Origin of the sequence: Streptomyces chrestomyceticus JCM 4735, from assembly GCF_003865135.1 — a bacterium.
Taxonomy (GTDB): Bacteria; Actinomycetota; Actinomycetes; order Streptomycetales; family Streptomycetaceae; genus Streptomyces; species Streptomyces chrestomyceticus.
In genome coordinates this window covers 5610709-5668047 of the sequence record NZ_BHZC01000001.1, presented here as the reverse complement: position 1 = coordinate 5668047, position 57339 = coordinate 5610709, and the positions used below count along the sequence as shown (strand labels likewise).

Genomic DNA, 57339 nt, shown 5'->3' with positions numbered 1-57339 from the left:
GAAAAGGGCCCGCGCCGCCGGACGGCGGCGCGGGCCCTCGGTCCGGTCACCCGGCGACGGCACCCGTCACTGGTTGTTGGTGCCGTTGACGGAGAGGACCGGCAGCTTGTCGATGAGGTGCGACAGCGGCCCGTCGCCCTGGACCTGGGTCGAGTTCTCGACACACTGCTGCTTCTGGTCCGAGGACAGCAGGTCCTGCACACCGACGTTGACCAGGCCGACGACGTTCTGCACGTTGTCGATGGGCACCGCGATGCAGGGCTTGTTGAAGGAGCCCTGGATGAGCGCGAACTGCGGGCTCATGTTCCCCATCGTGGAGAAGTTGCCGTACGTCTGGGCCGCGCCGTTGCCGTTGACCGTGGTGACCTTGCGGTGGTCTCCGACGGCCGATGCCTCTGGGGCGGTGGCGGCCGCGATACCGACAATGGAAGCAGCCGTGGCCACTGTTGCCAGCGCCTTGTTGATCATATGTGATCCTTCGCGTTTCGGGATGCTCTTTACCCGGGGCAGTTTGCACAACTCGGTGTGACGAGCTTGGTTGTGCTCCATCACTCAAATGATTTCGCGTACAACTGAGCGGCACAGTCGTACTGCGGGCCGGGCCTTACTTCCTGGCCGGCTTGGCCACCTCGACACCCTTGAGCCCCGGCGTCTTCTGCGTGACATCCCCGACGGTGCTCAGCAGCTTTTTCGTGCCGGGGGAACTCTGCAGATCACCGGAAGCGTTCTCGACGGTCCGGACCACCGGGTCGAGCTGGCGGCCGTCCAGTTGCTTGTTCTTCAGGGCGTCCGCAAGGCCACCGTTCAGACTGAAACTCGGCACCTGCCCCGGTGCCCCGGCGAAAACGGGGGACGCCGCTCCCAGAGCCATGACGGAACCGGCCAGAAACGCGGCCGTCTTCGCGTACTTCACTTTCCGCTGTCCTTTCCTGAGCGGTGTTGCCGGACGCCGCGGCCGACATCGCCGCGCGGCCTCCCCCGGCTCTCTCCGGACCACCGCTTTCTCGGTGTTCAACGATGTCGGCCCGAAAGAGAAACCCATCCGTTTCACCACTTCCCGGCCCCCTCCGACGCGAAGGGCCCCGGCACGCTTGGCTGGCGCGCCGGGGCCTTTCGCTCCATCCACTGCTACCCGTTCGACGCGGTGCGTCAGTCGTTGACGCAGGTGTTGCCGAACGCCGGGTTCAGCAGACCGATGATGTCGATCGAGTTCCCACAGAGGTTGACCGGGATGTGGATCGGGATCTGGAGAACGTTGCCGGAGAGGACGCCCGGGGAGTTCTGGGCGGCGCCCGAGGTACCCGCGTCGGCGAACGCCGGAGTGGCGGCTCCGGCCGCCATGAGCGTTCCAGCAGCGACTGCGGCAACCTTCGCGTACTTCACTTTCAGCCCTTTCCGCAGCGGAGTCTGAAACGGTCACGTCCTTCGTGCCGCACGGGCGCCTTTGCGACCGCCCGTAACGCCGCTACCAATATGTGTAACGATTCGTCCGCGCCGACGAAACTCCTGCGAAGTCGATTTTCACGAGGAATCGCCCGAATGGTTCAGCGCGGCACAGATAGAAGAGTGGGGTAATGCAGGAACTGCTCGCGCTTTTTCTGAAGCGCAAAGGCCCGAGTCGTTCAGGAGGAGAGAACCGACGCCCCGGGCCTTTCACGGCAGACCGGCTCAGCTATTGTTGACGCCGTTCTCGGACAGCAGCGGGAGCTTGTCGATGATGTGCGACAGCGCCTGGTCGCCCTGCGACTCGGTCGAGTTCTCGACACACTGCTGGTGCTGGTCCGAGGACAGGATGTCCTGGACGCCGACGTTGACCAGGGCCACGATGTTCTGGATGTTCTCGATCGGGATGCCGATGCACGGCTTGTTGAGCGTGCCTTCGATCAGGCTGAGCTGGGGGGACATGTCACCCTCGGTGTTGGCGTTGCCGAACGCCTGCCCCGCGCCGTTGCCGTTGGCCGTCGACGTGCCGCGACCGTCACCGACGGCCATGGCCTGCGGAGCTGCCATGGCCGAGACGCCGACGACGGACGCAGCTACGGCCGTCGCGGCCAGGAACTTCTTGATCACGATTCACCCTTCTCGAAGCGGAGTGTCCGTTTCCGGAGCATCCTGGACAACTCGCGTCCGCCAGTTCAGTTTCGCCGGTTCACCCGAATGCCATGAAACCGTAGACACATATCACCGCGCCGCGGCTCACCCGGAGTGCGCCGGACAATCCGAAGCCCCTGCGGCCGGGCCGCCGTCACCGAATCGCGAAAATGAGCGAAACCGCCATCGGCTCCGCCCAGCGTGCCTTTCCCCGCCCCTGGTGCCATAATTCCGCCGCACAGAGAAAGGCCCCGCGACACGCGGGGCCTTTCCTGGTCTCAGCGGGCGGGCGGGCCCAGGAGCCGCCCGTCCCGCGGAAGCCGGCTCACTGCTCGACGTTGCCGATCGCCAGGCCGACCTTGGTCACGTTCTTCTTGTACTTGAACTTGTACGTGTCGTTGTCGTTGTACGTGTACGCCTTGTTGTCGTTGTACTCGTTGTGCTCCTTGTGCACCCGGTCACAGTGGAACTTGCCGTACTTGGCACCGCAGTTGTTGCCGGCGCTGAGGCGCGGCGCGTCGTCCCACGACGCGGCGGAGGCCAGGCCCGAGAGCGGGACGACGGCAAGGGCGGCGATGGCGAACGAGCCCGCGGTACGACCGATGAACTTGCGCATGCTTTCTCTCCTCGTGCGCAGAAATGTGACACGGGATGTCTACCGCGGCCGTATCCGATCGAACACGCACTGCCATGTGATATATCTGTTCGGGTCCGAAGTGCGACCATTTGCAGCACCAGCGTTTCCCCCGTGGAAATGCTTGCGCTATCCACGGCGAGACGCATTCGTGCGGTCCGCCGAATGCGGGACCGGCCCGCGGGGCACGGCGCCCGCCGGCGGCCCCGCACGGCGGGCACGCCCCGAGCCGGCGCCGGGGAACGGCGCGCCGCCCGGCACACTGGACGGGAGCGGGGACACGCCCCGGGAGCCCGGCCGGATCCGGGCGCAGACGTGGAGGAGCGATGGCCCAAGGCAGGCGGCACCTGACGATCACCACGGTCGTCGACGCCGAGGAGTGCGCGGTCCTCCGGGTGGCCGGGGAACTGGACGTGCACGCGGAGCAGCAGTTCCTGGACGAGGCGGGCGCCGTGATCGCGGCCGGGCACCGGTTCCTGGTGCTGGACCTGACCGCGCTGCGGTTCTGCGACTCCCGTGGCCTGAACTGCCTGCTCGCCCTGGAGTGGCTGTGCCGCCGCATGAACGGCCGCCTGCTGCTCGCCTCCCTGGGCGTCCGCGTCCTGCACGTCCTCCTGGTCACCCGGGCCGTGGACGCGCTGTCCTGCTTCCCGACCGTCGGCCACGCGCTGGCCGCCGTCCCCGAGGAGATCCGCCCGTCCTGGCCGCCCGGGGGTACGGTGGCCGACGGTACGGTGAACAGCGACGGCGACGGCAGTGACAGCTTCGGCAGTCGTGACGGCAGTGTCGGCGACGGCGTCAAGGGCCACGCTCCGGACGCGTACCGGTCCGACGACCGGGAGCGGCCGCAGCAGAGCAGTCGGGACCGGTCCGCCCCGTAAGCTTCCGGACGCACATCACGGACATCACCGGCACCGGGAGCCCCGGAACGCCGGGCCGGACGACCGCCGGGCCCGGCGGTCAAGTGCTGTGCCCGGAGCCGGACTTGAACCGGCACGGCCCGAAGGCCAGCGAGGTTTAAGCTCGCCGTGTCTGCATTCCACCATCCGGGCCTGGGATCCCCCATGCCGCCTCAAAGGGGGCAGCACGAGCCTAGCCCGCAGGGCCGTCCGAACAGGGGCCCGTCTTCCCGAGGTTGTCTTATTTTATTGGCAACTGAGGGGTCATCAGCGGCTGGTACGGGCCGTCGGCACATGCCTGCGGCCCACCCGCGCCGCTCCGGCGCCTGCCGCGCACCGTGTCCGGATTGACGGAAACTCGACGCCTTGCGTGCGCCCCCTTGCGCGCCCTTCCGCCCCCCGACCCCTCAGGGTCTGCCTCCTACCCAGGGATGACCGGCCGGGTCCGCGCTACGCCCCAGGGCTCCCCCAGGACGGGCTCAGGGGGTGACGTTGGCGTGCCCACGTCTACCCCACGATGGGAAAGGCCGCTTCCACCCGGCCCTCCCCGGTCCCGACGTTCGACAGGAGTCCCTTTCCGTGACCACCCCCCACACCGGCGTTCCCACCGCCACCCGCACCACGGTGGCCGCACGCGCCACGGACCTCACCAAGGTCTACGGACAGGGCGAGACCCAGGTGGTCGCGCTGGACCAGGTGTCCGTGGAGTTCCGGCAGGCCGAGTTCACCGCGATCATGGGCCCCTCGGGGTCCGGCAAGTCCACCCTGATGCACTGCATGGCCGGACTGGACGCCATATCCCGCGGCTCGGCCCTGATCGGGGACACCGAGCTGAACGGCCTGAAGGACAAGAAGCTCACCCAGTTGCGCCGCGACAAGATCGGCTTCATCTTCCAGGCGTTCAACCTGCTGCCGACGCTCACCGCGCTGGAGAACATCACGCTGCCCATGGACATCGCGGGCCGCAAGCCCGACCGGCAGTGGCTGGACCAGGTCGTGCAGACCGTCGGCCTGTCCGGGCGGCTCAAGCACCGGCCCGCACAGCTCTCCGGCGGCCAGCAGCAGCGCGTCGCGGTGGCCCGCGCGCTCGCCTCCCAGCCCGAGATCATCTTCGCCGACGAGCCGACCGGCAACCTCGACTCCCGCTCCGGCGCCGAGGTGCTCGGCTTCCTGCGCAATTCCGTGCGGGAACTGGGCCAGACCGTGGTGATGGTGACCCACGACCCGGTGGCGGCGGCCTACGCGGACCGGGTGATCTTCCTCGCCGACGGCCGCATCGTCGACGACATGGCCGACCCGACCGCCGACCGGGTGCTGGAGCGCATGAAGGGCTTCGACGCCAGGGGCCGCGTCAGCTGACCGGTACCAGCAGTCCGCCCCCACCGCCTCCTCCCACAGGACCCACCATGTTCCGTACCGCCTTGCGCAACGTGCTCGCGCACAAGGCCCGGCTGCTGATGACCGTCCTCGCCGTCATGCTCGGCGTGGCCTTCGTCTCCGGCACCCTGGTCTTCACCTCCACCCTCTCCGAAGCCACGCAGAAGAGCTCGCAGAAGGGCTTCGACGGCGTCGACGTGGCCGTCCAGCCGCACCGCCCCGACACCGCCGACGCCGCGCCCGGCAAGGCCCCCGGGCTGAGCCAGGCGCTCCTCGACCGGGCGGGGAAGGTGCCCGGCGCGGCCGGCGCCACCGGCACCGTCCACGGGTTCACCGCCATCGCCGACAAGAAGGGGCAGCAGGCCGGCAACGGCACCAGCGCCCGCGGCCGCAACTACTACCCCGGCGCGGACGGCAAGGACGCCCGCTTCCCGATGACGTCCGGCACCGCCCCCAAGGGCCCGCACGAGATCGCGCTGGACTCCGGGACCGCCGCGAAGACCGGCTACAAGGTCGGCGACACCGTACGGCTGTCCGTCGACGGCCCGGTCCGCGAGGCGAAGATCTCCGGCATCTTCACCACCGACGACGGCGCGGTCTCCACCGGCGGCAGTCTCACGCTGTTCGACACCGCGACGGCGCAGAAGCTGTTCGCCGCGCCCGGCGAGTTCAGCGAGATCGACGTCAAGGCCGCGCCCGGCACGTCCCAGGACGCGCTGAAGGCGGCGGTCGACAAGGTGCTGCCGGCCACCGCCGAGTCGGTCACCGGCAAGAAGATGGCCGACGACCAGGCCGAGATGATCGCCAAGAGCATGGACAGCATGAAGACCGGCCTGCTGGCCTTCGCCGGCATCGCGCTCTTCGTCGGCATCTTCATCATCGCCAACACCTTCACCATGCTGGTCGCCCAGCGCACCAAGGAACTGGCCCTGATGCGCGCGGTCGGCGCCAGCCGCCGCCAGGTCACCCGCTCGGTGCTGATCGAGGCGTTCGTGGTCGGACTGGTGGCCGCCGTCACCGGCCTGCTGGCCGGTGTCGGCATCGGCGCCGGGCTGCGGGCGCTCACCGGCGCCCTCGGCACCGTCCCGGAGGGCCCGCTGGTCGTCGCCCCCTCCACGATCGTCGTCTCGCTGCTGGTCGGCACCGTGGTCACGGTGCTCGCCGCCTGGCTGCCGGGCCGCCGCGCCGCGAAGATCCCGCCGGTCGCCGCGATGAACAGCGTGCACGCGGCGGCGACCACGAAGTCCCTGGTGGTACGGAACGCCATCGGCGCCGTCCTGGCCGGCGCGGGCATCGCCTGCGTCCTGGGCGCCACCGCGATGGGCACCGACGGCAAGGGGCTGATGGGCCTCGGCGCCGGACTGCTCATGATCGGCGTCTTCGTGCTGACGCCGCTGCTGTCCCGCCCGCTGATCGCGGCCGCCGCACCTGTGCTGCGCGCGTTCGGCATCTCGGGCAAGCTGGCCCGCCAGAACGCGGTGCGCAACCCGCGCCGTACGGCCGCCACGGCCTCCGCCCTGATGATCGGGCTCACCCTGGTCACCGGCCTGACCGTGATCGCGGGCAGTGTCCAGAAGGCCGTCGACAAGATGGCGACCGACGCCCTGAAGGCGGACTACGTCGTCAGCATGGCCACCATGGGCCCGCTCTCCCCGGACGTGGCGAAGACGCTGGCGGCCGACCCGAAGGTCACCGCCTCCAGCCCGGTGCGCAGCGCCGTCGCCCGGATCGGCGGCGGGACGGAGTCCCTGACCGGCGTCGACGGCAGGACGATCGGCGAGCTGACGAACCTGGACTTCGCCGCGGGCTCCCTCGACGGGCTCGGCGCCCCGAAGACCAACCGGGCGGTCGTCGACAGCGACACCGCCAAGGAGCACGGCTGGCAGGTCGGCTCGTCCTTCGAGGCGACCTTCGAGGACGGCAAGAAGGGCCGCCTCACCGTCTCCGGTGTCTTCGAGGGCAACGAACTGCTGCGGGGCATCCTGCTCGACACCTCCGTGCTCACCCCGCACCAGCAGCACCCCACCGACGCGCAGGTGCTGGTCAAGGCCAAGGACGGCGTCAGCGAGGCCACCAAGGACGCGCTGACCGAGACGCTCGGCAAGAACCCGGCGATCACCGTCAAGGACAAGAAGGACGTCTCCGAGAGCATCGCGCAGCTCATCAACCTGCTGCTGAACATGCTCTACGGGCTGCTCGCCATGGCCGTGGTCGTCGCGGTGCTCGGCGTGGTCAACACCCTGGCCATGTCGGTCTTCGAACGGTCGCAGGAGATCGGCATGCTGCGGGCGATCGGCCTGGACCGGGCCGGCATCAAGCGGATGGTGCGGCTGGAGTCGCTGGTGATCGCGCTGTTCGGCGGGGTCCTCGGCATCGGCCTGGGCGTCTTCTTCGGCTGGGCCGCCGGTGAGCTGATCGGCAGCTCGATGTCCACCTACGAGCTGGTGCTCCCGTGGGGCCGGCTGGGCATCTTCCTGGCGCTCGCCGCCGTGGTCGGCATGCTGGCCGCGCTGTGGCCGGCCCGCCGGGCCGCGAAGCTGAACATGCTGGCGGCGATCAAGGCCGAGTAGCCGCCGCCCGTACGGCACGACCCCGGTGCCCGGTCCGCTCCGCGCGGGCCGGGCACCGGGGTCGCCGTGTGCCGTACGGGGTCAGCCGCGCCATTCCCGGGCGCGCAGCGGCAGCCCCGAGGCGCCGGAGCCCGGTGTGCGGACCGCCAGCACCTGGTTCACGCCGATGCGGTTGCGCTCGAAGGACAGGGCGGAGGCGGCCATGTACAGCCGCCACACCCGGGCGCGGCCCGGCGTCGACAGCCGTACCGCCTCCTTCCAGTGCGCCTCCAGGTTGGCCACCCAGGCGCGCAGCGTCAGCGCGTAGTGCTCGCGGATCGCCTCCACGTCCCGCACCTCGAACCCGGCGTCCTCCAACTGCCCGACGGTACGGCCGACCGGGGCCAGCTCGCCGTCGGGGAAGACGTACCGGTCGATGAACTCGTCGACGTGGTAGGCGTCCTCGTCGGCCAGCGGGCGGCGGGCGATCTGGTGGTTGAGCAGCCGCCCGCCGGGCTTGAGGAGGGCGTACAGGTCGGCGGCGTACTCGGCGTAACGGGCGCGGCCGACGTGCTCGGCCATGCCGATCGAGGAGATCGCGTCGAACGGCTCGTCGTGGACCTCGCGGTAGTCCTGGACGCGGATCTCGATCCGGTCGGCGAGGCCCGCCTCGGCGACGCGCTTGCGGCCGTAGGCGGCCTGCTCCTCGGAGAGGGTGATGCCGACGACCCGTACGCCGTACTCGCGGGCCGCGTGCAGGGCCATCGAGCTCCAGCCGCAGCCGACGTCCAGCAGCCGCTGCCCCTCCTCCAGGCGCAGCTTGCGGCAGATCAGGTCCAGCTTGTCGCGCTGGGCCTCCTCCAGGGTGGCGTCGGGGCTCTCCCAGTACGCGCACGAGTAGACCATCGACGGGCCGAGCACCAGCTCGTAGAAGTCGTTGCCGACGTCGTAGTGGTGGCTGATGGCTTCCTTGTCGCGGCGCAGCGTGTGCAGCGGGCCGTGGCTCTTGGGGGCCTCTTCGGCGGGCGGCTTGGGCGGTACGGGAAGGCCCGCCAGGGTCACCAGTTCGCGGGCGGCGGCGCGGATCTCCGGCTTGGCCAGCGCGCGCAGGGCGGCGGCACGCTGTGGCTTGTCCGCCGCCGTACCGCGCTCCCAGACCAGCCCGGACAGCAGGTCCAGTGCCTCGTACAGGTCGCCTTCCACATCGATCTCACCGGCCACCCAAGCGCGCGCGAGGCCCAACTCCCCCGGTTTGAACATGAGGCGGCGCAGGGCGCGACGGTGGCGGATGACAAGGGTGGGTGCGCCCGGCGGGCCGTACTCGCTGCGGTCCCAGGCGCGGATGCGGACCGGGAGCGGGGCTCCCAGCACCTCCTCGGCGAGCTTGGAGAGCCGTCCAGCGGCGTCGGCCATGTCGCACACCTCCGTGTTGACGAGAAGGGCGAAGACAGTTTCACCCACCATGTAAACGCCGTCCGGGCGCCCGCTAGTCCCGTTCGTTCGTAAGGGAACAGCAAAACGACCGCGTTCCGCCACAACGAATACGCCGAAGGGGCGGCCGCACCACGGATGGCGGCCGCCCCTTCGGCGGTGGTGTGCGGGTGGCGTCCGCTGCCGGACGCCACTCCCGACGGAAGGTCAGGAAGCCTTGGCCTCCGCCTTGTCGCCGCTCTTGGCCTTCTTCTCGGCGTCGTCGGCCGCGGCGGCGGGCGCCGGGGCCGGCTTGGCGGCCTCGTAGAACTCCTCGCGCGGGTTCTCCATCGCGCCGAGCGAGGTGATCTCGCGCTTGAGGAACATGCCGAGGGTCCAGTCGGCGAAGACGCGGATCTTGCGGTTGAAGGTCGGCATCGCCATGCCGTGGTACGCGCGGTGCATGTACCAGGCCAGCCGGCCCTTCAGCTTGATCTTCGTCTTGCCGACGACGATCATCGCGACGCCCTTGTGCAGACCGAGGCCCGCGACCGCGCCCTTGTTGGCGTGGCTGTACTCCTTCTGCGGGAAGCCCCGCATGCCGGAGATCACGTTGTCGCCGAGGACCTTGGCCTGGCGCAGCGCGTGCTGGGCGTTCGGCGGGCACCAGGCGTTCTCGTTGCCGGCCTTGCGGCCGACCAGGTCCGGGACCTGGGCGTTGTCGCCCGCGGCCCAGATGTAGTCGGTGCCCTGCACCTGGAGGGTGGCCTGGGTGTCCACGTGGCCACGCAGGCCCAGCGGCAGACCGAAGCGGGCGAGCGCCGGGTTCGGCTTGACGCCCGCGGTCCACACGATGGTGTTGGAGTCGACCTCCAGGTCGTTGCTCAGCACCACGTGGCCGTCGACGCAGGACTTGGTGCTGGTGCCGAGGTAGACCTCGACCCCGCGGCTCTCCAGGTGCTCCTTGCCGTAGGCGCCGAGCTTGGGGCCGACCTCGGGGAGGATCTTGTCGGCGACGTCGACCAGCAGGAAGCGCATGTCTTCGCGCTTGACGTTGTTGTAGTACTTCGCGGCGTCGCGGGCCATGTCCTCGACCTCGCCGACGGTCTCCGCACCGGCGAAGCCGCCGCCGACGAAGACGAAGGTCAGCGCCTTGCGGCGGACCTCTTCGTCGGTCGTGGAGTCGGCCTTGTCGAGCTGCTCCAGCACGTGGTTGCGCAGGCCGATGGCCTCCTCGATGCCCTTCATGCCGATGCCGTTCTCGGCGAGGCCGGGGATCGGGAAGGTACGGGAGACCGCGCCCATCGCGATGACCAGGTAGTCGAAGGGCAGCTCGTACGCCTCGCCGACCAGCGGCGAGATCGTGGCGACCTTGCGGTCCTGGTCGATGGTGGTGACGCGGCCGGTGAGGACCTCCGCCTTCGGGAGCACGCGTCGCAGCGGCACCACGACGTGGCGGGGAGAGATGCTGCCGGCAGCAGCTTCAGGGAGGAAGGGCTGGTACGTCATGTACGAGCGCGGGTCGACGACCGTGACCGTCGCCTCGCCGTACCGCATCTTCTTGAGGATGCGGCGTGCCGCGTACAAACCTACGTACCCACCGCCTACAACGAGGATCCTGGGACGCTCCGTGGTGCTCATGCAATCGAGTATCCACCCCCACTCGGGGCACCCCTCGTGAGCCCCTTCACAAGGTTGCGAAAGGGGTCTGCTACACTCCGCCGCTCCGTGATCGACGCCATAGCCCCACAAGGGAACCAAGACACCGTCCGGAGCGTTGGACACCCCCGTTGATCAGGGATTGTGCCCTCCGAGGCGACTGGACCACGCCGCACGTAAGCATCTCTTTAACACCCCTGAAAACCGCACATTCTTGCGGCACCGAGGACCTACGGCCCAAGAAGTAGGGCCCGCTGCCCGGTTTGCACGGTCAGCGAGCCCTTTTTTCATGTGAAGAGTTTCACGAACTTTCTCCGCGACGAGGGCCCGAGAGCCCCCTGAACGGGCCCTTCCGGCCCTTGCCGCCGCCCTGCGGAGTACTACGCACAGCTCCAGGCGATCCCGTCCAGGATGTCGTGTTCGGAGACGACGACCTCGTCCGCGCCCACCCGTTCCATGATCGACAGGAGCACGAGGGCGCCCGCGCCGATGACGTCGACGCGGCCCGGGTGCAGGGACGGGATGGCGGCGCGCTGCTCGTGGGTGGCGGTCAGGAGGCGGTCGGTGATCTCGCGGACCTCGGTGAGCGGGATGCGCGCGTGGTGGATGGCCTCGGAGTCGTAGCCGGGCAGGTCCAGGGCGATGGCGGCGACCGTGGTGACCGAGCCGGCCAGGCCGACCAGGGTGCGGGCCTCGGAGAGGGGGACGGTCCGCGCGGCCTCGTCCAGGGCGCGCTCGATGTCCGCCCGCACGGCGCTGATCTGCTCGGCGTCGTACGGGTCCACGATCTCGCCGTCCCGTACGAGGTGCCGCTCGGTCATCCGTACGCAGCCGATGTCGACGGAGCGGGCGGCGCGCACGGCGTCGGAGCCGAGGACGAACTCGGTGGAGCCGCCGCCGATGTCGACCACCAGGTAGGGCTTGGCCAGGTCGGTACGGCCGGTCAGCTCCTTGGTGGCGCCGGTGAAGGAGAACTCCGCCTCCTGGTCGCCGGTGATCACCTCGGGCTCGACGCCCAGGATGTCCACCACGCCGCGCACGAAGTCGTCCCGGTTCTCGGCGTCGCGGGAGGCGGAGGTGGCGACGAAGCGGACGGTCTCGGCGCCCAGCTCCTCGATGACCGCGGCGTACTCGCGGCAGGCCGCGAAGGTGCGCTCCAGGGCCTCGGGGGCGAGCCGGCCGGTACGGTCCACGCCCTGGCCCAGGCGCACGATCGTCATCCGGCGGTCCAGGTCCTTCAGCTCGCCGGTCGCCGGGTCGAGGTCGGCGACGAGCAGGCGGATGGAGTTGGTGCCGCAGTCGACGGCCGCTACGCGCTTCATGCGGTCGGGTCTCCTTCGTCCTCGGTGGTGTCCGTGCGGTCGGCGGTGTCCGTGCAGGGGGTCACGCAGGGGCCCTTGCGCCACCACGCCGGCAGCATCGCCAGCGCCTCGTCGCCGAGCGGGTTGACGCCGGGGCCGGCCGCGAGCGAGTGGCCGACCAGGACGTGCAGGCACTTGACCCGGTCGGGCATGCCGCCCGCGCTGGGGAAGTTCTTCAGCTCCTCGATGGCGTCCCGGCGGCGGATGTAGTCCTCGTGGGCGGCCCGGTACGCGGCCGCCAGCTCCGGGTCCGTGGCCAGCCGCTCGGTCATCTCCTTCATCACGCCGTTGGCCTCCAGCGTGCCGATCGCGGAGGCCGCGCGCGGGCAGGTGAGGTAGTAGAGCGTGGGGAAGGGGGTGCCGTCCTCCAGGCGGGGGGCCGTCTCGACGACGTCCGGCTGTCCGCAGGGGCAGCGGTGCGCGATGGCGCGCAGGCCGCGCGGCGGGCGGCCGAGCTGTTCCTTGAACGCCGCGATGTCCGCATCGGTGGGCTCGGTGCGCTCGGTCTGCGGCGGGGGCATGAGGTGTTCAGACACGGACGTGGGTGCTTTCGGTCGTGGCGGTGGTGGAGACGGCGGCGCCGTGCGGCGGGCCGGGCCGGGCGCGCGCCCCGCACAGGCTACTTGTCGGCGGCGTCCAGGCCGTTCCAGATGTTGTCGTACCAGGGGTCTTCGGTGGCGGCCTGCCCGGTGCGCCGCTTCCCCGTGCCGGAGCCGTCCTGGACGATGAAGCCGGTCTCGCCGGGCCGGACGTAGTGCAGGTGCAGCCGCGCCTGCTGCCGTACGTACTCCGGGTCCTGCCAGCGGGCCTTCTCGTCGCGCAGCTCGTCGGCGCGGAGCTGGGCCTCGGCTGCCTGGCGGCGCTGGTCGGCGATCTCGGAGCGCTGCGAGATGTACTGCCGGGTGGGGTAGGCGAGGGCGACGACCAGGGAGCAGAGCACCAGCGCGAGCAGCGCCGCACGGCCGGTCAGGCGGCCCCGGCGGGGCCGTCCGGCGCGCTGGACGCGGGCGGCGGCCTGTTCGCCGAGCGCCTTGAGCCGGGTCGCGGTGGAGAACCGTTCCGCGGACACGTCGCCTCCCCTGGGTCACCGGGCCGGGACGGCCCGGCCCGCAGCACGTACGTCCCCGGCAACGGTACGGGACCGCCGCCGGGGACGTACGTATTCACGGCTGCCGGGGCCGTTCGCGGCCCTCGGGGGTCAGCCCTTGCGGTGCTTGTCAGTCCGCGAGGCGGAACCGCGGGAAGGCGGAGCGGCCCGCGTAGACCGCCGCGTCGTCGAGGATCTCCTCGATGCGCAGGAGCTGGTTGTACTTGGCGACGCGCTCGGAGCGGGCCGGGGCGCCGGTCTTGATCTGGCCGCAGTTGGTGGCGACGGCCAGGTCGGCGATGGTGACGTCCTCGGTCTCGCCGGAGCGGTGCGACATCATGCACTTGAAGCCGTTGCGCTGGGCCAGCTCGACGGCGTCCAGGGTCTCGGTCAGCGAACCGATCTGGTTGACCTTGACCAGCAGGGCGTTGGCCGAGTTCTCCTCGATGCCGCGGGCCAGGCGCTCCGGGTTGGTGACGAACAGGTCGTCGCCGACGAGCTGCACCTTGGAGCCCAGGCGCTCGGTGATGACGTTCCAGCCGGCCCAGTCGTCCTCGAACAGCGGGTCCTCGATGGAGACCAGCGGGTAGGCGCCGACCAGCTCCTCGTAGTACGAGGTCATCTGCTCGGCGGTGCGCTGCTCGCCCTCGAACTCGTAGACGCCGTCCTTGTAGAACTCGGAGGCGGCGACGTCGAGCGCCAGCGCGATGTCCTGACCGGGGGTGTAACCGGCTTCCTTGATCGCTTCGAGGATCAGGTCCAGGGCCTCGCGGTTGGAGCCCAGGTTCGGGGCGAAGCCGCCCTCGTCGCCCAGGCCGGTGGCCAGGCCCTTGCTCTTCAGGACCTTCTTGAGGGTGTGGTAGACCTCGGTGCCCCAGCGCAGCGCCTCGGAGAAGGACTCCGCGCCGATCGGGGCGATCATGAATTCCTGGATGTCCACGTTGGAGTCGGCGTGCGAGCCGCCGTTCAGGATGTTCATCATCGGGACCGGCAGCACGTGGGCGTTCGGGCCGCCGAGGTAGCGGAACAGCGGCAGGTCGCTGGCCTCGGAGGCGGCGTGCGCGACGGCCAGGGAGACGCCGAGGATGGCGTTGGCGCCGAGCGAGCCCTTGTTGTCGGTGGCGTCCAGGTCGAACATGGCCTGGTCGATCAGGCGCTGCTCGGTGGCGTCGTAGCCGACCAGCTCCGGGCCGATCTGCTCGATGACCGCGAGGACGGCCTTCTCCACGCCCTTGCCCTGGTAGCGGTTCGGGTCCCCGTCCCGCAGCTCGATGGCCTCGAAGGCGCCGGTCGAGGCGCCGGACGGAACGGCGGCACGGCCGGTGCTGCCGTCGTCGAGGCCGACCTCGACCTCGACCGTGGGATTGCCTCGCGAGTCGAGGATCTCGCGAGCTACGACGACGTCGATGGACGGCACGTTGTCTCCTTCATGGGTGTCTGGAGTTCTGCAGCACGAGCCTAACGGCCTCCGGGGGTTCCGCTCGCCGCCAGCCCGGTCCTCGGGACGAATACACCCGCAAAGCCCCTGTTCACGGGACGTATGGGCGCAATGTTCGCTGAACGGGGAAGTCGGCGGACGGGGCGGGGCGGGTCCGGCCGGGTGGGGCCCCTGGGGGCCGCGGCAGGCCCTTCAGGGGCCCGGCGCGGAGCCTCCGGGGTCCGGGGCGGCCGGTACGGCTCGCGGCGGACTCACGGGGAAAAGGGAGAAGCCCCGCCGCGGCGCCTGCGGGGGACAGGCACCGTGACGGGGCAGTCTCACGGGAAGAGCGGATTCCCGGGGTGAGCGGCCCCCGGGCGGCGGGGCGGCCCGTACGTACCGCCGTACGTACGGAGCGCCTCGGTCACCCGGGATCTCTCAGGGCTTCGGCCGGCTCAGACGGCCAGCTTCTGGCCCGGGAAGATCAGGTTGGGGTTGCCGCCGATGACGGACTTGTTGTTCGCGTAGACCGACTTCCAGTTCTTGCCGTGGGAAGCGGCGATCTTGGCGAGGGTGTCACCGGACTTCACGGTGTAGTTGCCCTCGGGGTTCGACTTCGGCGTGGACTTCTGGGCCGGAGCCGGGGTCTTGCGGGCCAGCTCCTCGCCCTGCTTGCGGGCCTCGGAGCGCGAGGTGCCCTGCGGGGCGGAGTAGGAGCGCTCCGACTTGTAGGACTTGTGCGACTTGTAGGACTTGTGCGAGCTGCTGCCCTGCGACGAGCCGCCGTCGGCCTTGGCGTTCGCGTTGCCCTGGCCGAGGTGGCCGCCGGCGCAGGTCCAGGCACCCGGGCCCTGGATGGCGAGCAGGCGCTCGGCCGCGGCGATCTGCTGGCTCTTGCTGGCCTGGTCGGCGCGCGGGGCGTACTGGGTACCGCCGGCGGCGGCCCAGCTCGAGTTCGAGAACTGCAGGCCACCGTAGTAGCCGTTACCGGTGTTGATCGACCAGTTGCCACCGGACTCGCACTGGGCGACAGCGTCCCAGTTGTTGCCCGCGGCGGAGGCGGAGGTGGCGCCCATCAGCGGGACGGCCACCGCGGCACCGGCGACGCCGGCCAGCGTGGCGACGCGGACGGCCTTGGAGGGACGACGGTGCTTGCCCTTGGTGTTCAGCATGGTTGTTCCTCACCGACGCCTGCGAGGTGAGCTGTCGGGTTCGGGCCATGTGAGTTGCCCGGCCGTGTGTGCTTCACACATGGCTTCACCCCTAGCCGGTTGGACCCGCTTCCGCGGGCGGGGCCGGCGCTTACCTTGGGTCCCCCGCTCCTGCCTTCGGCGCTCTCGCGTCGAGTGACCTCCGACCACCGGCAGGATTCGGCGTGTGATCGAAGGGCCCGCTTTGGCGAGCGATGAAGACGGTAAACAGGAACACCCCGCGGGTTCAAACCCCTACATCTGAGGCCAGTTGACCCCCAGACATCACAGGATCATCACATTTCCGCAGGTCGTCGCAGGTTTGGAAACAACGGACGGGACGGTCACCGCGGTCCCGAACGAGATCCATGTCTCACTTTCACCAAAGCGGGTGAATCACCGCGAACTACCCCTGCCGGTCGCTCAGCTCAAGGCGCTGACCAGGGTGGATAAGGTCCGGATCGCCCCCGATGACGCCTTTGTTGGCCGCGTAGAGCGCCGGCCAGCCCCCGTCGACCCCGCGGTCCTCGGCGATGGCTGACAGGTTGTCACCGGGCCGCACGGTGTAGTCACCTGGCGCGCCCGGGTCCGTACGGTGCGCGTCGCCGCCCCGCGAGGGGTGGCCCCCGCCGGACCGGCCCGCGTCGCCGGAGCCGGTGCCCGTACCGGTGCCCGTGTCCGCGCCCGTACCCGTGTCCGCGCCCGTACCGGGCTGCTCCGCGGGCCGGCCCCGGTGCTTGCCCTGTGACGGGGGCGTGGTGGGGCTCGTGGAGGCGCCGTCACCCGGAGTGGCCGGGTCGGTGGGCCGCGACGGGTCCTGCGTACGGCCCGTGCCGGACGGGTCCGGCGTACGGGACGGGTCCGGGGTGCCGGCCGGGCCGGTGGGTGACGGCTTCGGCTCCGGGGTGCGCGTACCGCCGGGCTCCGGCGTCCCGGACGGCTTCGACGGCTCGGAGGAGGGCGGCGGGGTGGACGGGGACGGCGAGGAGGGCTTCGGGGACGGCGTGGCCGTGCCGCCCGGGTCGACGTCCGGCCCGCTGCCGCCCTGCTTGAGTCCCGCGTTCACGGCGCAGCTCGGCCAGGGGTCGGGGCCGCGCGCGGCGAGGATGGACTCCGCGACGGCTATCTGCTGCGACCGGCTGGCCAGGTCGGGGCGCGAGGCGTACGCGGCGCCGCCGTTCTCGTCCCACATCTCCTGGGTGAGCTGGAGCCCGCCGTAGAAGCCGTTGCCCGCGTTGGCGCTCCACACCCCGCTGCTCTCGCACTGCGCGACGCGGTCCCAGGTGGCCGCGTCGGCGGCGTTGGCGCTGCTCGCGGCGAGCAGCGGCATGGCGAGGGCGCCGCCGGCGACTCCCGCCGTGACGAAGATGGCCGGAGCCTGGCGGGGGCGTCGGTGACGGCCGTTCCCGGAGCGCATGCGGTTGCCTTTCGAGCGGCGGTTGAGTTGTCGTCGAGAGGCCGGCGCCGTCGGCTGCGTGGCCTGTGCGCTGCCGCGCCGCCCGCCCCGGCCTTTCAAACGGTTGAAAGTAGCGGGGCGGCCGGTCCGTCACAAGCCGGTGTAGCGGAGATCACGCTCAGGTCACGGGCTGACGGGTTGTCACGTACGGCCGGGCTCCCGACCCTGTACGGACGGGCACGACGTCCCCTTCGTACGGAGGTGACGTCTCCTTTGTACAGGTGCGGCATCACCCGCGTACGGGGGTGAACTCCACCGGCAGCGCCCGCAGCCCGCGCATGATCAGACCGCCGCGCCAGCGCAGTTCGTCCGGGTCGGCGCCGAGCCGGAGGTCCGGCAGCCGGGTCAGCAGGGTGGCTATCGCGGTCTGCCCTTCGAGGCGGGCCAGCGGCGCGCCCAGACAGTAGTGGATGCCGTGGCCGTACCCGAGGTGCTGGTTGTCGCGGCGGGAGAGGTCCAGGACGTCCGGCCCCGGGAAGCGCTCGGGGTCGCGGTCGGCGGCGGCCAGGACGACCAGGACCGGGTCGCCCTCGGCGATCCGCTGCCCGCCGAGGGTGAGGTCCCGGGTGGCGAAGCGCCAGGTGGCCAGCTCGACCGGGCCGTCGTAGCGCAGCAGCTCCTCGACGCCGGTGGCGAGCAGCCCCTCGTCGCCCTCGGCGGCGGCCTTCTGGAGCAGTTGCCGCTGCTCGGGGTGGCGCAGCAGTTGGTACACGCCGTTGCCGATGAGGTTGACGGTGGTCTCGAAGCCCGCGAACAGGAGGATGAAGGCCATCGCGGCGGCCTCGTTCTCGGTCAGGTGCTCGCCGTGGTCGGAGGCGCGGATCAGACCGGAGATCAGGTCGTCGGCGCCCTCGTCGCCGAGCGTTTCGCGCTTGCGGTGGATCAGCTCGGCGAGGTAGCCGCGCATCTTCTTCACCGACCGGGCGACACCGCCGCGCGGCCCGCCGCCGTGCCGGATCATCATCCCGGCCCAGTCGCGGAAGTCGTCCTGGTCCTCGCGCGGGACGCCGAGCAGGTCGCAGATGGCGTAGATGGGCAGCGGGAAGGCGAACTCGTGGATGAGGTCGGCCTCGCCGCGCTCCGCGAAGGAGTCGATGAAGGAGTCGGTCAGTTCCTGTACGCGCGGCGCGAACCGGGCGATACGGCGCGGAGTGAACGCCTTGGAGACCAGCCGGCGCAGCCGGGTGTGGTCCGGCGGGTCGATGTTGAGCAGGTGGGTCATCAGGTTGGCGCCGCGCTCGCCGGGGATGCCGACCTTGCCCTTGCCGTGCGCGGCCTCGCTGTGGTGCACCGGGTTCTTCGACAGCCGGGTGTCGGCGAGCGCCTGCCGCGCGTCCGTGTACCGGGTCACCAGCCAGGCTTCGACGCCGCTGGGCAGCCGCGTCCGGTGCACGGGCGCGTGCTCGCGCAGCCAGGCGTACGCCGGGTACGGATCGGAGGCGAACTCCCAGGTGAACAGTTCCGGGCAGGCGGGAGCGGCCGCGGGGCCGGTCACGGGGCAGCCGGGCCCGGCCCCGGCGGGATCGGCGGGCCGCCCGCCGGAGGGGAGATCGGCGGGGGGATCGGCGGGGAAAGGGGTCTGCGGTCGCACCCCTCGACGTTAACCCCCGCCGAAGGACCCGCTGTGCCCGTCCTGCCAGCGCTTGCGCTCCCGGTCCTGGTCGGCGCCGTGCCGGGTGGGGGCGTTGCCGTAGTCGGGCAGTTCGTGCGGGGTCAGCCGGTGGTCGCCGTCGCGCGGCACCTCGTTCGGGTCGCGCAGCTCGCTCTCGTACCCGGTCGGGTTCTTGGGCGGGGTCGGCTGGGTCTCCGGCTCGGGCGGGTCGGGCTCACGGTCCCGGCGGCGCCTGCCGTAGACCACGGCGAGGATCAGCCCCGCGACGATGACGATCCCGGCGATCAGCGGACCGGTGCCGACGACCATGTCCCGCGTGAGGTCCACGGCCTGCTGGACGGCCGTGCCGTCCTGGGCCGGTGTGGTCGAAGCGATCGTTGCTGTCATTGGACCCGGGTACCCGGGTGGGCGGTGACGATGCGCGGGCGGCCCCGGCGCCCGGCCCGCAGGCCGGTGCCCGCGCGAATCCGCTGGTCACCGGCTCGGGGCGCGGGTTCATGTCCCCCGTACGGCGGAGTCCGGGTCCGGCTCGCGTACGGCGGGTCCCGGGTCCGGCCCACGTAGACCGGAGCCCGGGTCCGGCTCGTCGGGGTCCACCCCCAGGGCACGCAGGAAGGCCGCGGCTGCCGGGGAGGGACCGCGGGCGCTCCAGACGACGCGTTCGACCCGGGCGGGCGCGTCGGGGACGCGCACCACGCTCAGTCCGGGCAGTTCCGCGGCGAACGCCAGCGGCACCATGCCGATGCCGAGCCCGGCGCGGACCAGCTTGGCCAGGAACTCCACGGTGGTCACCTCGAAGGCCACCTCGGTCGTCAGGCCCGCCGCGCGGAACGCGTCGTCCCGCTGGCGGCGCGCCGCCGACCCGGCCGTGAAGTCGACGAAGGTCTCCTCGGCCAGCCGCCGTAGGTCCGTCCACTCCCGGCCCGCCAGCGGATGGTCCGGCGGTACGACGGCGACCAGCTCGCCGTGGGCCAGGGCCCGCTCCCGTACGCCCGGACTGCGGGCGCCGGGCACCAGGCCGACGAAGGCGACGTCCAGCGAGCCCTGCCGGACCTGGTCGATCAGTCGCTCGCTCATCTCCATGCGCAGGCTGATGCGCACCTGCGGGTAGCGGGCGCGGTAGGAGCCCAGCTCGCGGGCCAGGTCGACGGCCGCGACGGTGGAGATCGCCCCGACGGCGAGCCGTCCGCGCACCTCGCCGGCCGCCGCCTCCACCTCGGCGCGGGCCCGCTCGGCCGCCTCCAGCGCCTGCCGGGCGACCGGTACGAACGCCTCCCCCGCCGCCGTCAGCCGCACGCTGCGGCTGGTCCGGTGGAAGAGCCGGGCGCCCAGCTCCTTCTCCAGGCGGGCGATCTGGTGGCTGAGCGCGGACTGCACGACGTGGCAGCGTTCGGCGGCGCGGGTGAAACCGCCGGTCTCGGCGACCGCGACCACGTACCGCATCTGTTGCAGCTCCATGGCGGCGAGCGTAGCCAGCCGGGGACGCCCGGCGGGGCTCATCCATCGCGCTTCACGATGAATGCGATGAAAACTATGCGTTGGACTCATCGTGTGACGCGGCGGAAGCTGAGGGCCGGAGCATCACCGACAGGGTGACGCGCCGTGCAAAGTCGTAAAGAAAGGGACCCGATGGCTTCCCAGGTAGAGGGACATCCCGGGCTGGGGCGCGGCACGCTGCTGCTGATGTCCGTGGCGACCGGCCTGTCGGTGGCGGGCAACTACTTCGCCCAGCCGCTGCTGGACGTCATAGGCCACGACCTCCACATGGGAGCGGCCACCGCCGCACTGGTGGTGACTGTCGCGCAGGTCGGCTACGGGCTCGGGCTGCTGTTCCTCGTACCGCTCGGTGACCTGCTGGAGCGGCGGCGGCTGGCGGTGGGCCTGACCGCGGCCACCGCGGTCTTCCTGACCGTGACGGCCAGCGCGCCCAACGGGACGCTGCTGCTGGTCGGCACCGCCCTCACCGGCCTGACCTCCGTCGCCGCCCAGGTCGTCGTCCCGTACGCGGCCTCCCTCGCGCCGCCCGCCGAACGCGGCCGTACGGTCGGCACCGTCATGACCGGGCTGCTGCTGGGCATCCTGCTGGCCCGTACGGCCGCCGGGCTGCTGGCCGACCTCGGCGGCTGGCGCACCGTCTACTGGGTCAACGCGGGCCTGATGCTGCTGATGGCCGTACTGCTGCGGCTGCGACTGCCCGCGCTGCACACCGGCGCCGGACTGCGCTACCCCGCGCTGATCCGCTCCACGCTCGCCCTCTTCGTACAGGAACCGGTGCTGCGCTGGCGGGCCGCGCTCGGCGCGCTGTCCTTCGCCGCGTTCAGTGTGCTGTGGACGGCGATGGCCTTCCTGATGTCCGGCCCCTCCTACGGCTGGTCGGAGTCGGCGATCGGGCTGCTGGGCCTGGTGGGCGCGGCCGGATCGCTGTCCGCCTCGGTCGCCGGGCGGCTGGCCGACCGGGGCCTGGCCCACCGGGTCACCGGCCTCGGCGGGTTCCTGCTGCTCGGCTCCTGGGCGCTGCTGGCGGCCGGGGGCGCGGGCGGTGTCTGGCCGCTGGTGGCCCTGCTGGCCGGGGTGGTCGTCCTGGACGCGGCGGTGCAGGCGGTGCACATCAGCAACCAGAACCTGGTCTACGCGGTGCGCCCGGAGGCCCGTAACCGCCTCAACTCCGCCTACATGACGAGCTACTTCGTCGGCGGCGCGGTCGGCTCGGCGCTCACCTCGGCGGTGTGGGGCGCGGCCGGCTGGGCCGGAGTGTGCGCCGTGGGCGCGTCGCTGGGCGCGGCCGTGGCCGCCGTCTGGACGGCCGAACGGCTGCGCGCCCGCGGCAGGCGGCCCGGGGCTCAGTCCGCGGCGCCGGAGGCCGCCTCCTCGGCGGACCGGATCGCGTCCCGGTAGGTACGGGCGGCGGCGCGCAACGCGGTCTCCGGGTCCGTACCGGCCGCCTCGGCCCGTACGGCGAGGGCGAGCAGCTCGTACCCGATGCCCTCGCCCGCGGGCAGGGCGTCGATACCGGACGCGCGCGCCCGCGAGGCCAGCTTGCCGGCCAGCGCCAGCGCGGGCTGACCGAGCGGAATGCCTTCGGTGACCGAGGTGCGCTGCTTCTCGGCCGCCTTCTCCCGCAGCCAGTGCGCCTTCACGTCCTCCGGGGTGTGCGCGGCCTCCTCGCCGAAGATGTGCGGGTGGCGGCGGATCAGCTTGTCCACGAGCGTGCCCGCCACATCGTCGACGGAGAACGGCTCGTCCGGGTCCTCCTGGGCGATCCGGGCGTGGAAGACGACCTGGAGGAGCACATCGCCCAGCTCCTCGCGCAGCGCCTCCCGGTCGCCCTCCTCGATGGCCTCGACCAGCTCGTACATCTCCTCGATGCCGTACTTCGCCAGGTCCTCGTGGGTGCGCACGCCGCTCCACGGGCACTGGCGGCGGATCCGGTCCATGACCTGCACGAGATCGAGCAGACGGGCGCCCGGCAGGTCGTACGACCCGGGCAGCAGCTCCAGGTCCGGCATGGTCTCCCGGCCGGAGCCCGCCATCCGGGCCAGGCCGTCGGTCAGCTCCGAGTCGCCGTCGGCCGAGGTGATCACGACCGCCGTACGGTCCCCGATCCGGCAGAACTCCACCAGCTCCCGGGCGCCCGGCACGTCCGAGCCGACCGCGACGCCCGCCTCGCGCAGATACGGGAGCTGCGGGTGGGCGGTGTCGGCGCACAGCACGAGGTCGGCGGCGCGCAGCGTCTGCCAGGCGGGCCAGGACAGCAGGCCGGGCGCGACCCGGTGGCTGGTCGTGAGCAGGACCAGGCGGCCGGGGGCCGGGGCCTGCGGAGTGCCGGGGGCGTCGGTGGCGTCAGCGTTCACCCGACGAACGTAACGCACGGCACCGACAGCGCGACCGTCCGCCCGGAGCCGGCGGCGGCACCGGAACCGTACGGCCCGCCCGCTCCCCCGGCCCGGATCAGGTCTGCCGCTGCCCCGCGCCCGTCACGTCCTTGACCCACGGCTCCTTCGTCCCGCCGAGGACGACCTGGCTGTCGTCCCACTTCCCGTAACGCGGATTGACGTCGATGTGCATCTTCCGGGACGTCTTGGCCAGCGACTCGGCGAGCCGCTGCTGGCCCTGCGGCTGCCCACGGTCGGCACCGAGGCTCTTGGCGACGCCGTCCAGCAGGAGCTGGTTGCGGACCACCGCGTCGATCTCGCCAGGCGCGATGGCCTGCTGGAGCCACATCTCCTTGAGCCGGTCCGCGCCCCCCGCGCTGCGCTCGGCCGCCGCGCGCCACTGCTGCACGTCCCGCCGGGAGACGGTGACCCCGGCGTCCTTCGCGCCGCGCTCCAGCACCCGGTCGAAGATCATGCCGTTGAGGGTGGCCGGGCTCAGCTTCCCGGTGTTCTCCACCAGTTGGGCGGCCTGCGGGGACTTCTCCTGGGCGGCGCGTACGTCCCGTACCCGCGACTGGAGCTGCGAGACGCTGATCCGCTGCCCGTCCACCACGGCCGCGGCGCCGGGATGCGCCTCCGTGCCGCAGGCCGTGAGCAGCGGGGCGGCCAGCAGGGCGGCAGCGGCGGAAACGGGAAGCGCGGTCCTACGGCGGAACATCAAGCCTCCTGGCAGGGTGCGACGACGGTACGGCGACGTGCGACGTGCGGCTCTTCCGACCTGGCGTTGATCGATGCCGATGCTAAAGAGTCCGCGGGGTCCGGGCCACCGATTCGACCAACGAGTTGTCCGGGACGCGGTTTCTCCTCCCTTCCTTCCCCGCCGCGCACGGGTCAGCCGCGTACCTGTCCGAGCCAGTACAGGGTGCGGCGGACCTCCGCCGGGAAGGCGCCGTGCGGGCCGTGCAGGCGTTCCGCGTCGTGCAGGAGGCGGGAGAGGGTTTCCTGGGCGGCGCCGCGTTCTCCGAGGGCGAGCAGGAGGTGGCCGATGGAGCGGCGGATCTCCAGGGGCCGCACGGGGTCGTCCGGGTAGCGCTCGAAGTGCGGCAGCAGGGCCCGGTACTCGTCCAGTGCCTGGCCGGCCTCGCCCAGTTGCTCCAGGCACTGGGCGGCCTCGTAGTGGAACTGGAGCGCCTGCCGGGCCGGGCCGGGGCCGGTGTCGCGGCCGAATTCCTCGGCCAGTGCGCGCAGTTCCGGCAGGGCGCGGCGGTACTGGCCGTCGTCCATGAGGGTGGCCGCGTACTGCTTGCGCAGGGACCGTACGACCGGTGAGTGGGCGCCGTGCCGGGCGGCGGCCGCGGGCAGGATGCCGCCGAGGATGTCCACGGCGTGGGTGATGCGGCCCTGGTCGAGGAGGCGTTTGACCTCGTCCACGGCCGCGGCGACGTCGGGGCCGCCGGCGCCCTGGGCCCGGGGGTCGGTGGCCCCCGGGAGCCCGTAGCCGCCGGTCCCGCCGGTTCCCATGGACGTCCGCGGGTCGGTGCCCGCGGGCGGGAACGGGGGCGACGGGGTGAAAGAGGCCGCGGGTGCCGCGGTCGTCTGCTGCGGTACGGCCACGGCGTGCTGCGGTACGGCGGTCATGGCCGCGACCGGCTGCGGGGCCAGGGGCGTCGCGACCGGCTGCGGGGCCGGGGGCGTCGCCGCGCGGGCGGGCCACGGCGCGTGCGGGTGCAGGAACGGGCGGGTCGGGTCCATCGGCGCGCCCGTGCCCGTACCGGCCAGGCCCTGCGCCGGGGTGGGCAGCAGCGGCACCAGTGCCCGGTAGACCTCCTGCGCGTCGGCGGGGCGCTCCTGCGGGTCCTTGCCGAGCAGCCGCAGGACGAGTGCCTCCAGTTGTTCGGGCACGTCCGGCCGGAGACGGCGGACCGGTACGGGCGGCTCGTAGAGGTGGCGGTGCAGCACGCCCAGCGCCGTGGAACCGGCGAACGGCACCTCGCCGCTGAGCAGCTCGTGCAGCAGCACCCCGAGCGCGTACAGATCCGTGTACGGGCCGACCGTGCCGCCCATCGCCTGCTCGGGCGCCATGTAGGCGGGGCTGCCGATGGGCGATCCGGTGCTGGTCAGGCGGGTGGTGTCGGTGTCCAGGGCGGCGGCGATGCCGAGGTCGAGGACGGTGAGGGTGCCGTCCGGCTTGACCATCACGTTCCGCGGTTTCAGGTCACGGTGGATGATCGGTACGGCGTGCACGGACGCCAGCACGGCACAGAGCTGCGCCGCGACGCTGACCGCCCACGGCCAGGGGTACGGCTCGTGCTCGGCCAGGTGGTCGGCGAGGTCGGCGCCCTCGACGTACTGCATGACGAGGTAGAGGTCGTCGCCGTCGCTGCCCGCGTCGTGCACGGTGACCAGGCCGGGGTGGTCGACCTGCGCGGTGACACGGCACTCGCGGACGAAGCGGCGGCGCATCTCCTCCGCGTCGGGGGTGCCGGACACCCGGTCGGGGCGCAGCAGTTTGACGCCGACGCGGCGGTCGAGGCGGCGGTCGTACGCGATCCAGACCTGGCCCATGCCGCCTTGGCCGAGCAGCGCGGAGAGTTCGTAGCGCTCGGCGACGACGCGTCCGTTCAACGCCCCTCCTCCTTGCGGAGGTAGTCGCTCAGCTCGTCCAGTTCGGCGCGGACGCGGTCGATGCGCTGCGGCTGGGCCGGGTAGGGGGAGGCGGGCGGCGGCTGGTGCGGCGGCTGGACTCCGGCGTACGGGTTCGGGGCGGCCGGTGCAGGGGCGGGGGCCTGGGCCGGTCCGGGGTAGCCGTAACCCGCAGTTTCGGGCCGGGGGTAGCCGTACCCCGCCGCGGCCGGCCCCGGGTAGCCGTACCCCGCGCCGGTCGCGCCGTACCCGGCCCCCGTGCCGACCGCCCCGTACTGCGGCCACTCCGGCGGGACGCGCTGCGCGCGGATGTCGACGACGAGGTAGTACACGACGGCCCCGGCCATCTGGAGGAGGAGCGCCACCACCGCGACGTTCGACTGCCAGGAGTTCTCGTCCTGGCCGCTGGCGAGCAAGATCGCGGCGAACACGAGGACCAGATCGGCGCCGAACACCCACCAGCCCAGCGGCCGGCGCTGCTGCACGAGCGCGGCGCGCAGCAGCGTCAGCCAGGCCAGGAAGCCGATGCTGAGCACGGCCAGCGCCACGAAGACCACGCGCAGCAGGACGACCGTCCTGCGCGACGCGGGACGGTGCGGCGGTGCTGCCGGGGCGGGGCCGTGCATGACTGCTCCTGACGGATCGAGGCCCGGCGTGGGGCGGAGGAGTGCGTGCCGGGACATGCTCGGATGCGTGAGATCGAGCGTATATACGACACCGCTGGGGCCGCCGGGGTTGTAGGAAAGCCGCCGGGGTTGCGGGAAATAAGCCGGACGTCACCGGACCGTCCGTCAGCCGGGCGTCACCGAACCGTCCGTCAGACCGTCGTGGAGGCCCTGGACGAGCTGTTCGCCCAGGCGGGCGGCGAGGCGCAGGGACTCCTCGAAGGCGGCCAGTTCGCGGAAGCGCCGTCCGTAGCGGAGCTGGTCGGCCAGCGGCAGCCGCGGGAGCTGGAGGCGGCGGACGTCCAGGCGGGTGGCGGTGGACGCGTAGCTGCTGGCCTGCCTTGTGTTGGCGGTGCCACGCAGGAACCCGGCGAGGAACCACGGGTCGAGGGCGGCCGGGTCGGGCCGCAGGAGGAAGAGGTTGCGGCCGAGGGCGGCACCCTCGGTGGCCTCGTCGACGACGCGGGCGACGGCACCGCCGCCCAGGACGGGCACCACGACGTCCCCGGCCGCCACCAGGACGGGCTCCTCGGCCGGGACGGCGGCGCCGCCCTCGGGCAGCGCGCCACTGGGCGCCGTGCCACCGATGACGTCGTGCTCGGTGAGGACGGCGGGCGCGGCGTCCGCGGTCGCGGTGCCGGGGCCGCCGGCGCGCAGCACGAGGGCGCCGGCGCGGGCGAGTTCCCCGACGGTGGTCAGCGGCCAGCGGGCGGGCGCGGTGTCGGGGCCGCCCGCCGCTTCCGGGGTCAGTTCGGCCGTACGGGACAGGGTGGTGGCCAGCCGCTGCCGGACGGTGGCCAGTTCGGCGAGGCCGCCGGCGGCCGAGGGGGGCGGCAGGTGGCGGGCCGGGGCCAGGTCCACGTCGTCGCCGATCAGGTCGATGGCGGCCAGCGAGCGCCGGACGCCGGGCTGTTCCACGACCTCGCCGTCCCGGTCGAACGCTTCCCACGCCTCCAGCGCGGTGGTCCGTACGGCCTGCCAGTCGGGCTTGTCCCGGCCGGGGGCGCCGCCCGCGCCGAGGGCCGCGGTGTCGACGACGAGCAGGTGCGGCGCGGGCTGGGCGGCGGCGCCCGGTTTGCGCAGGACCCACAGGTGCAGCGGGATGCCGTACGGCGGTGCCGCCCCGGCGGGCAGGGCGATCACGGCGCGCAGGGCACCGCGGCGCAGCAGGTCGGCGCGGATGCGGCGGCCGGAGCGGCGGGACGCGGCGGCGGGCGGCATCAGCAGGACGGCGGTGCCGCCCTCGCGCAGCCGGGCCAGCGCGTGCTGCACCCAGGCCAGTTCGGACTCCGTACGGGCCGGGAAGCCGTACTCCCAGCGCGGGTCGTAGGCCAGTTCGTCGTGGCCCCAGTTGCGTTCGTTGAACGGCGGGTGGGCGAGGACGGCGTCGGCGGCCAGCTCCGGGAAGGCGTCGGCGCGCAGGGTGTCGGCGGCGTGCACGCGCACCTGGGCGGCGGGGGCGTGCAGCGCCAGGCGCAGCGCGGTGAGCGCGGCCAGGTCCGGGTCGGCCTCCTGCCCGTACAGCTCCGCGGTGTCCTCGGCGGTGTCGGCGGCCGCGTCCAGGAGGCTGCCGGTGCCGCTCGCCGGGTCCAGGACGGTACGGGCCGGACCGGCCAGCGCGGCCATCAGGGCGGCCGGGCCGGGCGGGGTGAGGGTGTACTGCCGGGGGTTGGCGTCCAGGTGGCGGCCGAGCAGGAACTCGAAGGCGGGTACGGCGCCGTCCTCCTCGGCGGCGAGTTCCGCGGTGGCCCGCACGAGGGCGGCGGACGGCAGGAGGGCGTCCCGGGTCAGGCCGTGCACGGGGTGGTGGGGGCCCAGGTGGGCGGCGAGGACGGATTCGAGGACGGCGGGCAGCATCCCGGCCAGTCCGGTGTCGTCGGCGGACCCGTTCAGCTCACGCCAGGCGGAGGGGCGGTCGCGGACGAACAGCAGGACGGCGCCGGCGTGCCGCAGGGCGGTGGCGGCGCCGTCCGGGTGGGAGACGAGCTGCTGCCAGACCCGTTCGCGCAGCGGGACCTCGGCGAGTTTTCCCTGGGCGCGCAGCCAGTGCTCGACGTCGGCGAGGGCGAAGGTGGGGCTGGTCTCCGTACCGCCGACGGGCCGGGGGAAGCCGGTGTGCCGGCGGCGCCAGTTGCTGACCGCGGCACGGCCGACGCCGGCCAGCCGGGCGATGCCGGCGGCGGTCACCTCGGTCACCGGCCCGGGTCCCGCGCCGTCGGCCGGTCCGCTCCCCGTCGTCGCTGCTGTCTCCACCTGGCCGGCTCCCGTCCGCTCGCGCCCTGACCTGCCTGTGTCGCCGAGCATACCCACGAATACGACACCGCCCCCTTCACGGCGTGAATCCACTTCACTCCGTGAATCGTGTTGACTCGGTTCACAGGTAGTGCTGTTATTGACCCACCGCACCACCGGTTCACACGGCGGAACCGGCTCACCCCGGTTCGCGGCGCACCCCGGTGCCCTGAACCGCCGATCTCCCGCTCCAGCGCCCGGAAGGGGCCGTATCTCCATGTCGCACCAGACGCACCACCCGCACGCGCCGCAGGCCCCGATGGGCATGCCGCCGCAGCAGGCCGCCCGCAACGGGCTGGGGATCGCCGCGCTCACCCTCGGCATCATCGGCATCCTCAGCGGACTGATCCCGCTGCTCTTCTGGCTGGCCGGCATCCTCGGCGTACTGGCCCTGATCTTCGGCCTGGTGGGGCTCGGCAGAGCCAAGCGCGGCCAGGCCACCAACAGGGGCGTGGCCCTGACCGGCACGATCCTCGGCGTCCTCGCGCTGCTCGCGTCGGTGGCCGGCCTGGTGATCACCGTGACCGCGGTCGACCAGGCGGTGAAGGAGGTCAACAAGGCCCTGGAGGGCTCAGAGGCCAAGCCGAAGGACGGCGGCGCGGCCACGAAGGAGTACCGGGGCGGCGCCACCGCCGTCTACGGCACCGGCCTGAACGTCACCGTCTCCAAGCCCACCTCCTTCACCCCCGAGGAGTTCGCCATCGGGCACGCGAAGGGCAACAAGCCCTACAAGGTCACCGTGCGGCTGGAGAACAAGGGCACCAAGGACGTCGCCGGTGACCTGGTGACGGTCGAGGCGCGGGCCGGCAAGGACGGCAAGACCGCCGAGCGGATCTACGACGACAAGTCCGGCGCCGGCTTCAGCGGCACCGTGACGGCCGGCAAGACCGCCACCGCCGACTTCGCCTTCGACGTACCGGCCGGCGCGAAGACCCTGGACGTCGAGGTCCGTCCCGGCTTCGACCACAAGGCCACCCACTGGCAGCTCACCCTCTGACCGTACGGACCGCACGCACACAGGCCGCCGGCCCGGAACCGCAGCACGCGGAACCGGGCCGGCGGCCTGTCCGGTGCACGCCTCCGGGGCGGCGGCCTGTCCGGTGCGCCGCTCGGGCTACTTCGCCGTGAACCGCTCCGGCGCCTCCGTCGGCCCGCCGCCCGCCGGCAGCTTCAGCTTCGGGCACCCGCTGAGCACCTGGGTCATCGCGTCCTTCTCCGCCTGCGTCACCCACAGCCCGTACTTCTTCTTCACCGCCACCTGGTGCGCCACGTAGTCGCAGCGGTACGCCTTGTTGGCGGGCAGCCACGTCGCCGCGTCCCCGTCGCCCTTCTGCCGGTTGGCGGAGGAGTCGGCGGCGATCAGGTTCAGCGGGTCGTTGGCGAGCGCGACGCGCTTGCGGCCCGGCCACTGCTGGGCGCCCTTCTGCCACGCGTCCGACAGCGCCACGAGGTGGTCTATGTCCACCTTGCTGCGCCCGCGCTCGTACTGGACCGCCAGACCGGTGTACGGGTCCTTCTTCAGCGTCCCGGAGGCGACCTTGCAGTGCCCGTCGGTGAACCGCACCTCCGTCAGGTCCCGCTTGAGGATGTCGTCGCGGGTGCCGCAGTGGTTGCCGTCCGTGTCGGCCCAGGCGGTGCCGAATCGCGCGCGAGTGTAACCGGTCTTGGGGGCGCGGCCCTTCACGGTGAGGGTGCCGACAGCGTGCAGCGCCGTGCCGCCCGCGGCGGGAACGGACGACGCCGCGCCGCCGTCTTCTCCCGTACCGCCCCCTTTGCCACCGTCGGGTGTGCAGCCGGTGAGGGCGAGCAGCGCGGCCAGTCCGGCCGTGGCGACGGCGACGCCGCGGCGGCGGGTGCTGGTCAGGGGTGTGGCGCGGGGCGACGATGCGGTCCGTATCCGATGCAAGAGGGACATCCCATCTCAAAACAGGCGACAATACCGGCCGGTTCGGCGGCCTCGGATATCTTTTCGGAAGTTGAGAGTAAGGACGCCCATGGACACGGCCGCAGCAACCGCGACCAGCGGCAGGACGACGCCCGTGCCCGTCACCGGGAGCGGATACGTACCGGCCCCCGGCCGGCTCCGCGCCCGCACCGCCACCCTGCTCGGCCCGCGCCTGCTCCCCTACTGGACCGCAGCGGCCTTCTTCGTCCTGTTCGCCGCGGTCTCCGTGCTGCGCTTCCGCTCGATGGCGACGTCCTCCTGGGACCTCGGCATATTCGAGCAGGCCGTACGGGCCTACGCGCACCTGCGGGCCCCCGTCGCCGACCTCAAGGGTCCCGGCACCAACCTCCTCGGCGACCACTTCAGCCCCGTGCTGGTCCTGCTCGCCCCGCTCTACCGGATCTTCCCCGGCCCCCAGACGCTCCTGTTCGCGCAGGCCCTCCTCTTCGCGCTCTCGGCCGTGCCGGTGACCCGGACCGCCGTCCGCTTCCTGGGGCAGGGCCGCGGCCTGGCCGTCGGCGTCGCGTACGGGCTGTCCTGGGGCCTGCAGAAGGCCGTCGACTTCGACTTCCACGAGATCGCCTTCGCCGTACCGCTGATCGCCTTCGCGCTGGAGGCGGTGCTGCGCGGCCGCTGGACCGCGGCGGTGTGCTGGGCGGCGCCGCTCGTCCTCGTCAAGGAGGACCTGGGGGTGACCGCCGCCGTCATCGGCGCGCTGGTCCTCGTCCGCGCGCGGCGCGCCGTGCCGCTCGCCGTCGGGCTCGTCGCCTTCGGCCTGGTGGCCACCGCCGTCACCCTCGGCGTGATCATCCCCGGCTTCAACGGGTCCGGTTCGTACGACTACTGGAACAAGCTCAGCGGCGCCGGCGGCCCGGTCCCCCGCATCCCGGCGGACACCGCCGTACGCACCCTGCTCTGGCTCCTCCTGCCCACCACCGGCCTGCTCGCGCTGCGCTCCCCCCTGCTGCTGGCCGCACTGCCCACCCTCGGCTGGCGGTTCCTCTCCCACGAACCGCACTACTGGGGCATCGACTGGCACTACAACGCCGTCCTGATGCCGGTGCTCTTCCTCGCCCTGGCCGACGCCCTGCCGCGCACGCTGGTCTCCGCGCGCGCCTGGCTCCGCGCCTACGCCCACCACCTGCCCGCCGCCGTACTGGCCGCCGCGCTGGCCCTGACCACCACCCTCCCGCTCGCCCGCCTCACCGAGGCCGGCACCTACCGCAAACCGCCGTCCGTGACGGCCGCCGAGCACCTGCTGGAACGTATCCCCGACGGCGCCACCGTCGAGGCCGACATACGGCCCATCTCCCGCCTGACCGACCGCACCCGGGTCTTCTGGATAGGGGACACCCGCGGCATCGACCCCGACTACGTCGCCGTCGAACTCCACGACGGCCGCAAGCCCGAACAGGCCCTGGAGGACGCCCGCAAGCGCCACCCCAAGGCCGTGTACGGCATCCTCGGGGCGGCCGGCGACGTCACGGTAATCCAGCGGACAGGACGGCTCTGACTCCGTACGGTGGCCCGATGACCACCGGCCCGCCCCGTACCCGCACCGACGTCGTCGTCCTGAACGGCGGCTCCAGCTCCGGCACTTCCACCCTGATCCGCCAACTCCAGGACGTCCTGCCGCGGCCCTGGCTGACGTTCGGCGTCGACTCCTTCATCGAGGCCCTGCCGCCGTCGCTCGTCGTACCGGAGGCGTCCGACACCGCGCCGGGCCTCGGCCTCGCCCCCGACGGCAGCATCACCGTCGGCCCGGTCTTCCGCGCTCTCCAGGCCGACTGGCAGGAAGGCGTCGCCGCCATCGCCCGCACCGGCACCGGCGTCCTCCTCGACGAGGTCTTCCTCGGCGGCGCCGAAGGCCAGGAACGCTGGCGCCGCACGCTGAAGGGCCTGTCGGTGCTGTGGGTCGGCGTGCGCTGCGCCCCGGAGACGGCCGCCGCCCGCGAGGCCGCGCGCGGCGACCGGATCACCGGCATGGCCGCGTCCCAGGCCGAACTGGTCCACCGGGGCGTCACCTACGACATCGAGGTCGACACCGGCGTCACCGATCCCCTCACCTGCGCACGCCAGATCGCCGCACACGTGGCATGAGCACGGACCGGGCCGCGGCGGCTCACCGCCGGCGTGCAGGCCCGGCCCGCACAGCTCACTGCCAGTGCGGACGCCCGCTCTGCATCTCGCAGCTCAGCGTCGCGCCGTGGGCGTCCTTCGTGGTCAGACCGAGGTGGGCCTTCTTGCAGAACTGCCTGCGGCGGTAGTGGTTGCCGGACGGCGCGAGGATGACGTCGCCGGAGGCGTCACTCCCGGAACCACCGGAGCCGGACCCGGACCCCGAGCCGGAGTCGGAACCGCCGGAGGACGAACCCCCGGAACCGGACCCGGCCCCGCCGGCCCCGGAGTCCGAACCCCCGCCGGTCCGGGGCGTCTTACGCGTCGCCGCGGGCGGCTCGGCAGCCTCGGGCGTGGGAGTGGGCGCGGCCGACGACGGCGTGGCGCTGGGACTCGGGCTCTCGGTCGGCGACGCGGACGGCGACGGCGTCGCGGAGGCCGTCGCGGACGGACTCGCCGCACCACTCTTGTCCGCACCGCCGTCCGGCGTACATCCGGAGAGGGCGATCAGGGCCGCGGTGACCAGCGAGGCGGTGGACAGGGCGGCGCGGCGGGGTCTTATCACGGTGGGAACATCCAGTTCTCTGAGGTCGGGTGGCCCCGTGAGACACACGGAGCAGCCTGACCATAGAGCGATATCTCCTACCGGTCACCGTCAAGGTGCCTGAATCGGGCGGAAGACAGCACAAACGCCGCCGGACCCGCTGTGGCGGCGGGCCACCGCGCCGCGCCTCAGCCGAAGGTGGAGCGCACTTCGTCGGCAACGCTGCGCTGTCCGGTGACCACCTCCGCGCTGGGGTCGGACGAAGGCTCGGCGTCCACGACCGTCACGGTCTCCGCGATGAGGCGCAGCATGTTGACGTACACCGGCAGTTCGGTCAGCGACGGGGTGCTGAGGGAGAGCGTCAGCAACTGGGCGCGGCTCGGTACGGGGATCTGCGCGTCCACGCGGGCGATACCGAGCGGCTCAGCGCCCTCGGCCGGCACCCATTCCGAGCCGTGGAAGGACACCACGCACGGCCCGGCGGGCACCCGCACCGTACTGACCTCCGTCGTCGTGTGGGACAGCGCCTCCGCGAGGCCGGCGGCGACGATCTCGGCATCGGTGACGTCCGCGTCATCGAGTCTGGCGACCACCGATGCCGTACTGATGCGGTCGTCGTCCATGCCCACGAAACAGACACCGGCGTAGAACGCCCCGTCCTCGGCGAAGGTCGCGGCCATCTCGTCGTACACGGCCGCCATGGTGTCGCGCTGGAGATCGGTCCCTTCGGACCAGACGAGGTCCGCCATCTCCCGGATGCAGTCCTCACGGTAGGCGTCGTCGCCTTCGAGGCCGAGGGTGTGGAACCCGTCCGGTATCTCGATCTGGAGCTGAGTGGAATTCTTCATGGCCTTCCGGAGGGCGTGCTGGGGGGCGGTGTCGGATTCTTGCGCGGGTCCGGGATGGCCAGCAAGATGCCGTGGCGGTCGTCAGGGGCCAGGCCGTTCCCGGTGGAACTTCCCGGCGCGATGATCCGCCAGCCGTCGGCCCGGGCGATGCGCCGGGCGGCTTCCGGGCCGCAGCCGCGGTAGTGCTGCGGGGGAACGGTGAACGAGACGTCGGGGTGCTTGCCGTGCTTCGCAGGGATGTGCCGGATCTGGTACTTGAAGCGGCCCGAAAGCGGATACTCGACCCGCCGTCCCGGTGACGACTTGATTCTCGTCGCCTCCTTGCGCAGCTTGGGCAGGAGCGCCCGGAAGTGGTCTTCCCAGCGGTCCGGGTCCCGGTTCCATTCGCGGGCAAGCCGCTTGGGGCCGAGGTAGAGCGGGGCCATGTAGGCGAGGCGGGGCTCGGTTTCGACGACCGCGTTCGCGAGGAACAAGCAGACGTACCAGACCACCAGGAGCACCAGAGCGCAGGGCAGCACCGGCCACTGCAGCACGAACCATACGAGGAGCCAGGTCCGGGACAGATACGCGGGCCCGCTGCCGGTGCCCTGTCGGTGGTTCACGCTCACCCCTCGTTCGCGGTCTGGTACATGCCCACCCCGGCGCCGACGGCGCCTTGTCCGACGAGCGGGCCCTTGGACCACCAGGACATGGGGTCGAGCGTGTCGTCCGCCCGGAGCGCCGCCTTGAAGGAGTCGGCGTCCTTGACGCCTGGGATCTTCTTCAGCGTCTCCGCCCAGCCCTTTTCCTTGATACCTGCCGCCATGGTGCCGCTGACGTGGTTCTCCCACGCCAGCTGCATGCGGTTGGAGAACCCGTTCGCCTCGAAAACCCGCCCTGCGGGGGGTTGATAGCGGCCGATGCGCCGCCCCGCAGCAAGCTCGTCACTGGAGGCGACGCCTCGCTGCACCAGGCCCTCAAGATGGTTCACCCGAGCCACCTTGTCCACGTCGGCCACCTGGCTGGTGACACCCGCCGCGTCCTCCACCGACCTGGCCCCCACCCGGACCTTGACCTTCCCCATCGCACCGGCCTTGGCAAACTTGCCGAACGGCACCACCCCGACGGCGTCCATGCCCAGGTCCGTCCAGCTCACCTTGGCCCCGCCCAGCTTGGCCCCGGCGTGTGCCGCCAATGAGCCCAGGGACAGTGCGCCGCCCGCCAGGGCGAGGGCGCCGGACAGCGGCGGGCACCACATGGTCAGGAGGGAGAGGACCCCCAGGACACCGGCGATGTTTCCGAGCCAGTCGCCGATCGTCTTCAGCAGATCGGCGTGTTTGACGCACCATTCCTTGATGGCGTGACCCATCCGCTTGAAGGCGTCGCCGAGCCGCTCGAAGAGGCTGATGTCCGGGGCGTTCTTGTTGGCCTTGCGCAGCCGGTCGGCGACGTCCCGCGCGTCGGACTGGTGGTGTTCGAGGAGTTCCTTGGCCTTCTTGAGGATGTCGTCGAGCTCGTCCTTGGCCGCGTCCAGGCGCTTGCCGACGCTGTCGAGCTCCTGGCCGGCGGTCTTCAGGCGGGCCTGGGCGGCGTCGAGCTTGCTCTGCGCCTCGTTGAGTGCCGTCTGGTCGGTGTAGTACTGGCCGGCGAGCCGGAAGGCAGGGGCCGAGGCGGCCTGGTTGTAGGCGTTGGTCGCCCGGTCGTGGGCCGCCTCTTGGGTCTTGATGCGTTCCTTGGCCGCCTTGGCCTGCGCCTCGTACTGGCGGGCCGTGTTCTGGTAGCCGGACAGCTTGCCGCGCCAGTTGCCGAGCTGGGTGGACGCCTGCTTCAGCGCGTCGACGCTGTCGGAGAGGGATTTCGGCAGGTCGCCGACGTGCTGGGTGAAGGCGTTCGCCGCCAGACCCTCCCACGTCTTGCCGCCCTTGGCGATGCCCATGAGCGTCTTGTGGGCGCTCTCCAGGCCGCTGGACGCGCGGTTGATCTTGTTGCTGAGGTCCTCGACGCTCTCGACCTTGCCCGGGGCCGGGTCGAAACCGAGGCTGGGGAATTCCTTGTCGTCGCTCACCGGGCACCCGCCCCGGGGCCGGCCGACGGGGTCGGAGCCGGCGCACCCGGCCGCGGGCCGGCCGGGTACCCGCCCACGTTGGGCGGTGCCGACGGGCCGGGCATCGGCGGGGCCGCGCCCTTGGTCATGGCGTCCCGGATGGCCTTTTCCGTCTCCTCGTAGTTGTTCTTGGTGGCCTTCAGCTTCTCCTCGATCTGCTGGGTACCCTTCGCGATCTTCTTGATCGCGTCGTCCCAACTGTCGTGGAATTCGTCGCAGGCGTGGTCGAGAGCCACGCTGCCCGTGCTTTTCGGCCCCACGTGCTCCAGCGCGTTGAGTGCTTTCTCCATGTCCTCGCGCCCGGCGCTCAACTGCCGTAGAAGCTGGTCGAGCTCGTGCGTCTCGACCTGGAATGTGCCGCCCAACCTCTGCCCCCGTATCTCGTCCGGTCTGCCACGGCATCGTAATCAATCACCGTGACAGCGGAACCGCCCCGGGCGGTTCCGCTCGGGGGACGGCGGCGGGCCCGGCCGGGCGCGGTGGCCGGCCGGGCGGAGCCTCAGGACCCCAGGATCGACGTCAGGAACTCCCCGACCCACGCCAGCAGTTCCCGGCCGACCAGCGGCTTGCCGCCGATCTTGCCGGTGGTCGGGCGGGGCACCAGGGCCTGGCGGGTGGCGGGCTTGAGGACCGTGCGGGGGTAGAGGCGCTTGAGGCGCAGTTCCTGGGACTCGCGCAGTTCGACGGGGCCGAAGCGGACGTTGGAGCCCTGGAGCGTGATGTCCGTGACGCCGCAGGAGCGGGCGAGCATCCGCAGGCCGGCGACCAGGAGGAGGTTCTCGACCGGTTCGGGCAGCTTGCCGTAGCGGTCGGTCAGCTCCTCGCGGACCGCCGCGATGTCCTCCTCCGAGGTCGCGGCGGCGATCGCCCGGTACGCCTGGAGGCGCAGCCGCTCGCCGGGCGCGTAGTCGTGCGGGACGTGCGCGTCCACCGGCAGTTCGATCTTGACCTCCAGCGGCGGCTCCTCCTCCACGCCGCCCTCCAGGGACGCCCGGTAGTCGGCGACGGCCTCGCCCACCATCCGTACGTACAGGTCGAAGCCGACGCCGGCGATGTGGCCTGACTGTTCGCCGCCGAGGAGGTTGCCCGCGCCGCGGATCTCCAGGTCCTTCATCGCGACGTACATGCCCGCGCCCATCTCCGTGTGCTGGGCGATGGTCGCGAGACGCTCGTGGGCGGTCTCCGTCAGGGGCTTCTCCGGCGGGTAGAGGAAGTAGGCGTAGCCGCGCTCGCGGCCCCGGCCGACGCGGCCGCGCAACTGGTGCAACTGGGACAGGCCGAAGTTGTCGCCGCGCTCCACGATCAGGGTGTTGGCGTTGGAGATGTCGATGCCCGACTCCACGATCGTGGTGGAGACCAGCACGTCGAACTTCTTCTCCCAGAAGTCGACCACGACCTGTTCGAGCTGCGCCTCGCCCATCTGGCCGTGCGCGGTCTGGATCCGGGCCTCCGGCACGATCTCGCGCAGCCGGGCCGCCGCCCGGTCGATGGACTCGACGCGGTTGTGGATGTAGAAGACCTGGCCCTCGCGCAGCAGTTCACGCCGGATGGCGGCGCCGATCTGCTTCTGCTCGTAGGGCCCGACGAACGTCAGGACCGGGTGCCGCTCCTCCGGCGGGGTGGTGATCGTGGACATCTCGCGGATGCCGGTCACCGCCATTTCGAGCGTACGGGGGATGGGCGTGGCGGACATCGTCAGCACGTCCACGTTGGCGCGCAGCTTCTTGAGCTGCTCCTTGTGCTCGACGCCGAAGCGCTGCTCCTCGTCCACGATGACCAGACCCAGGTCCTTGAACCTGGTCTCGGAGGAGAACAGCCGGTGGGTGCCGATGACCAGGTCGACCGAACCGTCCTTGAGCCCTTCGAGAGTGGCCTTGGCCTCGGTGTCCGTCTGGAAGCGGCTGAGCGCCTTGACGACGACGGGGAACTGGCCGTACCGCTCGGTGAACGTACCGAAGTGCTGCTGCACCAGCAGCGTCGTCGGCACCAGCACCGCGACCTGCTTGCCGTCCTGGATGGCCTTGAACGCCGCCCGCACCGCGATCTCGGTCTTGCCGTAGCCGACGTCGCCGCAGATCAGCCGGTCCATCGGGACGGACTTCTGCATGTCCTCCTTGACCTCGGCGATCGTCGTGAGCTGGTCCGGCGTCTCCGCGTACGGGAACGCGTCCTCCAGCTCGCGCTGCCAGGGCGTGTCCGGGCCGAAGGTGTGGCCGGGCGCCGCCATCCGCGCGGAGTACAGCTTGATCAGGTCGGCGGCGATCTCCTTGACGGCCTTCTTGGCGCGCGCCTTGGTCTTCGTCCAGTCGGCCCCGCCCAGGCGGTGCAGCGTCGGCGCCTCGCCGCCCACGTACTTGGTGACCTGCTCCAGTTGGTCGGTGGGGATGTACAGGCGGTCGCCGGGCTGGCCGCGCTTGGCCGGCGCGTACTCCACCAGCAGGTACTCGCGGGTGGCGCCCTGCACCGTACGCTGCACCATCTCGATGTAGCGGCCGACGCCGTGCTGCTCGTGGACGATGAAGTCGCCCGCCTGGAGCGTCAGCGGGTCGATGGTCTTACGGCGGCGGGCCGGCATCCGGCCCAGCTCCTTGCTCGCCGACTTCTGGCCCGTCAGGTCCGTCTCGGTCAGCACCGCCAGCTTCAGACCCGGGTCGATGAAGCCGTTGTCGAGGCAGCCGCACGAGACGTGCACGACCGACGGGGACAGCTCGCCCAGCTCCGGGTCGAGACGGGCCGCGATGTTCTCGTCGCCCAGCACCTCGACCGTACGGGCGGCCGGGCCGTGCCCCTCGGTGATGAACACCGTCCGCCAGCCGTCCGCGATCCAGCGCTTGGTGTCGGCCAGCGCCCGCTGGGTGTCGCCCCGGTACGTCTCCGGGGCGTGCATCCCCAGCTTGAGGGTGTCCTCGTCCAGCTCCTCGTCGGCGGCGAACGGGCTCACCGTCCACCACATCATGCCCAGCTCACGGGCCCGGTCCCGGACGTCCGCGATGCCCCAGAGGGAGGCGGCGCCGACATCGATCGGGGCCTCTCCCCCGCCCGCGCTGGCCGCCCACGACGCCTGGAGGAACTCCTGCGAGGTGGCCACCAGGTCGGCGGCGCGCGTCCGCACCCGCTCCGGGTCGCACACCACCGTCATGCTGCCCGCCGGCAGCACGTCCAGCAGCAGCTCCATGTCGTCCACCAGCACCGGGGCCAGCGACTCCATGCCCTCGACGGCGATCCCCTCGGCGATCTTGCCCAGCAGCTCGCCCAGCTCCGGGTGCCGCTCCGCGAGGTCCGCGGCCCGCGCCCGCACCTGCGCGGTCAGCAGCAGCTCACGGCACGGCGGCGCCCACAGCCCGTGCTCCGCCACCTCCAGGGACCGCTGGTCGGCGACCTTGAAGTAGCGGATCTCCTCGACGTCGTCGCCCCAGAACTCGATCCGCAGCGGGTGTTCCTCGGTCGGCGGGAACACGTCCAGGATGCCGCCGCGCACCGCGAACTCGCCGCGCTTCTCGACCAGTTCGACGCGGGCGTAGGCGGCGGCCGCCAGCCCGTCCACAATCTCTTCCAGGTCAGCCGTCTGCCCGGACCGCAGGCTCACGGGCTCCAGGTCGCCCAAGCCCTTGACCTGCGGCTGGAGCACGGACCGTACGGGCGCGACGACCACCTGGACCGGGCCCGCGGTCGGGTCGTCCTGGCTGGGGTGGGCGAGGCGGCGCAGCACCGCGGGGCGCCGGCCGACGGTGTCCGAGCGCGGCGAGAGCCGTTCGTGCGGCAGCGTCTCCCAGGACGGGTACTCCACCACCGCGTTCTCCTCGCCGGCCGGCATCAGCGAGCGCAGCGCGGCGGCCAGGTCCTCGGCCTCCCGGCCGGTGGCGGTCACCGCCAGGACCGTACGGGAGCTGCGGCGCGCCAGGGCGGCGACGGCGAACGGGCGGGCGGCGGGCGGGCCGACCAGGTCCACCTGAGGACGGTTGCCGTCCGCCGCGGCCCGCACGGCTTCGGCGAGCGCCGGGTCCTGGGCAACGGCGTCGAGCAGACCAGTCAGGCTCATGAGAATGGCTTTTCCGTCCCGGTGAGGCGAACAACGCGAACAGCCCGGCACGTGCGACGGGCCGGGTTTCACCAAGAGTACGACTCCCTGCTGACACCCGCGTTCCACTCGCCCCGGCAACCGGGCGGGCCGGGCGCGAAGCCCCGTTCCGGTAGCGGCCTCCCCGTGGAAAAGTGTCACGTACACGCAAAAGCCGAGGGGGGCACGTGAGCCAGGACAGCGGGAGCGGTCACCGCACGAGCGACCGGACGGAAGCGGAAGGGGCGGCGGGGAGCGGCATCGGGATGGGTGCGGGGGACGGCAGGGGTGCGGGGACTGGAGGAGGCGCGGGGGCTGGAAGGGGCGCGGGGGCCGGGTCGGGTGCGGGGGCCGATCGGGGTGCGGAGGACGGGTCGGGCGTGGCGGCCGAGGTGGCCGCCCCCGTACCCCCGACATCCCGGGCCTCCGAAGGGCGCGGCCGGGTCGTGGCCGCCCTGATGCTCTGTATGGCGCTCGCCGCGCTCGACTCGACGATCATCGCGACCGCCGTCCCGCAGATCGTCGGCGACCTCGGCGGCTTCGCCGTGTTCTCCTGGCTCTTCTCCGGGTACCTGCTCGCCGTCACCGTCACCCTGCCGGTCTACGGCAAGCTCTCCGACACCTTCGGCCGCAAACCCGTCCTGATCACCGGCGTGATCGTCTTCCTCGCCGGGTCGCTGCTGTGCGCTGCCGCCTGGAACATGGCCTCCCTGATCGCCTTCCGCGTCCTGCAGGGGCTCGGCGGCGGCGCCCTCCAGGGCACCGTCCAGACCGTCGCCGCCGACCTCTACCCGATGAAGGAACGGCCCAGGATCCAGGCCAGGCTGTCCACCGTATGGGCGACCTCCTCGGTCGCCGGACCCGCTCTCGGCGGCCTGCTCGCCGCGTACGCCGACTGGCGCTGGATCTTCCTGGTCAACCTGCCGGTGGGGGCCTTCGCGCTCTGGCTCGTCGTACGGCACTTCCGTGAATCGCTGCCCGCGCGGGACCGTACCGGACGCCCCCGGGTCGACTGGCCCGGCGCACTCGCGATCTTCGCCTGCGGCGGCCTGCTGCTGACCGCCCTCGTCCAGGGCGGCGTCGCCTGGCCCTGGCTCTCCGCCCCCTCGCTGCTGTTCTTCGCGGGCAGCGCGCTCTGCGGCGCCGCCACCGTCCTCATCGAACGCCGCGCCGCCGAACCGATCATCCCGGGCTGGGTCTGGCGCCGCCGGACGATCTCGGCCGTCAACCTGGCGCTCGGCGCGGTCGGCCTGCTCATGGTCGCGCCGACCGTCTTCCTGCCCACCTACGCCCAGGCCGTCCTGGGCCTGGGCCCGATCGCGGCCGGCTTCGTGCTCTCCACCATGACCCTGAGCTGGCCGGTGTCCGCCGCCCTGAGCAGCCACGTCTACAACCGCATCGGCATCCGCGCCTGCGCCATGACCGGCATCGGCGCCGCCGCCCTGGTCCTGCTGGCCTTCCCGCTGCTCCCCTACCCCGGCGCCGCCTGGCAGCCCGCGCTGCTCATGTTCGCGCTCGGCGCCACCCTCGGGATCTTCCAGCTACCGCTGATCATCGGCGTGCAGTCCTCGGTCGGCTTCGAGGAGCGCGGCACCGCGACCGCCTCGATCCTCTTCTGCCGCCAGGTCGGTCAGTCCGTCGGCGCCGCCCTCTTCGGCGCCGTCGCCAACACCACCCTCAACGGCCGGCTGGCCGCCGCGCCCACGGACATCCGGCCGGGCCTGCCGGACGACCTGGACTCCGTCTCCCACGCACTGGCCGACGCCGGTGCTCTCACCGCACGGGCCGCCGACTACCTGCGGCGCGCCGTGGACGCCACCGTCGAGCACGTCTACCTCGGGGCCGCGGCCGCCGCCGCGCTCTCCTTCCTGATCCTGCTGTTCCTCGCGCCGCGCCGCTTCCCGGTCCACGGGGAGGTGGGCGGCGGGGCGGGGGACGAGTCCGGGAGCGGGGTCGGGGACTCCACGGGAGGTACGGGAGGCACGGGAGGTACGGCCGTGGAGCAGCCGACCGTCAAACAGCCGGCCGCCGAGTCCGCGAACGGCTGACGGCGCTACGGCCCTACGGCGCCCGACGGGGAAGCGGCGCGCGCCACTCGGCGCCCGCCCCGTTCCCCGCCGGGTTCGCGGCCCGTGTCACTGCTGCCCTTCCGGCAGCCGCGGCAGCTTCGTCTCCAGGGTGTCCTCGTTGTCGGGGTCCACCGGCGCCCGCGTGTCGGCGGGCTCCCCGGCCGCGGCCGCTCCGGTACCGGACACCGTGGCCTCCCGTACCCGGACGGACCCGTCGGCCCGGTCGGACCCTGCGGACCCGTCGGCCTCACCAGTGCCCCCGGCGCCTCCGGCCACCCCGGCCTCGTCGGCCCCGTCGGCCTCCCCTGCCTCACCGGCCTTCTCCAGCAGCACCGTGCCGCCCTGCGCGTTCGTCGTGGCCCCCGCGCCCGCGACGTCCCCGCCGTCTTCGGCCGCCGCGCCGCCCCCCGGCTCGTCCTCGTCGGGGGCCTTGCCCGTCAGGGCGGCCAGCGTGTTGCGGACGTGCGTCATGTGCTCGCGCACCTTCTCGCGCCGCTCCGTGTGCTCCCGCAGTATCCGGTCGGTGGCCCGCTCGATCCGCTCGACCTCGACCCTGGCCTGCGCCAGCAGATCCGCGGCGCGCGCCTCGGCGTCCTCGTCGCGGTGCCGCGCCGCCTCCTCGGCCTCCGCGAGGAAGCGCTCCGCCTCGGCGACCTTGGCCCGGCCCAGCTCCTCCAGCTCCGCCACCCGCAGTTCGAGGTCGGCCTCCTGCGCGGCCAGGTCGCGGCCGGCCGCCTCCCACTCCTCGGTCTGCTCCTGCTCCTGCTCGCGCAGCATCGCGGTGGTGCGCTGCTCCATCTCGTGCAGCGCGTCCTGGGCGGCGGTCCGCCACTGCCCGGCGTCCTTGACGGCCGCGGCCTCGATGCCGTCCGCCTCGGCCCACGCCGCCTCGACCGTACGGCGCGCCTGGTCCTCGGTCTCGTCCCGCAGCTCCTGCGCGGCCCGTTCGGCGGCCTCCTGGATCTGCCGCGCGTACGCCTCGGCCTCGTCACGGGCCCGCTCGGCCGCCTCCTGCGCCTCCTTGCGCAGCCGGGCCGCCTCGGACTCCGCCGTCGTCAGGATCAGCCGCGCCTGGTCGCCCAGCGACTCGTACGTCTGCGGCGGCAACTGCCGGACGTACTCCTGCAGCTCCGCCAGCTCGGCCGTCATCTCGTTGGCGAGGACCGTCAGCCGTGCCGCGCGCTCCCAGCACGAGTCACGGTCGACCGAGAGCCCTTCCACCCGGCGGTCGACGTCCTCGGGACGGTAGCCACGTCCTCGTACGATCTCGAACCCGTGAGGCGAAACCGATGCACTCATCCCTCAAGCCCCTCTCCGATGTGCGGCACACTCGCGCGCACATCTTTCTGGATCGATTCGAAGCGACCGTTACGCGACACTCCGCCCCTTTCCATCGTCCAAGGATGCGTCAATTGCTGCCAGAAGTCGGAATCGGGACATCTTCGCGAAGCGCCTGGAAGAGCCGCCGCGCTCCCTGCTCGTCCCACTCCACCACATCTCCGAGACCACCCAGGTTCACCCCGGGGTTCGCCACCGGAACGGTGGTCGCCGCACCCGCCCCGTCCGCGATCCTCTTCATCGACCAGCCCAGCCGCGCCAGGTCCGGCACGCCCGCCACCCGGTCCACCGTCAGCGCCGACAGCGCCGCGTCCAGCGCCGGGACCAGCGCGAACGGATTGAGCAGCACCCCCGCCCCGAGCATCTTGTCGCCGAGCGCGCCGATCAGCTGCCGCTGCCGCCTGACCCGGCCCAGGTCGCCTTCCGGGTCGGTATAACGCGCCCGTACGTACGCAAGTGCCCGCACTCCGTCCATCTCCTGGCAGCCCGCCCGGAAGTCGGCACCCGACTTCTCGTCCTTGAGCGGTTTGTCCAGGCACATCCGTACCCCGCCGAGCGCGTCCACCACCTTCACGAAGCCGAGGAAATCCACCTCGGCGTAGCGTTCGATCCGCAGCCCCGTCGCCTGCTCCACGGTGCGCGTCAGCAGCTTCGGTCCGCCCTCGGCGAACGCCACGTTCACCTTGTTCCGGCCGTGCCCCGGCACCGCCACATAGCTGTCCCGCGGCAGGCTCACCAGGTACGGGCCGCTGTCCCCGCGGTGCAGCACCATGATCGTGTCGGTGTTCAGCCCCTGGTCGTTGCCGACGTGCAGCCGCTCCCGCTGCTCGGGCGTCAGGCTCTCGCGGCTGTCCGAACCGACCAGCAGCCAGTTCGTGCCCTTGCCCGGCGACGGCCTGCCGGAGTAGCCGGCGACGGCGTCGGTACGGCGCACCTGGTCGCCCGCCCAGACGTACAGCGCCACCCCGCCCGCCACCGCCAGCACCACCAGAACCAGCAGCACCAGCGCGATCCGCTTCGGCCAGGACAGCCGGCGCCGCCGCCCGCCCGGACGGCGGCCCCGGCGGCCCCCGCGCCCGGCCCCGGACCGGTACAGCGTCGACGTACCCTCCGGCGACGGAGGCTGCGGCGACCACGACGGCTGATCCATATACGAAGGATCATGGTGACCCGCCCGTCCCGCAGGTCTAGCGCCGCCGGAGGCGGCACCGGTGGCCCGGGAGGTACCGGCGGCGCCCTACAGCAGCCCGTCCCACATCTGTTCGAGCAGCACCGACCACCACGTCTCCGGCGACCCCAGCGCGGGCGCGTCCAGCGCCACAAGCTGCGCCTGGAAGTCCACCGTCCAGCGCCCCGCCTGCTCCGGCGTCAGCCCGTACCGCAGCCGCCACATCCGGCCCAGCATCGCCAGACAGCGCACGAACTCCGGCAGCCCGCTGTTCACGAACTGCGGCACCGCCGGCTGCCCGCCCGGCCCCTGCGCACCACCGTCCAACGGCACCGCCACGATGTGCGCCGTCCCGTACTGCACACATAGCTGACGGCCGAAGTCGTTCCCCATGACCAGGTACGACCCCGCGTCGGCAGCCGGCCGCACCCCGCGCTCCGCCGCCAGCTCCGCCAGCGTCGGCACCGGACGCCCCGGCTGCGCCTGCGCCCAGAAGAACGGCCCGAAGTCCACCGGCAGCCCGGCCCACACCAGCGTCTGCGCCACCACCTCCGGCACCCCGTGCCGGGAGACCGCCCGCTGATCGAAACGGAAGATCCCCTGCGGACCGAACGCCTGCTCCAGCTCCTGCCCGAACACCTGCGGCGGCACCGGCGGCGCCGCCTGCACTTGGGACGGGTGCGGCAACGGCGCCCGCACCGGCGCGGGCCGCGCCGGACCGTCCGCCACCTGGTGCAGCTCACCCTGGTGCTCCACGAGGTGCCGCACCCCCTGCTGCCGCGAGGCGTGCTCCGTCCCGTACGCGGCGGTGTGGCTGATCCGCACCTGCGGCCAGGTCTCCCGCACCATCCGCGCGCAGTACCCGCCCGGCACGTCGCACGACTCCAGCTCCGTGTGCAGCTCCAGCACCTGCTGCGGCGGGACGTTCATGGCGCGCAGCTCGTGCAGAAGCTGCCACTCCGGATGCGGGGTGCCCGGCGCGGAACGCCGCACGATCTTCTGCTCGGAACCGTCCGGGGCGCGGTAGCTCAGGACGGCCATGTAGCCGGGGCCGACGGTCGGCTGCCCGGACGGCGGCGCCTGCGGATAGCCGTACGAGCCGGAGGCGGGCGGCGTGGCGAGCGGCTGCGCGGCGGACGGCGGCATTCCGGGCGGCGGCACGGCCGGGCCGGATGCCACCGGGCCCGAGGCCACGGGGCCGGGCGCGGCCGGAGCGGGGGCGGGCGGGCCCGGAACGCCGGGCGGCGGCATACCGGGGCCGCCCAGGCCACCGGCGCCGTCGGCCAGCATCGTCGCGGCGGCGTGCACACCGCCGCCGGGGCCGGCCGGACCGCCGGGACCGGCCGATCCGCCGGGACCGGCCGAGGGCGGCGCGGACGGCGGAGCGGACGGAGGCGGAGGCGGGCCGCCCGCGGCGCCGGACGCGGACTGGTCAGCGGGAGTACCGGAAGCACCAGGCGCACCAGACGCACCAGACGCACCGGAAGCTTTCGGCACGCCGGGAGGCGCCGGGGGCGGCGGCACACCGGGACCGGCGGGACCACCGGCGCCGCCCGGAGCACCCGGACCGCCCGGCCCGGCCGCGTCGGACGACAGCACGGCGCCCCCGGCCAGCATCGTCGCCGCCGCGTGCACCCCACCACCGGCACCGGGCCCGGCCGACGGCGGACCGGGCGGCCCCTGCTCCCCTTCCGGCCCGGCCGCCTCCGGACCGTCCACCGCGCTCAGATCCACCTGATCGGCGTCGAGCTGCGACACGAGCTGCGTCGGGATGTACCCGCCCGCCGGAGCGGCGGCGGACGGCGCCGGCGCGTCCGCACCACCGTCCGGCGCGCCCGGACCCGTACGGTCCGCACCCGGCACACCGGGAGGCGGCGGCGGACCGCCCGCGTTCCCCGGCAGCGCCGCACCGTCCGCCAGCATCGTCGCGGCCGCGTGCACACCGGCACCGGGCGGCGGAGGCGGCGCCCCCGGCCCTTCGGCGGCGCCGGAACCCGCGTACGCAGGGGGCGGCGGCACATCGGCGATCGGCGGCCCGGACGGCGGCGGCAGCTCGGACAGTCCCGCCGCGTCCGGTCCGGCCGCGTCCGCGGGCGGCACCGGGCCGCCGTACGGCACGGCCCCGGCGGGCGGCCCCGGCAGCGGCGACGACGGAGGCGACGACGGCATCGGCGGCACCACCGGCCCGCCGGCCCCCGCGTCCCCGACCGCCGGCGCCATCATCGTCCGCGGCAACTGACTGCCGCCCGCGATCAGTTCCGTCCTGGCCTCGGCCTTCGCGCCCGCCGGCGGCGTGTCCTCGTCGTCGAACCCGGCGAGCGGCGGCGCGAAGACCGTCGCCGGCAGCCCCACCGAACGGTCGTCGGCGTCCTCGTCCGCCCGGACGTCCGTCCCCGCCCACGGCGTCACGACGGCCGGCTCGTCCCGTACGGAAGCAGCCTGACCCGGAACCGGTCCGGAAGCGGCCTGATCCGGTACGGACACGGAAGCACCCCGATCCGGCACGGAAGGGGCATCCGCCGGTACGGAAGAGTCGTCCGCCGGTACGGCCGGCCCGTCGACGGGCAGCACCAGCCCCGCCCCCGACGTCCGCCGGTCCGCCGCCTCCTGCAGCCACTCCGGCGGCGTCAGCAGGAACGACGTCGCCTCCAGATCGATCCGCCGCGGCGGCGCCTCCGCCACCACAGCGTCCGCCACCGCGCCGTACTCCTCCTCGTACCGCCGGATCACCTCACCCACCGGCAGCCCCGGCCACAGCGTCGTCTCCCCGCTGTCCCGCGCGATCACCAGCCGGGCCCGGCCGCCCTCCGTCGTCGGACCGCCCGCGCGGTCCTCCGCCCAGGCCACGAACCCCAGGTCGAACTCCCGCACCCGCACCGCACGCCGGAACGGACCCGGCACGTCCTCGTTGACCCAGCGCTCCGCGCGCTCCTGCGCCTGCGCGAACGTCACCACCGCGCCTCACCCCTCCACCGGAACGGCACGCGCGAAGCCGCCGTCCACCATCAGACCCGCCACCGTCTCCAGTTCCGGCGGACTCCCCGCCAGCTCCTGCAGGAAATCGTCGAAATCCGCCCCGCACGGCAACAGGAGCTGCTCCACCCGCTCCCGCACCGGCCACCCGTCCCGGTCCCGCGCGTCGTCGTACGCGCAGAACCACACCGAACCCGGCGCCGCACCCCGCACCTGCACCGCTATGACCCCGCCCTGCACGAACCCCACACCCAGATAGTCCTTGGTGAAGTGGTCGCGCAGACACTTGTTGACGTACACCAGATCGTTCATCGCGGCCTCGTCCCGTACCGTGAAGAACGGCTGGTCCACCAGCAGCCCCAACTCCGCGTACAGCCCCACACCCACCGGCGCGCACCCGCCCGCCGCCTTCAGGAACGCACGGTAGGCACCCGGCAGCCGGTACCCCAGCGCCTCCTCCGCCTGCCGCACCTGCTCCTCCGTCACCGACAACTCACGGTGCGGCAGTCCGAAATGCACCGGCCGGGTGTCCTGCAACGGCCGCGTCCCCCGCTTCCCGTGGTCCACCGCCGCCGTCGCCAGCCCGCCGTGATGCCGCAGCAGCGCCTTCACCTCGACCGGCACCAGCTCCATCCGCCGCGAACCCGCCACGTGGTGCCACGTCCAGCCGTGCGGCGTCGCCACCGGCGGCACGTCCTCCCACAACTCGTGCCCCCGCGCGTGCAACGCCACATTCGCCGACACATAGTCCGTCAGCCGCAACTCGTCCACGCCGAAACCCTCCGGCGGCTCCGCGATCTCCGCCGCCGCCCGCGCGTACGACGAGAAATCCGGGAACCCGGACCCGTCCACCGGCACCCCCCGCGGATACCGCGCCGCACGCACCGGATCCGGGAAATGCACGACCTGCCCGGCATAGGCCGTGTTCGGTGGCGCGGCGTGGCCCGCGGCCTGAGGGCCGGGAGGTGCCCCCAGCCCGTGCCGACCTGACGTCATGGCGGTGCTCCCTGGCTGAATCCGGCTACTGGGCACAGCCTATGCCGTACCGCAACCCGCCCTCCCGCGCACGCCCGCCGCCCTCCCACCGCCACGGCCCAACCACCTCCGCCACACAGCCACTTCACCGCACGCCCCCACCCCGCAACCACCCGCCGCCCCCGGCCGCACCACCACCCGGACACCCCGGGGCCGGGCCCCGCACCCGGACACAACCGTGACATCACCGACAGCACACCCGACTTCCCCAACACCCACCACATTTGGCAGGCTGACCCTCCCCCTACCCTTGCGGGGGACCTCCGGCGTCCCGGGGATTCGGGGAGGGAAAAGCACTGACCATGCGCACCACGGCACACCACAACACCACCACCGCGGGAGACCCCCGCGTCGGCTGGAGCGGCACCGCCGACGACGACCGTCCGCCTGCCCTCCGCCACCGCCGCGACGGCATCCTCCCCACCGTCGGCGCCGCCCTCTCCGTACGCGGACGCACCCTCACCTGCACCGCGAGCAAGGCCGAACAGCCCCCCGTGCTCCACCACCTCGTCCAGGACTTCCTCGACACCCTCGCCACCGCCCAGCGCGAACGCTTCACCGGCCGCTGCCCCGAAGCCGTCCTGCTCAGCCGGCACCTCACCGCCGTCGAGGCCAACCGCGGCAAACGCGCCTCCCGCAAACCCCTCACCAACGGCGAGGCCCGCCGCTCCCTGAAACACTCCAAGATCACCGCCCGGCACATCCGCGAGGACGGCGACCCCCTGCACGGCAGCTACGCTCCCCCCTGTCGCTCCTGCGACGCCCTCCTCGCCTTCTTCGGCGTCATGCCCATCGGTACGCACGCAGGGAGCTGACCCGCACCATGCCCCCCACCGCACCGTCCGCGGACTCCACCACCCCGGCCTCCGCCGCGCCCGTCGCCCCGGTCTACGACTCCTACGACCGGACCTCGGCCACCCGCTTCCCGGTCGCCGTCGACGCCGCCCTCCAGGACGCCGGCTGGCGCACCGGACGCTGGGACATCCAGCAGGCCGAACACTGGGCCGACGCCCTGCGCGCCCACACCTCCCCCGCCGGGCACCGCCACACCGTCTTCCCCGCCGCCGTCGAGGCCTGGGCCGAATTCGGCGGCCTCGACATCACCCCCACCGGCCCCGGCCGCCACCTCGCCCCCACCCCCTTCACCCTCGGCCCCCTGCACGGCCTCCACCTCGCCCGCACCCTCGGCGACCTCGGCCGCGCCCTGGAGACCGACGTCGCCCCCCTCGGCCAGGAAGCCGGCGGACAGGCCGTCCTCGCCATCGACACCGAAGGCCGCGTCTACAGCCTCGACCACACCGGCGACTGGTACCTCGGCCCGCACATCGACCAGGCCCTCAACACCCTCGTCCTCGGCATCCGCCCCACCCGGCTCAGCCAGGCCACGGCACGGGAGAACTGAACAGGGGCGCGCCCCGGAACGGCCGCGCCCTTCGGGCCCGAAGGGCGCGGCCACCGCCGCTGGCCGCCCCTACCGCCCCTCACTGCCCCGGCAGCACCGCCGACACCCGGAAACCGCCCGCCTCCGTCGGCCCCGACACGAACACGCCACCCAGCCCGCTCACCCGCTCCCGCATACCGACCAGGCCGTTCCCCCCGCTCGGCAGCCCCACATCCGCCGCACCCCGCTCCGACGGACCGTTCTCCACCTGCACCGCCACCTCACCCTCACGATGCGCCAGCCGCACCCGGACCTCCGCGCCCGGAGCGTGCTTGTGCACATTCGTCAGCGCCTCCTGCACCACCCGGTACACCGTCTGCTCCACCCCCGACGGATAACCGGCCTCCCCCGCCGCACCGTCCACCGACAGCTCCACCACCATCCCGGCAGCCCGCGACTGCCCCACCAGATCGCCCAGCTCCGCCAGCGAAGGCCCCTCGCCCTCCGGCTCCGCCGTCACCACCGCCGCGCCACCGCGCACCGCACCACCACCGCGCACCGCACCACCACCGGACCCCGCCCCGGCCTCCGCCACCTGCACGGACACCTCGGACCGCACCCCCGGACCACCGGCCCCGGACCCCGCCGCCTTCGCCTTCGAGGCCACCGCCACCAGCCGCTCCGGCTCGTCCGACACCGGCGCCGACGACCGGCCCGACGCCCCCTCCCCCGTCCGCAGCACCCCCAGCATCTCCCGCAACTCCGTCAACGCCTGCCGCCCCATGTCCCCCACCAGCTCCGCGTTCCGCGACGCCTTCTCCGGATCCTTCAACGCCACCGCCTGCAACGCCGCCGCATGCACCACCATCAGACTCACCCGGTGCGCCACCACGTCGTGCATCTCCCGCGCGATCCGGGTCCGCTCCTCGTTACGCGCCCACTCCGCCCGCTCCTCGGCCCGGTCCGCCAGCAGCGACAACTCCCGCTCCAGACCGTCCGCCCGCTCCCGCAGACTCTCCACCAGCCGGCGCCGCGCACCGACGTACAACCCCCACAGCACCGGCGGAGCCGTCACCACCAGCGCCACCGCCGCCGCCATCACCAGCACGAACCACGTCGGCGGGTTGAAATCCGGCTCGCCCCCCACGTCCTGCCGGATGGTGAAGAAACTGGACACCAGCGTCCCCACCACCGCCATCCCCGCCAGCAGCCCGATCACCCGCCGCGGCGCGTCCGAGACCGCCAGCGAATACAGGCCGATCACGCCCAGCAGCGCGCCCATCTGCGCCGGCGTCACCGCCACCGACACCAGCACCACCGCCACCGGCCAGCGGCGCCGCAGCAGCAACACCGGACCCACGACCAGCCCGAGCAGCAGCCCGGCCCACGTCGGCAGCCCCGTGTCGTGGGCGAAGTCCAGCCCTTCGAACGCGGTCTCCACCGTCGAGACGGCGGCCAGCGACACGTCCAGCACGGCGCTCCGCCGCCGCGGCCACCACCACGGTCCGGCGGGCGCGTCCCTCGCACCCGTTGCTTCGATTGCCCCCGTTGCGGTCATACCGACCAGCCTACGGGCGCCCGCACGCGATGTTCCGTCGAGCGCTCTGCACGCGAGTGCACCGTTACGGGCGGATACTGAATTATTTACCCTCGAACTATTGAATCGTCCGAATTTTCGACCCCTGCGTGTCCAAACCGCCGCAACCTGACCTCATGCACCACCACACACGAGCGGACTTCGAGTCCCTGCGCGACCAAGCGGTCACCCTCCGCCGCGCCGGCCTCAGCCGCCGCCAGATCCGCGACCGCTTACACGTCCACAACAACGACATCCTCAACCGCCTCCTCGAAGGCGAACCACCCCCGGACTGGACCCGCCGCCCGAACGCGAAGGACGACCTGCGGGCGAGGGCGCGGGAGCTTCGGGGACGGGGGATGACGTACGACGCCATCCAGGTCGAACTGGGGGTGTCGAAGAGCTCCATCTCCCTCTGGGTACGGGACATGCCCCGACCGCCCAGGCGCACCCGCGAGCAGGCGTCCGCCATCGGCAAGCGCGGCTGGGAGGAGACGCTGCGCCGCCGCGACGAGGAGCGGCAGCGGACGAAACGCGTCGCGGCCGACGAGATCGGCACCATGGGCGACCGCGACCTGTTCCTCGTCGGCGTGGGCCTGTACTGGTCCGAGGGCAGCAAGAGCAAGCCGCACAATCCTCAAGAACGCGTGACGTTCATCAACAGCGACCCCGGCATGATCCAGGTCTTCGTCGCCTGGCTCTCACTCCTCGGAGTCGCCCCGGAGCACACGCAGTTCCGCGTCCAGATCCACGAGTCGGCCGACATCGGCGCGGCCGAGCGCTACTGGGCGGATCTGGTCGGCATCGACGTCACTTCCCTGGCCAGGACGACGCTGAAGAGGCACAACCCGAAGACCGTCCGCAAGAACGTGGGCGAGGACTATCACGGCTGCCTCGTGGTCCGAGTACGGCAAAGCGCCGACCTTTACCGTCGCATCGAGGGCTGGTGGTACGGCATAGTAGGGGGCGTCCGCAGCAGCCAAGAGGCGAACCGGACATAAGGTTAATCCCGGGTCGTCTAAGGGCAAGACCGCTGATTTTGGTTCAGCAGATGGGGGTTCGAGTCCTCCCCCGGGAGCCATGCTGAGTTCGGGTCCCGACCTCCGGTCGGGACCCGCCCGCGTTTCGGCCGCAAACCGCACCGGTATCCTTCGGGTGTCCACCACCCGAAGAAGCCGAAGGGCATCCCGTGAGCGCCAACCGCCCGGCCGCCGTCGTCGTTCTCGCAGCGGGTGAGGGCACCCGCATGAAGTCGTCGACCCCCAAGGTCCTGCACGCGATCTGCGGCCGCTCCCTCGTGGGGCATGTCGTCGCCGCCTCCCGTGAGCTGGACCCCGAGCACCTCGTGGTGGTCGTGGGTCACGCCCGTGAGCAGGTCGGCGGGCATCTCGCCGAGATCGACCCGGATGTGCGCACCGCTGTCCAGCACGAGCAGAACGGCACCGGCCACGCTGTCCGCATGGGCCTGGAGGAGCTGGGCAACGGCGGCATCACCCTCGACGGCACGGTGATCGTCGTGTGCGGCGACACCCCGCTGCTGACCGGTGAGACCCTCAAGAAGCTCGGTGACACCCACGCGGCGGACGGCAACGCCGTCACGGTGCTGTCGGCGGAGGTGCCGGACTCCACCGGGTACGGCCGGATCGTGCGGGACGAGAACACCGGCGCGGTGACCGAGATCGTCGAGCACAAGGACGCCACGGACGCGCAGCGCGCGATCCGGGAGATCAACTCCGGGGTGTTCGCGTTCGACGCGCAGCTTCTGGCGGACGCGCTGGGCAAGGTGCGTACGGACAACAGCCAGGGTGAGGAGTACCTCACGGACGTGCTGGGGATTCTGCGCGAGGCCGGTCACCGGGTCGGCGCGGCGGTGGCGGACGACCACCGGGAGATCCTGGGCATCAACAACCTGGTGCAGTTGGCGGAGGCGCGGCGGCTGCTCAACGAGCGGCTGCTGACGCGGGCGATGCTGGCCGGTGTGACGGTCGTGGATCCGGCGACGACGTGGGTGGACGTGTCGGTGACGTTCGAGGCGGACGCGACGGTGCATCCGGGTACGCAGTTGCTGGGCGCCACGCATGTGGCGGCGCACGCGGAGGTGGGTCCGGACACGCGGCTGAAGGACACGTCGGTCGGTGAGGGCGCGAAGGTGTCGTTCACGGTCGCGGACGGTGCGAAGGTCGGTCCGGGGGCGAGCGTGGGCCCGTACGCGTATCTGCGTCCGGGTACGGACCTGGGGCCGAAGTCGAAGGCCGGTGCGTACGTGGAGATGAAGAACGCCTCGGTGGGTGAGGGCACGAAGGTGCCGCACCTGTCGTACGTGGGTGACGCGACGATCGGTGAGTTCACCAACATCGGTGCGGCGAGCGTGTTCGTGAACTACGACGGTCAGTCGAAGCACCACACGACGATCGGGTCGCACTGCCGGACCGGCTCGGACAACATGTTTGTGGCTCCTGTCACGGTCGGGGACGGCGCGTACACCGCTGCCGGCTCGGTCATCACCAAGGATGTGCCCCCGGGTTCGCTGGCGGTCGCGCGCGGCCAGCAGCGGAATATCGAGGGCTGGGTCGCCCGTAAGCGTCCCGGAAGCGCCGCCGCGCAGGCTGCGTCTGCTGCTGGCCAGGAGTCCGACGGCGAGCAGTGATCGTGCTCGGGTGCGCCGTGCGGGGCGTACCGTGATTAGTGCACGCAAACAGGATTCGAGGAGATTTGCTGTGACCGGGATCAAGACGACCGGCGAGAAGAAGCTGATGCTCTTCTCCGGCCGCGCCCACCCCGAGCTGGCTGAGGAGGTCGCCCACCAGCTGGGTGTCGGGCTGGTCCCGACCAAGGCGTTCGACTTCGCCAACGGAGAGATCTATGTCCGTTACCAGGAGTCGGCGCGTGGTGCGGACTGCTTCTTGATGCAGAGCCACACGGCTCCCATCAACAAGTGGATCATGGAACAGTTGATCATGATCGATGCGCTGAAGCGGGCCTCGGCCCGGAGCATCACCGTGGTCATCCCGTCGTACGGGTACGCCCGCCAGGACAAGAAGCACCGCGGCCGCGAGCCGATCTCGGCCCGTCTGATCGCGGATCTGCTGAAGTGCGCGGGTGCCGACCGGATCGTCACGGTCGACCTGCACACCGACCAGATCCAGGGCTTCTTCGACGGCCCGGTGGACCACCTGTTCGCCCTGCCGGTCCTCGCGGACTACGTGGGCGCCAAGGTGGACCGCGAGAAGCTGACGGTGGTCTCGCCGGACGCGGGCCGGGTGCGGGTCGCGGACCGCTGGTGCGACCGGCTGGACGCGCCGCTGGCGATCGTGCACAAGCGCCGGGACAAGGACGTGGCGAACCAGGTCACCGTCCACGAGGTCGTCGGTGACGTGAAGGACCGGGTCTGTGTCCTGGTCGACGACATGATCGACACCGGTGGCACGATCTGTGCCGCGGCGGAGGCGCTGTTCGCCAACGGTGCCGCGGACGTCATCGTGACGGCCACGCACGGCATCCTGTCCGGTCCGGCGGCGGACCGGCTGAAGAACTCCAAGGTCAGCGAGTTCGTCTTCACCAACACCCTGCCCACCCCGTCCGAGCTGGAGCTGGACAAGATCACGGTGCTGTCGATGGCGCCGACGATCGCGCGGGCGATCCGTGAGGTGTTCGAGGACGGCTCGGTGACCAGCCTCTTCGAGGAGCAGTGAGCCGGATTCCGTAGCCCGCGGGGGCGTACGGAGATCGACTTTGGGGGCGGCCTCCCCGCCGGGTAGACTCGTGGAGTTGCTCGGCGAGGGAGGCCGCACTTTTCTGTGGTGCGGCGGTCCGTTATCGACGCGCTCTTCGTAGCAGGTCTGTCGTGGGCCGGGTGACGCCCCACAGATCCGTCCGGTCGTCCGTCGACCGTGCCGACTACGAGGAGTGCCGCCATGGCCGAGATCAAGCTCGAAGCCAAGATCCGTACCGACTTCGGCAAGGGTGCCGCCCGCCGTTCGCGCCGCGAGGACATGGTCCCCGCCGTGATCTACGGCCACGGTGACGCCCCGAAGCACGTCGCCATCCACAACCACGCGCTGATGATGGCCCTGAAGACCCCGAACGCGCTGATCCGCCTGGACGTGGACGGCGACAGCGAGCTGGTCATCCCCAAGGCCGTGCAGCGTGAGGCCATCCGTGGCTTCCTGGTCCACGTGGACTTCCTGGCCGTCAAGAAGGGCGAGAAGGTCACCGTCGAGGTGCCGATCCACGTCGAGGGCGACCTGGCGCCGGGTGCGAACCTGCTGGAGCACCTGCTGAACACCCTGCCGCTGGAGGCCGAGGCCACCCACATCCCGGAGTCGGTGACCGTCTCCGTGGCGGGCCTGGACGCCGGTGACTCGGTGCACGCCAAGGACATCACCCTGCCGGCCGGTTCGACGCTGGCGATCGACGAGGAGACCGTGGTGCTCCAGGTCGTCGCGGCGCAGGCCGAGGCGCCGGCGGCGGGCGAGGGCGACGAGTCCGCCGAGGGCTGATCGCTTCCGTAACACGCGTTACTGTCAACCGCTGCCCCGCACTCACGGTGCGGGGCGGCGGTTGAGCCGTTTCAGGGTGGGTCGCTGCAAGGAGACATGAGGATGACGACGGACGCCGAGGGCCCCTGGCTGATCGCGGGGCTGGGCAACCCCGGCCCGGAGTACGCGGCCAACCGCCACAACGTGGGGTTCATGGTGGCGGATCTGCTCGCGGAGCGGATGCGGGGGCGGTTCAAGGCGCACAAGGCGCGGGCGCAGGTCGTGGAGGGCCGGATCGGTCCGCCGGGGCCGGGGAGCCGGCGGGTGGTGGTGGCCAAGCCGATGACGTACATGAATCTGTCGGGTGGTCCGGTGACGGCGCTGCGGGACTTCTACAAGGTTCCGGTGGCGAACATCGTCGCGGTGCACGACGAGCTGGACATCGATTACGGGGCGCTGCGGCTGAAGCTGGGCGGTGGCGACAACGGGCACAACGGTCTGAAGTCGATGACGAAGTCGCTGGGGCCGGATTATCACCGGGTGCGGTTCGGTATCGGCCGTCCTCCGGGGCGGATGCAGGTGGCGGATTTTGTCCTGAAGGACTTCTCCGGTGCGGAGCGCAAGGAGCTGGACTACTTCGTGGACCGGGCGGCGGACGCGGTGGAGGCGCTGGTGCTGGACGGTCTGGAGCGGGCGCAGAGCACGTACAACTCCTGAGGCCGGCGGGCGGGGTCCCGGAGGCGGCGGGGGTGCTGTCCCGATGCCTCAGGTTGACCGCGCGCAGTCATATGGCCAAGGATCGCCGCCATGCCCAAGAGCCGCCCGAGCAGCAAGAAGCGCAGCCGCCCCGTCAAACGCAGCCGTACCCGCCGGATGGGGGAGAGCGCCTACGGGTTGCTGCTCGTCGCCCGTGTGGGGCTGATGGGCGCGCTGGCGCTGCTGCTGCTGGTGGCGGGTGTGTGGACGTCGTGGAACACGGCGCAGTACGCGATGCTCGTGGAGGCGCGGGAGCGCGGGACGATGACGGTGACGGCCTGCCACGAGGACCGGTGCACGGGCCCGTACCTGCCTCTGGAGGGCAGTCGGCGCCGGACCCAGGTGTCGATAGCCTCTGCGGCCGCTCCGGACAAGGGTGAGCATGTCGAAGTGACCGTGAAGCCGGGGACGGACCGGGCGGTGCGCATCGGCGCGGGTGGCGTGCTGCATGCGTGGGTGCCGTTCGCGGGGTCGCTGCTGCTGGCGGCCCTGGTGGTTGCGGGCGGTATGAAGCTGCGGCGTACGGCCTGGGTGATGGGGCGTTGGGTGCCGTGTTGCTGGGGGCTACGTTCGCGGCGTTGTAGCCGAGGGTTCGTGTCCGCGTACGGCTGTCGGTGGGGTTTCCGTACCCGGATACGGCTGTCGGCCGGGACCTGAGCCCCGGCCGACGATGCGTGTCCTACCGGTCGGCCGTCCGGCTCACCCGGTGTTGCGGAGCCCCGCTGCCACTCCGTTCACGGTCAGCAGGAGCGCCCG

Annotated in this window: 50 protein-coding genes, 2 tRNA genes and 1 riboswitch (1 of these 53 only partly in view); of the genes, 17 read left to right on the top strand and 35 right to left on the bottom strand. The window is 72.1% G+C overall.

The genetic code is table 11. From position 1 onward, the window contains the following. Positions 1-66: 66 nt before the first annotated feature. The 5 genes from EJG53_RS24625 to EJG53_RS24605 all read right to left on the bottom strand — a co-directional run bounded on the left by EJG53_RS24625 (position 67) and on the right by EJG53_RS24605 (position 2707). Positions 67-468, bottom strand: coding sequence for a rodlin (locus tag EJG53_RS24625; protein ID WP_030021627.1), 402 nt, complete (start codon positions 466-468; stop codon positions 67-69). A 136-nt stretch (positions 469-604) separates the two neighbouring features. Continuing rightward, entirely contained in the window at positions 605-913 is a 309-nt protein-coding gene (locus EJG53_RS24620; RefSeq protein ID WP_125046578.1) for a hypothetical protein, read from the bottom strand. A 236-nt stretch (positions 914-1149) separates the two neighbouring features. Continuing rightward, positions 1150-1383 carry a chaplin gene (locus EJG53_RS24615; protein WP_031009422.1) on the bottom strand — a complete coding sequence of 78 codons (234 nt, stop codon included), beginning with the start codon at positions 1381-1383 and terminating at the stop codon, positions 1150-1152. 285 nt (positions 1384-1668) lie between these two features. Beyond that, positions 1669-2070 (bottom strand): rodlin, encoded by a 402-nt coding sequence (locus EJG53_RS24610; RefSeq protein WP_125046577.1) that lies wholly within the window; start codon positions 2068-2070, stop codon positions 1669-1671. Between the two features lie 346 nt (positions 2071-2416). Then, a complete protein-coding gene (locus EJG53_RS24605; RefSeq protein WP_030021621.1) occupies positions 2417-2707 on the bottom strand; it encodes a hypothetical protein in 291 nt (96 codons plus the stop codon). Positions 2708-3051: 344 nt separating this feature from the next. On the opposite strand from EJG53_RS24605, the gene EJG53_RS24600 reads away from it, so the two are divergent. After that, a complete protein-coding gene (locus EJG53_RS24600) occupies positions 3052-3606 on the top strand; it encodes an STAS domain-containing protein (RefSeq protein ID WP_125046576.1) in 555 nt (184 codons plus the stop codon). Between the two features lie 89 nt (positions 3607-3695). On the opposite strand, the gene EJG53_RS24595 is transcribed toward EJG53_RS24600, so the two are convergent. Then, positions 3696-3777 (bottom strand) — tRNA-Leu (locus EJG53_RS24595). 426 nt (positions 3778-4203) lie between these two features. On the opposite strand from EJG53_RS24595, the gene EJG53_RS24590 reads away from it, so the two are divergent. Together EJG53_RS24590 and EJG53_RS24585 are read left to right on the top strand one after the other, a co-directional pair. Then, positions 4204-4983, top strand: a complete 780-nt coding sequence (locus EJG53_RS24590; RefSeq protein ID WP_125046575.1) for an ABC transporter ATP-binding protein — start codon at positions 4204-4206, stop codon at positions 4981-4983. Positions 4984-5030: 47 nt separating this feature from the next. Then, on the top strand, positions 5031-7571 hold the full coding sequence (locus EJG53_RS24585; RefSeq protein ID WP_125046574.1) for an ABC transporter permease: 2541 nt from the start codon (positions 5031-5033) through the stop codon (positions 7569-7571). An 81-nt stretch (positions 7572-7652) separates the two neighbouring features. Here the strand turns inward: EJG53_RS24585 and EJG53_RS24580 are convergent, their stop codons facing one another. The 11 genes from EJG53_RS24580 to EJG53_RS24530 form a co-directional block, all read right to left on the bottom strand. Beyond that, positions 7653-8963, bottom strand: a complete 1311-nt coding sequence (locus tag EJG53_RS24580; RefSeq protein WP_125049570.1) for an SAM-dependent methyltransferase — start codon at positions 8961-8963, stop codon at positions 7653-7655. Between the two features lie 225 nt (positions 8964-9188). Next, positions 9189-10601, bottom strand: a complete 1413-nt coding sequence (locus EJG53_RS24575; RefSeq protein WP_125046573.1) for an NAD(P)/FAD-dependent oxidoreductase — start codon at positions 10599-10601, stop codon at positions 9189-9191. Positions 10602-10999: 398 nt separating this feature from the next. Further along, a complete protein-coding gene (locus EJG53_RS24570; RefSeq protein WP_125046572.1) occupies positions 11000-11941 on the bottom strand; it encodes a Ppx/GppA phosphatase family protein in 942 nt (313 codons plus the stop codon). Further along, on the bottom strand, positions 11938-12501 hold the full coding sequence (locus EJG53_RS24565) for a DUF501 domain-containing protein (RefSeq protein ID WP_125049569.1): 564 nt from the start codon (positions 12499-12501) through the stop codon (positions 11938-11940). Before EJG53_RS24565 ends, EJG53_RS24570 begins: the two co-directional genes overlap by 4 nt. Positions 12502-12599: 98 nt before the next feature. Beyond that, complete coding sequence (locus EJG53_RS24560) at positions 12600-13049, bottom strand: FtsB family cell division protein (protein WP_030021608.1); 450 nt, start codon at positions 13047-13049, stop codon at positions 12600-12602. Positions 13050-13197: 148 nt separating this feature from the next. After that, the gene (eno, locus tag EJG53_RS24555) at positions 13198-14484 is read right to left on the bottom strand and encodes a phosphopyruvate hydratase (protein WP_125046571.1); all 1287 of its coding nucleotides are present in this window, start codon (positions 14482-14484) and stop codon (positions 13198-13200) included. A 455-nt stretch (positions 14485-14939) separates the two neighbouring features. Then, the gene (locus EJG53_RS24550; protein WP_125046570.1) at positions 14940-15656 is read right to left on the bottom strand and encodes a LysM peptidoglycan-binding domain-containing protein; all 717 of its coding nucleotides are present in this window, start codon (positions 15654-15656) and stop codon (positions 14940-14942) included. A 1-nt stretch (position 15657) separates the two neighbouring features. Continuing rightward, a riboswitch (cyclic di-AMP (ydaO/yuaA leader) is annotated at positions 15658-15828 on the bottom strand. Positions 15829-16080: 252 nt separating this feature from the next. Beyond that, on the bottom strand, positions 16081-17091 hold the full coding sequence (locus EJG53_RS24545) for a LysM peptidoglycan-binding domain-containing protein (RefSeq protein ID WP_125046569.1): 1011 nt from the start codon (positions 17089-17091) through the stop codon (positions 16081-16083). Positions 17092-17359: 268 nt separating this feature from the next. Then, on the bottom strand, positions 17360-18625 hold the full coding sequence (locus tag EJG53_RS24540; RefSeq protein WP_174856573.1) for a cytochrome P450 family protein: 1266 nt from the start codon (positions 18623-18625) through the stop codon (positions 17360-17362). A 105-nt stretch (positions 18626-18730) separates the two neighbouring features. After that, a complete protein-coding gene (locus tag EJG53_RS24535) occupies positions 18731-19129 on the bottom strand; it encodes a DUF6479 family protein (RefSeq protein ID WP_241269521.1) in 399 nt (132 codons plus the stop codon). A gap of 108 nt (positions 19130-19237) precedes the next feature. Then, complete coding sequence (locus tag EJG53_RS24530) at positions 19238-20200, bottom strand: LysR family transcriptional regulator (RefSeq protein WP_244955310.1); 963 nt, start codon at positions 20198-20200, stop codon at positions 19238-19240. A gap of 171 nt (positions 20201-20371) precedes the next feature. Between EJG53_RS24530 and EJG53_RS24525 the strand changes: the two genes are divergently transcribed. Further along, positions 20372-21637, top strand: coding sequence for an MFS transporter (locus EJG53_RS24525; RefSeq protein WP_125046567.1), 1266 nt, complete (start codon positions 20372-20374; stop codon positions 21635-21637). Here the strand turns inward: EJG53_RS24525 and EJG53_RS24520 are convergent. The 5 genes from EJG53_RS24520 to EJG53_RS24500 all read right to left on the bottom strand — a co-directional run bounded on the left by EJG53_RS24520 (position 21583) and on the right by EJG53_RS24500 (position 28109). After that, a complete protein-coding gene (locus EJG53_RS24520) occupies positions 21583-22593 on the bottom strand; it encodes a nucleoside triphosphate pyrophosphohydrolase (protein ID WP_125046566.1) in 1011 nt (336 codons plus the stop codon). The two genes, EJG53_RS24525 and EJG53_RS24520, sit on opposite strands and share 55 nt — an antisense overlap. Positions 22594-22690: 97 nt before the next feature. Beyond that, entirely contained in the window at positions 22691-23332 is a 642-nt protein-coding gene (locus tag EJG53_RS24515) for a SurA N-terminal domain-containing protein (RefSeq protein ID WP_125046565.1), read from the bottom strand. A 173-nt stretch (positions 23333-23505) separates the two neighbouring features. Beyond that, a complete protein-coding gene (locus tag EJG53_RS24510) occupies positions 23506-25239 on the bottom strand; it encodes a serine/threonine-protein kinase (RefSeq protein WP_125046564.1) in 1734 nt (577 codons plus the stop codon). After that, positions 25236-25883, bottom strand: a complete 648-nt coding sequence (locus EJG53_RS24505; protein WP_125046563.1) for a hypothetical protein — start codon at positions 25881-25883, stop codon at positions 25236-25238. The genes EJG53_RS24510 and EJG53_RS24505 overlap by 4 nt, the downstream gene beginning before the upstream one ends. Positions 25884-26048: 165 nt before the next feature. Continuing rightward, positions 26049-28109 (bottom strand): N-6 DNA methylase, encoded by a 2061-nt coding sequence (locus tag EJG53_RS24500; RefSeq protein WP_125049568.1) that lies wholly within the window; start codon positions 28107-28109, stop codon positions 26049-26051. A 322-nt stretch (positions 28110-28431) separates the two neighbouring features. On the opposite strand from EJG53_RS24500, the gene EJG53_RS24495 reads away from it, so the two are divergent. Next, a complete protein-coding gene (locus EJG53_RS24495; protein ID WP_125046562.1) occupies positions 28432-29211 on the top strand; it encodes a DUF4190 domain-containing protein in 780 nt (259 codons plus the stop codon). Positions 29212-29328: 117 nt separating this feature from the next. Here EJG53_RS24495 and EJG53_RS24490 read toward each other — a convergent pair whose 3' ends face one another. After that, positions 29329-30129 carry an HNH endonuclease family protein gene (locus EJG53_RS24490; RefSeq protein WP_125046561.1) on the bottom strand — a complete coding sequence of 267 codons (801 nt, stop codon included), beginning with the start codon at positions 30127-30129 and terminating at the stop codon, positions 29329-29331. Between the two features lie 79 nt (positions 30130-30208). Here EJG53_RS24490 and EJG53_RS24485 point away from each other — a divergent pair, with 79 nt between their 5' ends. Both EJG53_RS24485 and cpt read left to right on the top strand, forming a co-directional pair. Next, complete coding sequence (locus EJG53_RS24485; protein WP_125046560.1) at positions 30209-31672, top strand: DUF2079 domain-containing protein; 1464 nt, start codon at positions 30209-30211, stop codon at positions 31670-31672. Positions 31673-31689: 17 nt separating this feature from the next. Further along, complete coding sequence (cpt, locus tag EJG53_RS24480; protein WP_125046559.1) at positions 31690-32259, top strand: chloramphenicol phosphotransferase CPT; 570 nt, start codon at positions 31690-31692, stop codon at positions 32257-32259. Between the two features lie 55 nt (positions 32260-32314). Here the strand turns inward: cpt and EJG53_RS24475 are convergent, their stop codons facing one another. The 6 genes from EJG53_RS24475 to mfd form a co-directional block, all read right to left on the bottom strand. Next, on the bottom strand, positions 32315-32842 hold the full coding sequence (locus EJG53_RS24475) for a hypothetical protein (protein WP_125046558.1): 528 nt from the start codon (positions 32840-32842) through the stop codon (positions 32315-32317). A 167-nt stretch (positions 32843-33009) separates the two neighbouring features. Further along, positions 33010-33669 carry a hypothetical protein gene (locus EJG53_RS24470; RefSeq protein WP_125046557.1) on the bottom strand — a complete coding sequence of 220 codons (660 nt, stop codon included), beginning with the start codon at positions 33667-33669 and terminating at the stop codon, positions 33010-33012. Then, positions 33666-34271, bottom strand: coding sequence for a hypothetical protein (locus EJG53_RS24465; protein WP_125046556.1), 606 nt, complete (start codon positions 34269-34271; stop codon positions 33666-33668). Before EJG53_RS24465 ends, EJG53_RS24470 begins: the two co-directional genes overlap by 4 nt. A 2-nt stretch (positions 34272-34273) precedes the next feature. Further along, positions 34274-35713, bottom strand: coding sequence for a putative T7SS-secreted protein (locus tag EJG53_RS24460; protein WP_125046555.1), 1440 nt, complete (start codon positions 35711-35713; stop codon positions 34274-34276). Further along, the gene (locus EJG53_RS24455) at positions 35710-36117 is read right to left on the bottom strand and encodes a WXG100 family type VII secretion target (RefSeq protein ID WP_244955309.1); all 408 of its coding nucleotides are present in this window, start codon (positions 36115-36117) and stop codon (positions 35710-35712) included. Before EJG53_RS24455 ends, EJG53_RS24460 begins: the two co-directional genes overlap by 4 nt. A 134-nt stretch (positions 36118-36251) precedes the next feature. Beyond that, positions 36252-39791 carry a transcription-repair coupling factor gene (gene mfd, locus EJG53_RS24450; protein ID WP_125046554.1) on the bottom strand — a complete coding sequence of 1180 codons (3540 nt, stop codon included), beginning with the start codon at positions 39789-39791 and terminating at the stop codon, positions 36252-36254. A 284-nt stretch (positions 39792-40075) separates the two neighbouring features. Between mfd and EJG53_RS24440 the strand changes: the two genes are divergently transcribed. After that, positions 40076-41857 carry an MFS transporter gene (locus tag EJG53_RS24440; RefSeq protein WP_244955665.1) on the top strand — a complete coding sequence of 594 codons (1782 nt, stop codon included), beginning with the start codon at positions 40076-40078 and terminating at the stop codon, positions 41855-41857. A gap of 87 nt (positions 41858-41944) precedes the next feature. On the opposite strand, the gene EJG53_RS24435 is transcribed toward EJG53_RS24440, so the two are convergent. The 4 genes from EJG53_RS24435 to EJG53_RS24420 all read right to left on the bottom strand — a co-directional run bounded on the left by EJG53_RS24435 (position 41945) and on the right by EJG53_RS24420 (position 48353). Further along, on the bottom strand, positions 41945-43177 hold the full coding sequence (locus EJG53_RS24435) for a coiled-coil domain-containing protein (protein ID WP_307721697.1): 1233 nt from the start codon (positions 43175-43177) through the stop codon (positions 41945-41947). Positions 43178-43286: 109 nt separating this feature from the next. Further along, positions 43287-44222, bottom strand: a complete 936-nt coding sequence (locus tag EJG53_RS24430) for an LCP family protein (protein WP_125049565.1) — start codon at positions 44220-44222, stop codon at positions 43287-43289. A 231-nt stretch (positions 44223-44453) separates the two neighbouring features. Next, a complete protein-coding gene (locus tag EJG53_RS24425) occupies positions 44454-47339 on the bottom strand; it encodes an SUKH-4 family immunity protein (protein ID WP_125046552.1) in 2886 nt (961 codons plus the stop codon). Between the two features lie 6 nt (positions 47340-47345). Beyond that, entirely contained in the window at positions 47346-48353 is a 1008-nt protein-coding gene (locus EJG53_RS24420; protein WP_125046551.1) for an SMI1/KNR4 family protein, read from the bottom strand. Positions 48354-48694: 341 nt separating this feature from the next. Here EJG53_RS24420 and EJG53_RS24415 point away from each other — a divergent pair, with 341 nt between their 5' ends. Beyond that, entirely contained in the window at positions 48695-49207 is a 513-nt protein-coding gene (locus EJG53_RS24415) for a YwqJ-related putative deaminase (RefSeq protein WP_031006989.1), read from the top strand. An 8-nt stretch (positions 49208-49215) separates the two neighbouring features. After that, a complete protein-coding gene (locus EJG53_RS24410) occupies positions 49216-49794 on the top strand; it encodes an SUKH-3 domain-containing protein (protein ID WP_125046550.1) in 579 nt (192 codons plus the stop codon). 79 nt (positions 49795-49873) lie between these two features. Here EJG53_RS24410 and EJG53_RS24405 read toward each other — a convergent pair whose 3' ends face one another. Next, positions 49874-51331, bottom strand: coding sequence for a sensor histidine kinase (locus EJG53_RS24405; RefSeq protein WP_125046549.1), 1458 nt, complete (start codon positions 51329-51331; stop codon positions 49874-49876). A 155-nt stretch (positions 51332-51486) separates the two neighbouring features. Here EJG53_RS24405 and EJG53_RS24400 point away from each other — a divergent pair, with 155 nt between their 5' ends. The 7 genes from EJG53_RS24400 to EJG53_RS24370 all read left to right on the top strand — a co-directional run bounded on the left by EJG53_RS24400 (position 51487) and on the right by EJG53_RS24370 (position 57240). Then, positions 51487-52350, top strand: a complete 864-nt coding sequence (locus EJG53_RS24400) for a hypothetical protein (RefSeq protein WP_125046548.1) — start codon at positions 51487-51489, stop codon at positions 52348-52350. Between the two features lie 6 nt (positions 52351-52356). Beyond that, positions 52357-52430 (top strand) — tRNA-Gln (locus EJG53_RS24395). A gap of 108 nt (positions 52431-52538) precedes the next feature. Continuing rightward, entirely contained in the window at positions 52539-53996 is a 1458-nt protein-coding gene (gene glmU / locus EJG53_RS24390; RefSeq protein ID WP_125046547.1) for a bifunctional UDP-N-acetylglucosamine diphosphorylase/glucosamine-1-phosphate N-acetyltransferase GlmU, read from the top strand. A 70-nt stretch (positions 53997-54066) separates the two neighbouring features. Continuing rightward, positions 54067-55041 (top strand): ribose-phosphate diphosphokinase, encoded by a 975-nt coding sequence (locus EJG53_RS24385; protein ID WP_030374403.1) that lies wholly within the window; start codon positions 54067-54069, stop codon positions 55039-55041. 222 nt (positions 55042-55263) lie between these two features. After that, positions 55264-55848: a 50S ribosomal protein L25/general stress protein Ctc gene (locus EJG53_RS24380; RefSeq protein ID WP_125046546.1), complete on the top strand. Its 585-nt coding sequence runs from the start codon at positions 55264-55266 to the stop codon at positions 55846-55848. A gap of 102 nt (positions 55849-55950) precedes the next feature. Beyond that, entirely contained in the window at positions 55951-56544 is a 594-nt protein-coding gene (pth, locus tag EJG53_RS24375; RefSeq protein ID WP_125046545.1) for an aminoacyl-tRNA hydrolase, read from the top strand. 90 nt (positions 56545-56634) lie between these two features. After that, positions 56635-57240, top strand: coding sequence for a hypothetical protein (locus tag EJG53_RS24370; protein WP_307721696.1), 606 nt, complete (start codon positions 56635-56637; stop codon positions 57238-57240). 42 nt (positions 57241-57282) lie between these two features. On the opposite strand, the gene ppc is transcribed toward EJG53_RS24370, so the two are convergent. Then, positions 57283-57339 carry the 3' portion of a phosphoenolpyruvate carboxylase gene (ppc, locus tag EJG53_RS24365; RefSeq protein WP_371858721.1) on the bottom strand. Its footprint extends 2727 nt past the window's final position, so only the last 57 of its 2784 coding nucleotides appear in the window; the start codon falls outside the window, past its right edge — the gene reads right to left on this strand; the stop codon is at positions 57283-57285.

Bases quoted from the DNA above. Each gene is read 5' to 3' on its own strand.
- EJG53_RS24625 (WP_030021627.1), bottom strand. From the start codon at position 468: ATGATCAACAAGGCGCTGGCAACAGTGGCCACGGCTGCTTCCATTGTC.
- EJG53_RS24605 (WP_030021621.1), bottom strand. From the start codon at position 2,707: ATGCGCAAGTTCATCGGTCGTACCGCGGGCTCGTTCGCCATCGCCGCC.
- EJG53_RS24600 (WP_125046576.1), top strand. From the start codon at position 3,052: ATGGCCCAAGGCAGGCGGCACCTGACGATCACCACGGTCGTCGACGCC.
- EJG53_RS24585 (WP_125046574.1), top strand. From the start codon at position 5,031: ATGTTCCGTACCGCCTTGCGCAACGTGCTCGCGCACAAGGCCCGGCTG.
- EJG53_RS24580 (WP_125049570.1), bottom strand. From the start codon at position 8,963: ATGGCCGACGCCGCTGGACGGCTCTCCAAGCTCGCCGAGGAGGTGCTG.
- EJG53_RS24575 (WP_125046573.1), bottom strand. From the start codon at position 10,601: ATGAGCACCACGGAGCGTCCCAGGATCCTCGTTGTAGGCGGTGGGTAC.
- EJG53_RS24570 (WP_125046572.1), bottom strand. From the start codon at position 11,941: ATGAAGCGCGTAGCGGCCGTCGACTGCGGCACCAACTCCATCCGCCTG.
- EJG53_RS24565 (WP_125049569.1), bottom strand. From the start codon at position 12,501: ATGCCCCCGCCGCAGACCGAGCGCACCGAGCCCACCGATGCGGACATC.
- EJG53_RS24550 (WP_125046570.1), bottom strand. From the start codon at position 15,656: ATGCTGAACACCAAGGGCAAGCACCGTCGTCCCTCCAAGGCCGTCCGC.
- EJG53_RS24545 (WP_125046569.1), bottom strand. From the start codon at position 17,091: ATGCGCTCCGGGAACGGCCGTCACCGACGCCCCCGCCAGGCTCCGGCC.
- EJG53_RS24535 (WP_241269521.1), bottom strand. From the start codon at position 19,129: ATGACAGCAACGATCGCTTCGACCACACCGGCCCAGGACGGCACGGCC.
- EJG53_RS24530 (WP_244955310.1), bottom strand. From the start codon at position 20,200: ATGGAGCTGCAACAGATGCGGTACGTGGTCGCGGTCGCCGAGACCGGC.
- EJG53_RS24525 (WP_125046567.1), top strand. From the start codon at position 20,372: ATGGCTTCCCAGGTAGAGGGACATCCCGGGCTGGGGCGCGGCACGCTG.
- EJG53_RS24515 (WP_125046565.1), bottom strand. From the start codon at position 23,332: ATGTTCCGCCGTAGGACCGCGCTTCCCGTTTCCGCCGCTGCCGCCCTG.
- EJG53_RS24505 (WP_125046563.1), bottom strand. From the start codon at position 25,883: ATGCACGGCCCCGCCCCGGCAGCACCGCCGCACCGTCCCGCGTCGCGC.
- EJG53_RS24495 (WP_125046562.1), top strand. From the start codon at position 28,432: ATGTCGCACCAGACGCACCACCCGCACGCGCCGCAGGCCCCGATGGGC.
- EJG53_RS24490 (WP_125046561.1), bottom strand. From the start codon at position 30,129: ATGTCCCTCTTGCATCGGATACGGACCGCATCGTCGCCCCGCGCCACA.
- EJG53_RS24485 (WP_125046560.1), top strand. From the start codon at position 30,209: ATGGACACGGCCGCAGCAACCGCGACCAGCGGCAGGACGACGCCCGTG.
- cpt (WP_125046559.1), top strand. From the start codon at position 31,690: ATGACCACCGGCCCGCCCCGTACCCGCACCGACGTCGTCGTCCTGAAC.
- EJG53_RS24470 (WP_125046557.1), bottom strand. From the start codon at position 33,669: ATGAAGAATTCCACTCAGCTCCAGATCGAGATACCGGACGGGTTCCAC.
- mfd (WP_125046554.1), bottom strand. From the start codon at position 39,791: ATGAGCCTGACTGGTCTGCTCGACGCCGTTGCCCAGGACCCGGCGCTC.
- EJG53_RS24440 (WP_244955665.1), top strand. From the start codon at position 40,076: ATGGGTGCGGGGGACGGCAGGGGTGCGGGGACTGGAGGAGGCGCGGGG.
- EJG53_RS24435 (WP_307721697.1), bottom strand. From the start codon at position 43,177: ATGAGTGCATCGGTTTCGCCTCACGGGTTCGAGATCGTACGAGGACGT.
- EJG53_RS24420 (WP_125046551.1), bottom strand. From the start codon at position 48,353: ATGACGTCAGGTCGGCACGGGCTGGGGGCACCTCCCGGCCCTCAGGCC.
- EJG53_RS24415 (WP_031006989.1), top strand. From the start codon at position 48,695: ATGCGCACCACGGCACACCACAACACCACCACCGCGGGAGACCCCCGC.
- EJG53_RS24410 (WP_125046550.1), top strand. From the start codon at position 49,216: ATGCCCCCCACCGCACCGTCCGCGGACTCCACCACCCCGGCCTCCGCC.
- EJG53_RS24405 (WP_125046549.1), bottom strand. From the start codon at position 51,331: ATGACCGCAACGGGGGCAATCGAAGCAACGGGTGCGAGGGACGCGCCC.
- EJG53_RS24400 (WP_125046548.1), top strand. From the start codon at position 51,487: ATGCACCACCACACACGAGCGGACTTCGAGTCCCTGCGCGACCAAGCG.
- EJG53_RS24380 (WP_125046546.1), top strand. From the start codon at position 55,264: ATGGCCGAGATCAAGCTCGAAGCCAAGATCCGTACCGACTTCGGCAAG.
- pth (WP_125046545.1), top strand. From the start codon at position 55,951: ATGACGACGGACGCCGAGGGCCCCTGGCTGATCGCGGGGCTGGGCAAC.
- EJG53_RS24370 (WP_307721696.1), top strand. From the start codon at position 56,635: ATGCCCAAGAGCCGCCCGAGCAGCAAGAAGCGCAGCCGCCCCGTCAAA.